At 71.3% G+C, this 56428-nt stretch carries 51 protein-coding genes (2 of these 51 cut by a window edge); 21 read left to right on the top strand and 30 right to left on the bottom strand.

Annotated elements, in window-relative coordinates:
• The 5 genes from pntB to KUF83_RS07005 form a co-directional block, all read right to left on the bottom strand.
• Positions 1-1165: the 5' portion of a Re/Si-specific NAD(P)(+) transhydrogenase subunit beta gene (gene pntB / locus KUF83_RS07025; RefSeq protein WP_217453688.1), read on the bottom strand. It extends 290 nt beyond the left edge of the window; 1165 of the gene's 1455 nt are visible here — the first part of the coding sequence; its start codon is at positions 1163-1165; its stop codon lies beyond the left edge, outside the window.
• A gap of 6 nt (positions 1166-1171) precedes the next feature.
• Positions 1172-2749, bottom strand: a complete 1578-nt coding sequence (locus KUF83_RS07020) for a Re/Si-specific NAD(P)(+) transhydrogenase subunit alpha (RefSeq protein WP_217453687.1) — start codon at positions 2747-2749, stop codon at positions 1172-1174.
• 181 nt (positions 2750-2930) lie between these two features.
• Positions 2931-3686 (bottom strand): DUF1775 domain-containing protein, encoded by a 756-nt coding sequence (locus KUF83_RS07015; protein WP_217453686.1) that lies wholly within the window; start codon positions 3684-3686, stop codon positions 2931-2933.
• A 123-nt stretch (positions 3687-3809) separates the two neighbouring features.
• Positions 3810-4430: a sigma-70 family RNA polymerase sigma factor gene (locus KUF83_RS07010; RefSeq protein ID WP_269250591.1), complete on the bottom strand. Its 621-nt coding sequence runs from the start codon at positions 4428-4430 to the stop codon at positions 3810-3812.
• Positions 4431-4614: 184 nt separating this feature from the next.
• Entirely contained in the window at positions 4615-5349 is a 735-nt protein-coding gene (locus KUF83_RS07005; RefSeq protein ID WP_217453684.1) for a hypothetical protein, read from the bottom strand.
• A gap of 249 nt (positions 5350-5598) precedes the next feature.
• Here KUF83_RS07005 and KUF83_RS07000 point away from each other — a divergent pair, with 249 nt between their 5' ends.
• Together KUF83_RS07000 and KUF83_RS06995 are read left to right on the top strand one after the other, a co-directional pair.
• Complete coding sequence (locus KUF83_RS07000) at positions 5599-6741, top strand: MFS transporter (protein ID WP_254643468.1); 1143 nt, start codon at positions 5599-5601, stop codon at positions 6739-6741.
• A 343-nt stretch (positions 6742-7084) separates the two neighbouring features.
• Complete coding sequence (locus KUF83_RS06995) at positions 7085-7744, top strand: hypothetical protein (RefSeq protein ID WP_308402931.1); 660 nt, start codon at positions 7085-7087, stop codon at positions 7742-7744.
• Positions 7745-7913: 169 nt separating this feature from the next.
• Here KUF83_RS06995 and KUF83_RS06990 read toward each other — a convergent pair whose 3' ends face one another.
• Positions 7914-9086: an acyl-CoA dehydrogenase family protein gene (locus tag KUF83_RS06990; RefSeq protein WP_217453683.1), complete on the bottom strand. Its 1173-nt coding sequence runs from the start codon at positions 9084-9086 to the stop codon at positions 7914-7916.
• A gap of 125 nt (positions 9087-9211) precedes the next feature.
• Between KUF83_RS06990 and KUF83_RS06985 the strand changes: the two genes are divergently transcribed.
• Together KUF83_RS06985 and KUF83_RS06980 are read left to right on the top strand one after the other, a co-directional pair.
• The gene (locus tag KUF83_RS06985; RefSeq protein ID WP_217453682.1) at positions 9212-10951 is read left to right on the top strand and encodes a CoA transferase; all 1740 of its coding nucleotides are present in this window, start codon (positions 9212-9214) and stop codon (positions 10949-10951) included.
• Positions 10948-12615: a class I adenylate-forming enzyme family protein gene (locus tag KUF83_RS06980; protein ID WP_217453681.1), complete on the top strand. Its 1668-nt coding sequence runs from the start codon at positions 10948-10950 to the stop codon at positions 12613-12615. The genes KUF83_RS06985 and KUF83_RS06980 overlap by 4 nt, the downstream gene beginning before the upstream one ends.
• A gap of 91 nt (positions 12616-12706) precedes the next feature.
• Here KUF83_RS06980 and KUF83_RS06975 read toward each other — a convergent pair whose 3' ends face one another.
• From KUF83_RS06975 to KUF83_RS06965, 3 genes are read right to left on the bottom strand one after another with little or no spacing between them, the layout of a single operon-like run.
• A complete protein-coding gene (locus KUF83_RS06975; RefSeq protein WP_217453680.1) occupies positions 12707-13528 on the bottom strand; it encodes a metal ABC transporter substrate-binding protein in 822 nt (273 codons plus the stop codon).
• Positions 13477-14355 carry a metal ABC transporter permease gene (locus KUF83_RS06970; protein ID WP_217453679.1) on the bottom strand — a complete coding sequence of 293 codons (879 nt, stop codon included), beginning with the start codon at positions 14353-14355 and terminating at the stop codon, positions 13477-13479. Before KUF83_RS06970 ends, KUF83_RS06975 begins: the two co-directional genes overlap by 52 nt.
• On the bottom strand, positions 14352-14987 hold the full coding sequence (locus KUF83_RS06965) for an ATP-binding cassette domain-containing protein (RefSeq protein ID WP_217453678.1): 636 nt from the start codon (positions 14985-14987) through the stop codon (positions 14352-14354). The genes KUF83_RS06970 and KUF83_RS06965 overlap by 4 nt, the downstream gene beginning before the upstream one ends.
• Before the next feature lie 258 nt (positions 14988-15245).
• Between KUF83_RS06965 and KUF83_RS06960 the strand changes: the two genes are divergently transcribed.
• Positions 15246-16769: an ABC transporter substrate-binding protein gene (locus KUF83_RS06960; RefSeq protein WP_217453677.1), complete on the top strand. Its 1524-nt coding sequence runs from the start codon at positions 15246-15248 to the stop codon at positions 16767-16769.
• A gap of 6 nt (positions 16770-16775) precedes the next feature.
• Positions 16776-18569, top strand: coding sequence for an ABC transporter permease subunit (locus KUF83_RS06955; protein ID WP_217453676.1), 1794 nt, complete (start codon positions 16776-16778; stop codon positions 18567-18569).
• 224 nt (positions 18570-18793) lie between these two features.
• Here the strand turns inward: KUF83_RS06955 and KUF83_RS06950 are convergent, their stop codons facing one another.
• A complete protein-coding gene (locus KUF83_RS06950) occupies positions 18794-19201 on the bottom strand; it encodes a MerR family transcriptional regulator (protein ID WP_217453675.1) in 408 nt (135 codons plus the stop codon).
• 49 nt (positions 19202-19250) lie between these two features.
• Between KUF83_RS06950 and KUF83_RS06945 the strand changes: the two genes are divergently transcribed.
• Positions 19251-20135, top strand: a complete 885-nt coding sequence (locus KUF83_RS06945; protein ID WP_217453674.1) for an NAD(P)-dependent oxidoreductase — start codon at positions 19251-19253, stop codon at positions 20133-20135.
• Between the two features lie 246 nt (positions 20136-20381).
• Here the strand turns inward: KUF83_RS06945 and KUF83_RS06940 are convergent, their stop codons facing one another.
• The gene (locus tag KUF83_RS06940) at positions 20382-20798 is read right to left on the bottom strand and encodes a peptidoglycan-binding protein (RefSeq protein WP_217453673.1); all 417 of its coding nucleotides are present in this window, start codon (positions 20796-20798) and stop codon (positions 20382-20384) included.
• A 344-nt stretch (positions 20799-21142) separates the two neighbouring features.
• Here KUF83_RS06940 and KUF83_RS06935 point away from each other — a divergent pair, with 344 nt between their 5' ends.
• Both KUF83_RS06935 and KUF83_RS06930 read left to right on the top strand, forming a co-directional pair.
• Complete coding sequence (locus tag KUF83_RS06935; protein WP_217453672.1) at positions 21143-21988, top strand: helix-turn-helix domain-containing protein; 846 nt, start codon at positions 21143-21145, stop codon at positions 21986-21988.
• Positions 21981-22865 carry a helix-turn-helix domain-containing protein gene (locus KUF83_RS06930; RefSeq protein ID WP_308402930.1) on the top strand — a complete coding sequence of 295 codons (885 nt, stop codon included), beginning with the start codon at positions 21981-21983 and terminating at the stop codon, positions 22863-22865. The genes KUF83_RS06935 and KUF83_RS06930 overlap by 8 nt, the downstream gene beginning before the upstream one ends.
• Before the next feature lie 86 nt (positions 22866-22951).
• On the opposite strand, the gene KUF83_RS06925 is transcribed toward KUF83_RS06930, so the two are convergent.
• The 3 genes from KUF83_RS06925 to KUF83_RS06915 all read right to left on the bottom strand — a co-directional run bounded on the left by KUF83_RS06925 (position 22952) and on the right by KUF83_RS06915 (position 27264).
• Entirely contained in the window at positions 22952-24142 is a 1191-nt protein-coding gene (locus KUF83_RS06925) for an MFS transporter (protein WP_217453670.1), read from the bottom strand.
• 63 nt (positions 24143-24205) lie between these two features.
• Entirely contained in the window at positions 24206-26560 is a 2355-nt protein-coding gene (locus tag KUF83_RS06920) for an ABC transporter permease (RefSeq protein ID WP_217453669.1), read from the bottom strand.
• The gene (locus KUF83_RS06915) at positions 26557-27264 is read right to left on the bottom strand and encodes an ABC transporter ATP-binding protein (RefSeq protein WP_217453668.1); all 708 of its coding nucleotides are present in this window, start codon (positions 27262-27264) and stop codon (positions 26557-26559) included. The genes KUF83_RS06920 and KUF83_RS06915 overlap by 4 nt, the downstream gene beginning before the upstream one ends.
• A gap of 160 nt (positions 27265-27424) precedes the next feature.
• Here KUF83_RS06915 and KUF83_RS06910 point away from each other — a divergent pair, with 160 nt between their 5' ends.
• Together KUF83_RS06910 and KUF83_RS06905 are read left to right on the top strand one after the other, a co-directional pair.
• A complete protein-coding gene (locus tag KUF83_RS06910) occupies positions 27425-28783 on the top strand; it encodes a sensor histidine kinase (RefSeq protein WP_217453667.1) in 1359 nt (452 codons plus the stop codon).
• Positions 28780-29610, top strand: coding sequence for a response regulator transcription factor (locus KUF83_RS06905; RefSeq protein ID WP_217453666.1), 831 nt, complete (start codon positions 28780-28782; stop codon positions 29608-29610). The genes KUF83_RS06910 and KUF83_RS06905 overlap by 4 nt, the downstream gene beginning before the upstream one ends.
• A gap of 63 nt (positions 29611-29673) precedes the next feature.
• Here KUF83_RS06905 and KUF83_RS06900 read toward each other — a convergent pair whose 3' ends face one another.
• Together KUF83_RS06900 and KUF83_RS06895 are read right to left on the bottom strand one after the other, a co-directional pair.
• On the bottom strand, positions 29674-30246 hold the full coding sequence (locus tag KUF83_RS06900) for a GNAT family N-acetyltransferase (protein WP_217453665.1): 573 nt from the start codon (positions 30244-30246) through the stop codon (positions 29674-29676).
• 12 nt (positions 30247-30258) lie between these two features.
• The gene (locus tag KUF83_RS06895) at positions 30259-30702 is read right to left on the bottom strand and encodes a helix-turn-helix domain-containing protein (protein WP_217453664.1); all 444 of its coding nucleotides are present in this window, start codon (positions 30700-30702) and stop codon (positions 30259-30261) included.
• A 70-nt stretch (positions 30703-30772) separates the two neighbouring features.
• Between KUF83_RS06895 and KUF83_RS06890 the strand changes: the two genes are divergently transcribed.
• Positions 30773-31600: an NAD(P)H-binding protein gene (locus KUF83_RS06890; protein ID WP_217453663.1), complete on the top strand. Its 828-nt coding sequence runs from the start codon at positions 30773-30775 to the stop codon at positions 31598-31600.
• Between the two features lie 149 nt (positions 31601-31749).
• Here the strand turns inward: KUF83_RS06890 and KUF83_RS06885 are convergent, their stop codons facing one another.
• From KUF83_RS06885 to KUF83_RS06875, 3 genes are all read right to left on the bottom strand, one after another.
• On the bottom strand, positions 31750-31989 hold the full coding sequence (locus KUF83_RS06885) for a DUF5302 domain-containing protein (RefSeq protein ID WP_217453662.1): 240 nt from the start codon (positions 31987-31989) through the stop codon (positions 31750-31752).
• Positions 31990-32113: 124 nt separating this feature from the next.
• Positions 32114-32779 (bottom strand): hypothetical protein, encoded by a 666-nt coding sequence (locus KUF83_RS06880; RefSeq protein ID WP_217453661.1) that lies wholly within the window; start codon positions 32777-32779, stop codon positions 32114-32116.
• A 120-nt stretch (positions 32780-32899) separates the two neighbouring features.
• Positions 32900-33493, bottom strand: coding sequence for a TetR/AcrR family transcriptional regulator (locus KUF83_RS06875; RefSeq protein WP_217453708.1), 594 nt, complete (start codon positions 33491-33493; stop codon positions 32900-32902).
• Positions 33494-33634: 141 nt separating this feature from the next.
• On the opposite strand from KUF83_RS06875, the gene KUF83_RS06870 reads away from it, so the two are divergent.
• The 4 genes from KUF83_RS06870 (at position 33635) to KUF83_RS06855 (ending at position 37645) form a co-directional block, all read left to right on the top strand.
• On the top strand, positions 33635-34666 hold the full coding sequence (locus KUF83_RS06870; protein WP_308402929.1) for an SMP-30/gluconolactonase/LRE family protein: 1032 nt from the start codon (positions 33635-33637) through the stop codon (positions 34664-34666).
• 194 nt (positions 34667-34860) lie between these two features.
• Entirely contained in the window at positions 34861-35688 is an 828-nt protein-coding gene (locus KUF83_RS06865) for an SDR family oxidoreductase (RefSeq protein ID WP_308402928.1), read from the top strand.
• A gap of 99 nt (positions 35689-35787) precedes the next feature.
• Positions 35788-36558 carry an SDR family oxidoreductase gene (locus KUF83_RS06860; protein ID WP_217453660.1) on the top strand — a complete coding sequence of 257 codons (771 nt, stop codon included), beginning with the start codon at positions 35788-35790 and terminating at the stop codon, positions 36556-36558.
• A 7-nt stretch (positions 36559-36565) separates the two neighbouring features.
• Positions 36566-37645, top strand: coding sequence for an AraC family transcriptional regulator (locus KUF83_RS06855; protein WP_217453659.1), 1080 nt, complete (start codon positions 36566-36568; stop codon positions 37643-37645).
• 21 nt (positions 37646-37666) lie between these two features.
• Here the strand turns inward: KUF83_RS06855 and KUF83_RS06850 are convergent, their stop codons facing one another.
• From KUF83_RS06850 to KUF83_RS06840, 3 genes are read right to left on the bottom strand one after another with little or no spacing between them, the layout of a single operon-like run.
• A complete protein-coding gene (locus tag KUF83_RS06850) occupies positions 37667-39094 on the bottom strand; it encodes an aldehyde dehydrogenase family protein (protein ID WP_217453658.1) in 1428 nt (475 codons plus the stop codon).
• A complete protein-coding gene (locus tag KUF83_RS06845; RefSeq protein WP_217453657.1) occupies positions 39091-39966 on the bottom strand; it encodes an SDR family oxidoreductase in 876 nt (291 codons plus the stop codon). The genes KUF83_RS06850 and KUF83_RS06845 overlap by 4 nt, the downstream gene beginning before the upstream one ends.
• On the bottom strand, positions 39963-41309 hold the full coding sequence (locus tag KUF83_RS06840; RefSeq protein WP_217453656.1) for an NAD(P)/FAD-dependent oxidoreductase: 1347 nt from the start codon (positions 41307-41309) through the stop codon (positions 39963-39965). Before KUF83_RS06840 ends, KUF83_RS06845 begins: the two co-directional genes overlap by 4 nt.
• Positions 41310-41462: 153 nt before the next feature.
• On the opposite strand from KUF83_RS06840, the gene KUF83_RS06835 reads away from it, so the two are divergent.
• From KUF83_RS06835 to KUF83_RS42770, 3 genes are all read left to right on the top strand, one after another.
• Entirely contained in the window at positions 41463-42428 is a 966-nt protein-coding gene (locus KUF83_RS06835) for an LLM class flavin-dependent oxidoreductase (protein ID WP_217453655.1), read from the top strand.
• Complete coding sequence (locus KUF83_RS06830) at positions 42425-42979, top strand: TetR/AcrR family transcriptional regulator (RefSeq protein ID WP_217453654.1); 555 nt, start codon at positions 42425-42427, stop codon at positions 42977-42979. The genes KUF83_RS06835 and KUF83_RS06830 overlap by 4 nt, the downstream gene beginning before the upstream one ends.
• An 88-nt stretch (positions 42980-43067) precedes the next feature.
• A complete protein-coding gene (locus KUF83_RS42770; RefSeq protein WP_217453653.1) occupies positions 43068-44312 on the top strand; it encodes an MFS transporter in 1245 nt (414 codons plus the stop codon).
• 53 nt (positions 44313-44365) lie between these two features.
• Here KUF83_RS42770 and KUF83_RS06820 read toward each other — a convergent pair whose 3' ends face one another.
• From KUF83_RS06820 to KUF83_RS06790, 7 genes are all read right to left on the bottom strand, one after another.
• Positions 44366-45343, bottom strand: coding sequence for a phosphotransferase enzyme family protein (locus tag KUF83_RS06820; protein WP_217453652.1), 978 nt, complete (start codon positions 45341-45343; stop codon positions 44366-44368).
• A 97-nt stretch (positions 45344-45440) separates the two neighbouring features.
• On the bottom strand, positions 45441-46190 hold the full coding sequence (locus tag KUF83_RS06815; protein WP_217453651.1) for an SDR family NAD(P)-dependent oxidoreductase: 750 nt from the start codon (positions 46188-46190) through the stop codon (positions 45441-45443).
• Positions 46191-46507: 317 nt separating this feature from the next.
• A complete protein-coding gene (locus KUF83_RS06810) occupies positions 46508-47227 on the bottom strand; it encodes an alpha/beta fold hydrolase (protein WP_217453650.1) in 720 nt (239 codons plus the stop codon).
• Between the two features lie 19 nt (positions 47228-47246).
• The gene (locus tag KUF83_RS06805; RefSeq protein ID WP_217453649.1) at positions 47247-48227 is read right to left on the bottom strand and encodes an alpha/beta hydrolase; all 981 of its coding nucleotides are present in this window, start codon (positions 48225-48227) and stop codon (positions 47247-47249) included.
• A 459-nt stretch (positions 48228-48686) separates the two neighbouring features.
• The gene (locus KUF83_RS06800) at positions 48687-50993 is read right to left on the bottom strand and encodes a helix-turn-helix domain-containing protein (protein ID WP_217453648.1); all 2307 of its coding nucleotides are present in this window, start codon (positions 50991-50993) and stop codon (positions 48687-48689) included.
• Positions 50994-51172: 179 nt separating this feature from the next.
• Positions 51173-51652 (bottom strand): iron chaperone, encoded by a 480-nt coding sequence (locus KUF83_RS06795; protein WP_217453647.1) that lies wholly within the window; start codon positions 51650-51652, stop codon positions 51173-51175.
• 96 nt (positions 51653-51748) lie between these two features.
• Positions 51749-52204: a carboxymuconolactone decarboxylase family protein gene (locus KUF83_RS06790; RefSeq protein ID WP_217453646.1), complete on the bottom strand. Its 456-nt coding sequence runs from the start codon at positions 52202-52204 to the stop codon at positions 51749-51751.
• 193 nt (positions 52205-52397) lie between these two features.
• Here KUF83_RS06790 and KUF83_RS06785 point away from each other — a divergent pair, with 193 nt between their 5' ends.
• Entirely contained in the window at positions 52398-54836 is a 2439-nt protein-coding gene (locus KUF83_RS06785) for a tetratricopeptide repeat protein (protein ID WP_217453645.1), read from the top strand.
• A gap of 245 nt (positions 54837-55081) precedes the next feature.
• Positions 55082-55873 (top strand): DeoR/GlpR family DNA-binding transcription regulator, encoded by a 792-nt coding sequence (locus KUF83_RS06780; RefSeq protein WP_217453644.1) that lies wholly within the window; start codon positions 55082-55084, stop codon positions 55871-55873.
• Positions 55874-55978: 105 nt separating this feature from the next.
• Here the strand turns inward: KUF83_RS06780 and KUF83_RS06775 are convergent, their stop codons facing one another.
• On the bottom strand, positions 55979-56428 hold the 3' portion of the coding sequence (locus tag KUF83_RS06775) for a hypothetical protein (RefSeq protein ID WP_217453643.1). The gene runs 180 nt beyond the window's last position; the window shows 450 of its 630 coding nt (coding positions 181-630); the start codon falls outside the window, past its right edge; the stop codon is at positions 55979-55981.

The following is a 56428-nucleotide window of genomic DNA, read 5'->3' as shown; positions in this document are numbered from 1 at the left end:
TGGCGGCGAAGTCGTCGTTGATCTCGTCCATCTCCAGTGCGATGTCGTACGGCACGTGGGCCTCGGCCAGCAGCACGTTCATGTGACCGGGCAGCCTGCCGGCGACCGGGTGGATACCGAAGCGCACGTCGACGCCGCGCTCGCGCAGCTTGCGCGCCAACTCCGCGACGGGGTACTGCGCCTGGGCCACCGCCATGCCGTATCCCGGAGTGATGATCACCGAGGAGGCGTCCCGCAGGAGTTCGGCGGTGTCCTCCGCGCTGATCTCCTGGTGCTCTCCTTGCTCAGCGTCGTCACTCACGGCCGTCGTCTCGCCGCCGAAGCCGCCCGCGATCACCGAGAGGAAGGAGCGGTTCATCGCCTTGCACATGATGTACGACAGGTAGGCGCCGGAGGAGCCGACCAGTGCGCCGGTGACGATCAGCAGGTTGTTGGCGAGGAGGAAGCCGGAGGCGGCCGCGGCCCAGCCGGAGTAGCTGTTGAGCATCGAGACGACCACTGGCATGTCGCCGCCGCCGATGGAGGCGACCAGATGTGCGCCGAGGGCGAGTGCCACCACGGTGACCGCGATGAGCAGTCCCATGTGAGGGCGTGCGACGAACGCCACGGTGAGTGCGGCGAACGCGGCGAGCGCGCCCAGATTGAGGGCATGTCTGCCGGGGAGCATGAGCGGGCGGGACTTGATCCGCGCCGACAGCTTCAGGTAGGCGACGACGGAACCGGTGAAGGTGACGGCGCCGATGAAGACGCCGATGAACACCTCGGCGTGGTGGATGCGCAGCAGTGAGCCGGTGATCTCCTGCCCGGCGTGGCCCCCGGCCTCGGTGTCGAGGTAGCCGTTCCAGCCGACGAAGGCCGCGGCGAGGCCGACGAGGCTGTGCATGATGGCGATCAGTTCCGGCATGCCGGTCATCTCGACGACCCGGGCACGCCACAGTCCGATGCCCGCGCCGACGGCCGTCGCGACGGCGATCAGCACCAGGCCGGGGGTGCTGATGCTCCGCGAGGCGAGACCGACGGTGGCGGCCAGGGCGATGACCATGCCCGCGATGCCCCAGACGACCCCCGATCGGGAGGTCCGGTGCTGGGAGAGTCCGGCGAGGCTGAGGATGAACAACAGCGCGGCGACGACGTATGCGGCCTCTGCGGCCGTGGCGGTGGTCATCCCTGATCAGCCTCTCGAGAACATGCCGAGCATGCGGCGGGTGACGGCGAATCCGCCGAAGACGTTGATGCTCGCCAGCAGGATCGCGGCGAACGACAGCACGGTCACCACGGTGTTTCCGTGCCCGATCTGCAGCAGCGCGCCGACCACGACGATCCCGGAGATCGCGTTGGTGACCGACATCAGCGGGGTGTGCAGCGCGTGGTGCACATGGCCGATGACGTAGAAGCCGATGACGATCGCCAGGACGAACACCGTGAAGTGGGCGATCAGTTGAGGTGGCGAGAAAGCGGTCATCAGGAAGAACGCGAGGGCTCCGGCGCCGACGAGGGCGTACCCGGACCGCGCGGAGCGGGCGGGCTTCACCGTGGCCCCGGGGGCTCTGGCTTCCGGGCCCTGGGCAGGGGCGAGGGTGGGCGCGGCGGACACCTGCACGGGTGGCGGTGGCCAGGTCTTCTCGCCGTCGCGGACGACGGTCATCGACCGCTGCACCACGTCGTCGAAGTCCAGGACGAGCCGCCCGTCCTTGCCGGGGGTGAGCAGTTTCATCAGGTGGACGAGGTTGGTGCCGTACAGCTGTGACGCCTGGGCCGGGAGCCTGCCGGGCAGGTCGGTGTAGCCGATGATCGTCACGTCGTTGTCGGTGACGACCGCCCTCCCCGCGACCGTCCCCTCGACGTTGCCGCCCTGTGCCGCGGCCATGTCGACGATGACGCTGCCGGGCTTCATCCGGGCGACGTCCTCGGCGGTGATGAGTCTTGGCGCCGGTCTGCCCGGGACGAGCGCGGTGGTGATGACGATGTCGACGTCGGCGGCCTGGTCGGCGTACAGCCGCGCGGCGAGCCTGTTGTAGTCGTCCGAGGTGGCCTTGGCGTATCCGTCGCCGCTGACTTCCCGTCCGGCCTGGTCGGGCCGTACCTCCAGGAACTCCCCGCCCAGCGAACGCACCTGCTCGGCGACCTCGGGCCGCGGGTCGGTGGCGCGGACCACGGCGCCGAGGCTGCGGGCCGCGCCGATCGCGGCGAGTCCGGCCACCCCGGCACCGGCCACGAGCACCTTGGCCGGCGGCACCTTGCCGGCGGCGGTCACCTGGCCGGTGAAGAACCGGCCGAAGGCGTGCGCCGCCTCGACCACGGCGCGGTATCCGGCGATGTTCGCCATCGAGCTGAGGACGTCCAGGGACTGGGCGCGCGAGATGCGCGGGACGGCGTCCATGGCGAGCACGGTGATCGGCCGCCGGGCCAACTCCTCGACCAGTTCGGGGTTCAGCGCGGGGGCGATGAGTGCGATCAGCGTCGCTCCGTCGCGCAGCCGTCCGATCTCCTCACTCGAAGGACTGTTGACCTTCAGTACGATCTCGGCCGGCCACGGGTCGCCGAGGCGGGCGCCCGCCTGCTCGTAGGCCGCGTCGGAGAAGCGGGACGACTCCCCCGCCCCCGGTTCCACGACCACGTCGTAGCCGAGCGCGACCAGTCGGCCCACGGTGGCCGGGGTCGCCGCCACCCTGGTCTCGCCCGCGGTGGACTCGGCGGGTACCCCGATCCGCTGGGCTCCCTGTTCCGGTTCCCGTTCCGATGGGACCATCGTCTTCCTCTCTGATCGAGTTCGCCTCCGTCGGATGTCTGCCCCCCGTCAGCCATCCGGAAGCCGGGGTTGATCCGCCCGTGCAAGAAGCCGAGCCGGCAGTCCGCGACGGAGGCCGGGTCGCCCACCGGACCGCACCGCACCGGTGGGAGCCAACGTGCGGCTCCCACCCCGGGCGGTTTCAGGCAGCGCCGCCGCTGCGGCGGCTCCGGAACCACCACGCACCGCCGCCGAGCAGCAGGACGGCCGCGCCGACGCCGAGGGGCACGGCGATGGACATGCCGTCGTCCCCGTCCGAGCTGTCCGCCGCGGACTCGGCCGCCGGGGTCGACGTCCCGGTGGCCGGCTCGCCCGAGGCGGTGTCGGACGACGGGGCGGCCGTCGTCGGCTGCTCCGTCGGGCTGGGGCTCACGAGTTTCGCACCCGGAGCGGCGGGCTTCAGCTTCAGCAGGGGCGCGGGGTGCCCGTGACCGTGGCCGTCCCCCTCCTCCTCGCCGTCGTCCAGTTCGATCCAGCGGTCCGTGTGGCCGTCGGCGTAGCTCTGCAGCGTCTTGAAGGCCAGTTCCTTGACCTCGGGCAACTGCCGCACGGTGACGACGTAGTCGGCGTCCTCACCGACAGCGAGCTTGGTTCCGGAGACCGTGTAGCCACGGCTGGTGGGCGTGAGTTTCCAGCCCTTGGGGCCCTCCTTGTAGGTGATGTCCTCCGGGGTGATGCCCTTGGGCAGGATCACCTCCAGCTTGGTGATGCCTGCCGAGTCCGACTCCGACGCGGCGGAGAAGGTGAGCGTCGCGTTCTGGTCGAGGGCGCGGGCGCCCTCGGCCTCGACCTCCGCGTGGGCGGCGGCCGGTCCCGCTGTGACGACCGCTGCCGCGACGGCTACCGCGGTGAGGGCGCCGAGACGGCGCAGACTGCGTGCCAACGTCGGGTGATGCACTGGGGTGACTCCTCAAAGCCGAAGGGGTGTGCAGGGAGGCTGTGTTCACGTGCGGGAAAGGGTCCGGATCCGCCCTGGGATGCTGCCGCGCAGATCGATTGCGGCGGCAGCACCCCAGGTGAGTCAGGCGGCTATGGCCGCCGGCCGGGGGCCGTCGGCGTCGTCCGCCAGGGACGCGATCAACGACATACGGGCGCGGGCCACCCGTGAGCGCACCGTGCCGACGGGGCAGTCACTGACGACAGCCGCCTCCGCGTAGGGCAGGCCCACCATCTGCGTGAGGACGAACGCCTCCCGGCGGTCGTCCGGGAGCATGTCCAGCAGCTGGGCGAGGGCGATGCCCTCGTCGAAGCCCGGCAGGCCGACCTGCTGGGTGCGTTCCGCGGCCGACTCCCAGTCGTCCGTGCTCGAGACGCGAGGGCGGGAGGCGCTGTGGCGGATGCTGTCGATCACCGCCCGGCGGGCGATGGACAGCAGCCAGGTACGCGCCGAGGAACGGCCTTCGAACCGGTGCAGGCTGCCCAGGGCACGCAGGAACGTGTCCTGGGTCAGGTCGTCGGCGCTCTGCGGGTCGGCGCCGAGGAACGTCACATAGCGGCGGACGTCTCGGTGCAGGGATCGGACGAAGAGATCGACGGCGTCGCGGTCGCCGCTGCGGGCCGCCAGCGCCCAGGCCGTGATCGACTCGTCGCGCGAGACCTCTCTCAGATCTTCGCGCGCCGAGGGCAGGGTAGAAGTGATCACCGGGAGTGTCTCCTTCTCGGAAATCCAGGGAACCGGTGTCCAGGCCGCCTCGCGCGGAGCAACGGGCAGCAAGGGAACCGGGGAAGCAGGAAACGGCCGTGCGCCGAAGGGGCGCGGCCGATGCCCGAGGCTGGAGCCGACGGCTTGTTCGCCGCCGGGGACGGCCTCGGGAAGCCGGCTGTCGTCAGGCGACAGCGGTCCCTGCGGGTGGTCCCCGAGAAGTGATCGCATGTGTGAGAAGGAGCTGCCGCAGTGCGTGGTGTGAACGGTCCCGCCGGACGCGAAGGCGTGGACGGTGCGGCGGCGCGGGCAGCCGGAGGATCAGCCGCAGCGGCGCCACGAGCCAGCCGGTGAACGCCCGCAGGATGCGGAACGCGGCGCGCTCGCCGCGGGCGAGCCACAGACCGCAGAGCAGCGCGGCCAGCAGGTGGGCGACGAGCATGCCGGTCGAGGAGACGCCGCCCATGCCGTGGTCCATGGCCTGCGCGGTTTCCATGTGATCCATCGATCCCATGGCGTGCATGGCACCCGTGGAATGGTCCATGGAGTCCATGGACGCCGGCATGGTGCTGTGCCGCCCGCCCGGCCCCGTGGGCGAACCGCACGTCAGGTAGCCCAGCCACTGCTGGACGAGGGACCGGTCTCCGGACGGCTGGGGGTGCGCGACGGCCTGGGCGAACGAGAACGACGCGTGGAGTACGGCCTGGGCCACGACCGTGACGGAGGCGACCCCGACAGGGCCGCGCTCGCGGCCGGCCAGTCGCCAGGCCACGCCGCCGGTCACCGACACCGCCGCCGCGATGGCCCACCAGGGCACCGCGCTCCCCGACATCATGACGTGCCCCAGGGCAGCGAGCAGCACGCTGAGGGCCGCGAACACAGCGGCCCTGAGCGAGCGAGAACACCACCCAGCAGTCATGGCGGCCTCATCCTCGCAGTACCGATCTCATGTGTCATGGGAGGGTACGCAAACGCCCCCGGTTCCCGACTCAGCCCTGACGTAGTGATCCACGTCACAGCAACTCGTGGGAACTCGGGGAGGGTTCCGAGCGACACCTGTCCAAGACCCGGGAAAGCCGCCCGGGGTTGAGGAGGGGCGCCGGTGTCGGCGGAGCAGCGTGACGTCCGGACCGCGGCCGGAAGCCGACCGGCGCGTGGGACCGGAGCCATGACCGCGCTGCTGACATGCGCCATGGCCTTCTCGATGATGCAGTTGTTCCTGCTCGGCGCCCTCGGCCCGCGACTCGTGGACGACCTGGAGGTGTCGCCGACCGTGCTGGGCCTGACCACGACGGTCGGCTTCGGCGCGGCGGCCGTGCTGTCACCGGCCGGCGGACGCGTGGTGGACCGGTTCGGCCCGCGCCGCTGCCTCATCGCGCTGCTGCTCGTGTCGGCGTCGGCACTCGCACTGATCGGGACGGCGTCCGGGGCCGGGTTCCTGCTGGCGGCGGTCGCACTGGGCGGGCTGCCACAGGCGCTGGCGAACCCCGCCACGAACAAGACGATCCTGGCCTCCGTCCCCGCCGAGCGTCGTGGCCCGGTGACCGGGGCGAAGCAGTCGGGCGTGCAGCTGGGCGCGTTCGCCGCCGGATTGCCGCTGGCCGTGCTGGCCGGCGAGGTCGGCTGGCGGGGCGCGGTGTGGGCGGCCGCGGCGACGGCCCTGGTGGCCGCGGTCTGGGCGGCCCGGATCCTGCCCGCCGATCCGCCCCCGAAGTACGTACCCGCCTCCTGGATGCCCCGGGGCACGATCGCCTGGCTGGCGGTCTACTCGCTGCTGCTGGGCTCCGGCATCGCCTCCGTGAACACCTACCTCGCCCTCTACGGCGTGCGGCGGCTCGAGCTCGGCCCGACCGCGGCCGCCGCTCTGGTGGCGGTGCTGGGCGTCGCCGGGATCGCCGGGCGGCTGGGCTGGTCCAGGGTCGCGGGACGGCCCGGCCTGGCCGTGTGGCTGCCGGGCGGCCTCGCGGCCGGGGCCGTGGGCTCGGCGCTGCTGCTCACGGCCTCCGCGTACGCGCACCCGCTGGCCTGGGTCGCCGCGGTGCTCGTGGGCGTCTTCGCGGTCGCGGCGAACGCGGTCTCGATGGTGCTGGTGATGCAGCGTGCGGCGCCCGGCCGGGCCGGACAGGACTCGGCGCTGGCCTCGGCCGGCTTCTTCGCCGGGTTCGCGATCGGTCCACCGCTGTTCGGGCTGTTGGCTGCTGCCGGTCAGTACGGGGCGGGATGGCTGCTGGTCGCGGGAGAGTTCCTGGCCGCGTGCGGGGTGGCCCTCCTCTGGGCGGTGCGCGAGCGACGACCGGTCGTACCGGGATGAGCACGCCACGTGCGGCGACGGACCCCAGGTCTGCCGTACCCGACTGGGCCGGGCCGGCGCTGGAGTCCGTCCTCGACCGGGTGGCCGTCACCCGGGCCGAAGCCGGCGACCGTTTCCCCCTGTTCGCGGAGCCCGGCAGCGGCAGGTGGACGACGACCGGGCGAGGCTCGTGGACGGGCGGCTTCTGGGCAGGACTGTTGTGGCTCCGCGCCCGGCACACCCGGCAGGAGGCCGATCGCGAGGCTGCCCTGCGGTGCACGGGCCGGCTCGCCGACTGGGTGGACACCGACACGGCCGCGCGCGGACAGCTCTCGCCGACGCGCCTGAGGCCGTCTCTCTGCGGGTGCGGGCCGCCGAGGCCTGCCGGGACGCGTACGACTGGGAACTCGGGGTGGTTCCCTGGGGCTCGGCGTTCGGTGGGCCCCGTCTTCTGGCGCGCGTGGACGGGGTTCCGGGCATGGTGCCGCTGCTGGCCTCGGCGGACCCCCAAGCGGCCGAGTCCCATCTGCGCCGGCACCTCGAACTCTGCGCGGGCGAGGCCCCCTTCCCCTTCCACTGGTCCTGGCGGTTCGAGCGGTCCGTGGGCTGGGTTCCCTGCGACGATCCGCCGCCCGGCTGGAGCCGGGGCCGCGCCTGGCTGCTCCTGGCCGTCGCCGACGCCCCGCACCATCTCGACACCGACGCGTTCCGACCCGTCGTGAGCAGCCTGCTCCAGGAGCCTGTGGTGCCTCCGGCGGACGAGGCACACCCCGACGGTCCTCTCGACACCTCCGCCACCGCCATCACCGCGGTGGCCCTGCTCAAGCTCGGGCACCGCGCCCACGCCGTCGCCCTGCTCGACGCACTGGTCCGCACCCATGTCACACCGGACGGCCGCCTCGTGAACGGCTGCTACGACCTCGCCTCCGGAACAGCGACACACCACGAGCTGATCTGGGGCGACTTCTTCCTCGCGTACGCACTCGCCGCGCTCACGGGCCTCGTCGACCCGCACGACGCCTGAGCGCTCCGCCGGCAGTGCCGCCATGTGCCGCCGCTCGCCGGCGCCGCATTCGACCAGAATCGGCCACCCCGCCCGAACAGTGCATGGGCTCGACCGCTACCCCAACGTCCCTCCGCTCGTGGGTAGTTGGCTGGGCCGGCGCCCGGCCCCGGGCGCCGAGATGTTGCAGCTAGGTGGTGCGCAGGACCCGGTGCGCGACCGACGTGATGTGGAGTTCGTCCGGGCCGTCGAGAATGCGGGCGGCCCTGCCGGTGCGGAACAGGGCGGGCAGCACGGTGTCCGGGCCGAGACCCGCTGCTCCATGGACCTGGATCGCCGCGTCGGCCACCTGCTGGAGGGTGCGGGCGGCCGCCACCTTGGCCAGTCCGACCTCCACATGTGCGTCGAGCCCCGCGTCGAGACGGGCAACGGCTTCGTACACGAGCGGGCGGGTTGTCCGCAGGGCGAGCAGTGACTCGAAGACGTGCTGCTGGACGAGCTGCAGTTCGCCGAGCGGGCCCCGGGAGCGGGTGCGGGTCATGGCCCGCTCGCGCATCAGGTCGAAGGCGCGGCGTGCCTGACCCAACCAGCGCAGGCAGCGCAGGGTTCGGCCGAGTTGGAGCCGTTCTCCCGCGATGTCGAGAGCCTTGCCGCGCTCGCCGATCAGGTGGTCCCCGGCGACCAGAACCTCGTCAAGGGCGATCTCACACTGGCCACCGACCCCGAACACAGGCAGTTCGCGCACCATGCGGAAGCCGGGTGCCGAGGTGGGCACCAGGAAGAGCGACAGCCCTTCGCGGTCCGGCGGTTCGCCGTCGGTGCGGGCGAGGACCGTGACGAGGTCGGCTTCGGCCGCCCCGCTGGTGAACCACTTGCGCCCGTTCACCCGCCAGCCGCCGCCTTCGGCCGACACCGCACGTGTGCCGGTCAGGAAGGGGTCGGTGCCCGGTGTCTCGGGCTCGGTCATCGCGTAGCAGGCCCGTATGTCTCCTGCGACCAGGCGCTCGGCGTACCGCTCGCGGACGTCCGGGGAGCCGTGCCGCCAGAGCAGCAGCGCGTCGAGCAGGGGCGCCGATCCGAGGGCGGCCGGCCCGTGGTCGCTGGCTCCCTCGGCCTCGGCGACATGGGCGTACGCCCTCAGGGGCAGCCCCTGCCCTCCGAGCTCGACGGGAAGCGGCAACGCCCACAGGCCCTCGGCTCTCGCGGCCTTCTGCAACGCGCGCAGGACGGCTGCCGCCTCCGGTCCGCCGGCGTCCAGCAGCGACTCACGGGGCACCACCCGGTCGCGCACGAACGCCGCGACGCTGTCCCGCAACTCCCGTGTTTCCACTGGGCACTTGGGTGCCCCGGTGGTCTCCTCCATGCGGATCTTTCCTCACTTTCCCCAAGGGCACGGGAACCCCGGCCGTCGACCGTCCGACTCCTTCTTCCGTGGAACAGGTCGGGGGCGAGGGCCCCCGGGTTCCCGTGCGTCAGGAAAGGAGAGGCATGGCGACTCCAGCCACGCCGGCGATCACTCGGACGGGCAGCCCTCTCGACGGACTCCGGCTGAAGAGCTCCGGCCCACCGGGTCCGGCGGACGGACTCGTCGCGGAGCATCTGCGGCTGCTCGGCGCCCAGGGCGAGGAGAGCGGTGGCAGCACGTTCACCGTGACCGGCCACGGCCTCGGCGAGGTCACCGCCCGCACCACCTGGGGCGGAGCCACGACCGACGAGGCCACCGCTCAGGCGACGACGGGCATCATGGCGGTGCACGGTCGGCGCGACGGCTCCCCGCGCGGCCTCGCCGTCGACTACGCCGCCACCGCCACCGGAGTGCTCGCCGTGCAGGGCCTGCTGGCCAACCTCCTGGCCTCGGCCCGCGGGGGCGGATTCAGCGAACAGGTGGAGGTGAGCGCCGAGCGCGCCGGTCTGCTCGCGATATCGCAGTACCTGGCCGCCTCCGGGGCCGAGGAGGCCGAGGCCGCCGAACTCGCGCCGGGCGGACCGCCCTTCACCTGCGCCGACGGGACCGTGTTCGAGCTGGAGACACTCGATCCGGGCGTATGGGCGGCGTTCTGGCGCGCCCTCGACGCTCCCGAGGAGGCGATACGTCAGGGGTGGCGGCCCTTCCAGTTCCGTTACGCCACCGCGTGTGCCGCGTTTCCGCAGTCACTGCACGAGACGGTGCGGGCGAGTTCCTGGCAGCGGGTCCGGCACGCCGCCGGGAGCTCCGGCGCCGACGTGTGCCCGCTGCGGTCACTGGTCGAACGGGCCGCCGAGTACGACGGCGCGCCACCCTGGGAACTGACCTCGCACCACGCCGGTCACCTCCCGGGTGGAGCGAGTGACGGTCTGCCGCTGGCCGGGTTCACCGTCCTGGAGGCGGGCCGCCGCATTCAGGCCCCCCTCTGCGCGCATCTTCTCGGCCTGCTGGGCGCGGAGGTCGTCCGGATCGAGCCACCGGGCGGCGACCCGTTGCGCGGTATGCCGCCCGCCTGCTCGGGTGTCTCGGCGCGATGGCTCGCGCTGAACCGGGGCAAGAAGGCCGTCGAGGTGGACATCAAGTCCCCGGCCGACCGGGAGCGTCTGCGGGAGATGGCCGCGGGCGCCGACGTGTTCCTGCACAACTGGGCGCCCGGCAAGGCCGCACAACTCGGCCTCGACCACGAGCACCTGGCCGCCGCACACCCCGCGCTCGTCTACGCGTACACCAGCGGCTGGGCCGGGCGGCTGCCGGACGCTCCCATGGGCACCGACTTCATGGTGCAGGCCCGTACCGGAGTGGGCGAGGCCGCACGGCCCGCCGACGAACCTCCCGCGCCGTCCCTGATGACACTGCTGGACGTGCTCGGCGGGCTGCTCGGCGCCGAGGGGATCCTGGCGGGGCTGCTGCTGCGTGAGCGCACCGGCCGCGGGGTGCGCGTCGACTCGTCCCTGCTCGGCGCCGCCGACGTGCTCACGGCACCCGCCCGTGCCCGGGCCGCGCAAGGGCTCGACCCGCGCCGGCCGGCCGGGTTCCGCCGCCCGCTGCCCACCGCCGACGGCTGGATCGCCCTTCCCGATCATGGCGCGATCCCGTACGACGTGCGCGAACTGTCCACCGGTCAGGCTCTGGAGCGGCTGCGCGGGCGTGGTCTCTTCGCCGTCCCGGTCGTCACCGACCTCGCCGCTCTCCTCTCCGCCGGCTCGATCAGCCGCGACGACCACGGCGCACCCGCCGTCCCGACCCCCTGGAGCTTCGCATGACCGTGGCCCTGCACGACCTGCTGCCCACAGAGCTGCGCCGTGCCTGGGCGGTCGACGGAACCTGTCCCGACCTCGACCTCTACAGCCTCTACCGGTCCCGTCAGATCGCCGATCCGCACCACACCGCGGTCCTCGACGCCAAGGGGAAGCTCTGTTACACCGCGCTGGACCGCAAGGTGCGATGTCTGGCCGCCGGGCTGTCCGGGCTCGGCATACGCGCCGGTGACGTCGTCGGCATACAACTGCCCAACGGGCGCAACGCGGTCATCGCCGACCTAGCCCTGGCCGCGCTGGGCGCTGTCGCGCTGCCCTTCCCGGTCGGCCGCGGCCACCACGAGGCGGCCTCGCTCCTGCGCCGGGCGGAGGCAGTCGCCGTCATCGCCGCCACCGAGCACCGTGGCAACCGGCACGCCGCCGGCCTGCTCGCCCTGACCGGTGAACTGCCCTGCCTGCGTACGGTGATCAGTGCCGGTCCGGGTGCCGCCCCCGGCGGCACGGTCGCGCTCTCCTCACTGCTGCGCACCGACCCCACGTCCTTCAGCCCGGCCCGCGCCGACCCCGACTCAGCCGCCCGCATCCTGGTCTCGTCCGGCTCCGAGGCCGAGCCGAAGATGGTGGCGTACTCCCACAACGCGCTGGCCGGAGGCCGCGGCAACTTCCTCGCCTCCCTCATACCCGACGGGCAGCCGCCACGCTGCCTGTTCCTCGTCCCCCTGGCCTCGGCGTTCGGCAGCAACGGCACCGCCGTCACCCTTTCCCGGCACGGCGGAACGCTCGTCCTGCTGGACCACTTCACTCCCGAGGCGGCCTTTGCCTCGCTCGCCGCGCACGAGCCCACGCACGTCCTGGGCGTGCCGACCATGATCCGGATGATGCTGGACCACATCTCCGAGGGCCATCTCCCGGCGTTCGCTCCCCCGACGGCTGTGATCGTCGGCGGCTCGCCGCTCGACGAGGCCACGGCCGAGGAGGCTCGCCGGGTCTTCGGCTGCCCGGTCGTGAACCTCTACGGCTCGGCGGACGGCGTCAACTGCCACACCGGCCTGGGCGACGAACCCCTGCGCGGGGAAGGACCGGGCGTCCTCGCGGGACATCCCGACCCGCGCGTCGCCGACATCCGCATCGCCGTTCCCGGCACCCGCGAGCTGCGGGAGGCGCCGCAGGGCTCCGTCGGCGAGATCGTCGCCCGCGGTCCCATGACACCGCTGTGCTACGTCGCCGATCCCGACCTCGACGCCCGCTACCGCACCGCCGACGGCTGGGTACGCACCGGCGACCTCGGCCTCATCGAGGGCGACGGCACCCTGCGGATCGTCGGCCGCCTCAAGGACGTCGTCATCCGGGGCGGGGCCAACATCAGCCCGGCCGAGGTGGAGATGGAGCTCGCCGTCCACCCGCTCGTCCGGGACGTGGTCTGTGTCGGGGTGCCGGACGCGCTGATGGGCGAGCGGCTGGCAGCCTGCGTGGTGCCGCGCGGCGCGGCACCCACTGTGCAGGAGCTGTCCAGGCATCTGGACGAGCGTGGTCTCGAGCGGCGCAAGCATCCCGAACGTCTGCTGGTCGTCGCGGAGTTGCCGTTGACGCCCGCGGGCAAGCCGGACCGGGCGCTGCTGCGGGAGCGCTGCTCGGCATCCGCTCCGGAGCCTACGGCGCAGGCAGTCTGACCCGTACGGGTGCGGGGCCGCCGGACGTCTCCCGGCGGCCCCGCACCCGTGTCGGCGGACTCGCCCGCTCCCAGCGTGCTCGTCCCTCTCGCTACGCGGTCATCGCCTTCTCGATCGTCTCCGCCGCGTTCTTGTAGACGGTCAGCAGATCCAGGTCCCTGCCCGGGTAGTTGACGATCTCCACCTGCTTCGCCCCCGAGTCCGGCAGCACCTCGCCCGTCGTCATGTGCACGTTGTCGAAGACGTACGCCGGCTTCTTCCTCGACAGGTCGGACAGCTGCTTGGCCGTCACGGCCTCAGGGCCGTAGGTACCGCTCACCTGGGCTCCTGCCAGCTTCGCCGACCAGACGGAGAACACCTGGGCGACGACCGCCGGTGCCCTGCCGCCCGGCCACGCCTCCTTGAGCTCCTTCTGCAGCGTGCCGTACTCGCTCTTGAAGGAGCTGTCCCATCGCGCGGCCGCGTCCCCGGTGCCGAACAGCTTGCCCAGACGCCTCACCTCGGCGCTCACCTTGTCGGCGTCGTTGTCGAGGTCGACCTCGACCAGTTTCGCGTCGGACCCGGCGGCTTCCTTGATCTTCTCTGCGTACGGTTCGAAGGGGGCGTAGAGGACGAAGTCGGCGCCCGCGACGGCCGTGAGGTCGGACGGCCTGGGGTCGTAGTCCGGGGCGTGCTGGGCGGACGACGGGACGATGACCTTCACGTCCTTGGCACCCGCGGCCTTCGCGAAGGCGCCCTCCCAGCTGGTGGTGGCCACGACGACCGGCGCGTCGTCGTTCTTCTTCCCACTCGTGCCCGCGTCCGACTCGGCCTGGTCGGCGCCGCAGCCGGTGACGGCCAGGACGAGCGCGGTACTCAGGCTCAGTGCGAGGACGGAAGGGACACGGGCGATGCGGACGCGGATGCGCGCCATGAGCTGATTCTCCGTTCGGGGATGAGATGGACGGCAAGGACCGCGGCCCCGGCCGTCAGGACGAGCACGGGCCCGGGCGGCCAGTCGAGCTTCAGCGCGATCAGGAACCCGGTGAGGTTCACTACGACGCCGATGCCCATCGCCCAGGCGGTGATGGACTTCAGGGAGGTGCCCAGCCGTCGCGCGGCCAGCGCGGGCAGCAGGGTCAGCGCGTCGACGAGCAGCGCGCCGGTCAGTTTGATGGCTCCCGCCACGGACACCGCGACCAGGACGAGGAGCAGGAGGGTGAGCAGGTCGACTCGCACGCCCGAGGCGAGGGCGAGTTCACGGTCGTGGAGCAGCAGCGCGAGATCGCGGCGGCGCCACCAGAAGAGGGCCGGTACGGCGAGCGCGAGCACGCCCAGCAGCCACAGGTCGGCGACGCCCACGGACAGGATCGAGCCCCACAACAGCGCGAACGCTCCCTGGGCGTTGACCCCGGACACGGACAGGAGCAGCAGCGCGGCGGCGATCGCCAGACTCATCATCAGGCCCATCGCACCCGACAGGCCGTCCGGGGTGCGCGCGAGCGGCGCGACCCCGGCGCCCGCGAGGGCACAGGCGACGAGCGCGCACAGCATGGGATCGAGCCCGGTCAGCAGCCCGACCGCGATGCCCAGCAGGGCGACATGCATCATCGCGAACCGCACCGGCATGATGTCCAGCCCGACGATCACGACACCGATCACAGGAAGACCGATCGCGGCCAACAACAGTGCGGCGCCCGCACGTTGGACGGGTACGAGTTCGAGCAGGGGACCGAGGTCGGCGGCGGTGAGGGTGTTCACCGGACCTCCCTCAGCCGGCCTGCGGCCATTTCCAGCACCCGGCCGCAGCGGTCGGCGAGCGCCCGGTCGTGCGTGACGACCAGGACGGTCACGGGCAGGGACAGCAGGACGTCGGCGGCCTCCTCCTGCCCGCTGAAGTCGAGCGCGGCGGTGGGTTCGTCGGCCAGCAGGACGCCCGCACCGGCAGCGACGCAACCGACCGCGCGGGCCAGATACATGCGCTGGAGCTGCCCACCGGACAGCGTGTGCAGCGCCCGTCCCGTCAACGACCCGACGCCCAGCTTCTCCGCGGCTTCCACCGCCTCGGCGCACGCACCGCTGCTCGCCAGCAACTCCCTTGCCAGCAGCGGGAACCGGCCGGCCGCGGGCTTCTGCGGGATCCAGGCGCACGCCCGGCGCCGCCAGGCCCACTCGGCCGCGTTCTCCGTGTCCCGACCGCCGACGAGAATCCGGCCGCCGTGCTGACGGTGCAGGCCGAGAACAGCTCGCAGCAACGTGGTCTTGCCCGAACCGTTGGTGCCCGTCAGGGCCACCCGTTGGCCCGCCGCGACGTCCAGGTCGACGTCTCGGACGGCCTCCACCCGGCCGTGACGGCAGACGACTTCACACATCCGGACGTCCAGACCGTCCATGCCACCTCCTCGCTTCCCCACAGGAGTCGGAGGGAAGGGACGCCTGGTTCCCGCGGATCGCGGGGCATCGGGCTGTCCGGGGCGGCCCGCTGTCGCCGTCCGAGGATGTGCGGCATTCCGGGCGAGGCGATCTCATTGGTTGAGAATTCACCTACCCGATGAAAGTTTGGTAAGCCTTACCTCATAGACTGGCGCGGCCCTGGCCACCGCGTTCATCCCGCCGGGGCGTGACCACGCCTCCCGCACGACAGGAACCTCATGCGCACCACCTCCCGCGGTCTCTTCGCGGTCCTTGCTCTCACCCCGTTGCTGGCCGGCTGCTTCGCGTCGGGCGAGGGCACCTCGAACGCAGGTGCCGGATCGGGACAGGGCGGGCGCCTGAGGGTCGCCCTCGCGATACCGCCGGCGCAGGCCCTGTCTCCGTACAGCAATGACGCCACCGTGCTGAGCAAGCTCTCCGTGGCCGAGGGCCTCACGGCTCTGAGCGAAGAGGGAACCGCCGCACCCGCACTGGCGAAGTCCTGGACCCAGAAGAACGCCACCACCTGGGTCTTCGAGCTGCGCAAGGCCACGTTCCAGGACGGCACCGAGGTCACCGCCGAGTCCGTCGTGCGCGCACTGGACCATGCGGGCGACGCGACGACCAAACCCCGCGTCCTCAGCGACGTGACCCTGACCACCAGGGCCACCGACGCCGACACCGTCACGATCACCACGAAGACCCCCGAGCCGGTGCTCCCGTTGCGGCTCGCCAGCCCCGCGCTGGGCATCCTCTCCAGCAAGGCGTACGCGAAGGAAGGCACCGCCGACCCCGTCGGCACCGGCACCGGCCCCTTCAGGATCACGAAGCTGAACGGGAAGACCAAGGCCGCACTCGACCGGTTCGACGGTTACTGGGGCGGCAAGGCCAAGGCATCCGGTATCGACGTCACCTGGATCGCCGACGGCACGGCCCGCGCCAACGCCCTGCGCGGCGGCGACGTCGACATCGCCGAGTGGATCCCCACCGCCCAGGCGAAGCTGCTGGACAAGGACACCCGTCACGAAGTGCGCTCCGTGCGGACGGACAGCCTCATCCTCAACACCAAGAGCGGCCTCCTCACCGACAGGGCACTGCGCGCGGCCGCCCGCGACGCCGTGGACGGCTCCGCCCTCGTCGACTCCGTCTTCGGCGGATACGCCGACCCCGCCCAGGGCCTGTTCGGCCCCGCCGTCCCCTGGGCGGCCGACGACCGCGTCGAGGTGACCGGCCGCGCCAAGGCCGCAAACCCCGCACAGGTCAAGTCGAGGACCAAGGGCAAGACGCTGCGCCTCGCCGCCATCACCAACCGCGCTGAACTGCCCGAAGCCACGAGCGTCCTCCAACAGCAGCTGGAGAAGGCCGGGTTCACCGTCAAGCAGGACGTGCGCGAGTACAGCCAGATGGAAGCCGACCTCCTCGCCGGCAAGTACGACGCACTCGTCTTCTCCCGCGTGACCCTCCTCGACACCGGCGACGCGGTCGCCTACCTCGCCAGCGACTACACCAGCAACGGCGTCTACAACATCGCCGGACTGAAGGACCCCAAGGTCGACCAGGCCGTCAAGTCCGCCGCCGAGGAGGGCGACACCGACAAGCGCCGGCAGAAGACCATGCGGGCCGAGGCCGAGATCCTGCGCACCGACGCCGTCGTCCCCCTGGTCCACGAGAAGGTCGTTCAGGGCATCAGCACCGATGTGGAGGGTGTGATTCTCGACCCCCGCGAGCGCTCTCTGATCGATGTCGACACACGAGTGAAGTAGCAGCGCATGAGCAAAACCACGGGCGGGGCCGATGTCCGCCCCGTCCAATGGCGTGCGGGCGCCGGCCGCGTCGTCGCCGCGGCCGCGCTTCTCACGGCCGTCGCCCTGCTGCCCTGGCTGTCGGGGAACGACCCCGCGCTGACGGTCCTGCGCGCCCGCTCCGCCGACCAGGACCCGACGCCCGCGCAGTTGAACGCGGTACGAGAGCAACTGAACCTGGACGACGGGCCTTTCGCCCACCTCGCCCACTGGTTGGGCGGGCTGCCGCTCGGCGACGCGGGCACCTCCTGGGTGTCCGGCGAACCCGTTCTGCCCCAGGTGACGGCCGCCCTCGCCGTCTCCGTCACGCTGATGCTCGGCGCACTCGTGGTCACGATCGCGGTGGCCGCGACGGTCTGTGGGCGCACCCTGTATCTCGGATCCCGGCGACGGCTGCACCGGCGGCGCGCAGGCGTCGGGGCCGCCGTCCTCGCCTCACTGCCCAAGTTCACGCTCGCCTCACTGCTCGCCACCGTGTGCGGAGTGTGGCTGGGCTGGTTCCCCTCCCAGGGCTGGGAGGGACCGCAGTCGATGGTGCTGCCCGCGCTCGCCCTCGGCGTTCCGTCCGGGGCGATGATCGGCGGGATGCTCGACCAGGCGCTGCCCGCCGCCTTCAACGAACCGTGGGCCCGCACATGGCGTGCCTTCGGGTTCTCGTCCGCCCGCATCGCCCGTCACGCCCTGCGCCGCGCGCAGTCCGGGGTACTCCCCCAGCTCTTGCCGACCGTCGTCGCCCTGGTCGGCGGCGCGGTCGCCGTGGAGAAGATCTTCAACATCCCGGGACTGGGCCGACTCGCCCTGGACGCCGCCGTCGCCCAGGATCTCCCTCCCCTGCAGACGGCGACGCTGGTCCTCGTCCTGCTCGGCGTCGTCGCAGGCCTGCTGGTCAAAGCCCTGCGCCGGCTTCTCCTCGGCCCCGCCCTGCGGGACGGCGCCCTGCCCGCCCTGCACCCACCGGCCCTCGCGAGCCGGCGCTCCACCCGCTGGGTCGCCGGGTTCTGTGCCATCACCCTGCTCGCCCTGGTCGCAGCCGGGCTGCTGCGCGATCCGCTGCACGTGGACACGGCCGCCCGGCTGCTGCCTCCCTCCACCGCTCACCCGCTGGGCACGGACTCCCTCGGCCGCGACCTGCTGGCCCGGCTCGGCCACGGGGCACTGCTCACGGCCGGCGTAGCCCTCGCCGTCACGGCGATCAGCACCGTCATCGGTCTGCTGATCGGCATGGCGACCAACGTGGGCGCGGGCCTGACCGAAGTGGTGTCGACGCTGCCGGCCGTCCTCGCCGGACTGCTGACGACCGCCGTGACCGGGCCATCGGTGTGGGGTGCCGCGTGCGCGGTGTGCCTGGTCGGCTGGAGCCCGTACGCCGCCCAGGCCGCGGCCCTGCTCGAACAGGAAAGGGCGAGCGGTCACATGCTCGCGTCGATCTCCTTCGGCGCCGGCCGCCGGTATCTGCTGCGCCACCACCTGCTCCCCGCGGTGCTTCCCGCCGTCCTGCGCAACGCCATGCTGCGGCTGCCCACCACGGTCCTTGTCCTGGCCTCCCTCGGCTTCCTCGGTCTGGGCGAGCAACCACCCACTCCGGAGTGGGGCCGCCTCCTGTCGGAGAACCAGCCGTACGTGGAACTGGCGCCCTGGACCGTGCTGGGTCCGGCCTGCGCTCTCGTCCTGCTGTCCGTCCTCGCCGTATCCGTGTCCGGTACGGCGACCAGACGCGGCGGCTCCCGACGCGCCGACGGCAGCCGTCCCAGCAGCGGATGACCGGGGTGGGGTGTGGCCCGCCCCTCCCGCTGCTGCCGGGACGGGCGGACGTCGCCGGGGTCCCGCAGCGGTCCGCCGCACGCCCTGCCCGACGTCGTCCCTGACCCAGCCGGTTCCCGGACGGCCCGGTTGACAGCACCACCCTCGCCACCATGGGACGAGCGGAACGGCATTGCACCCGTTGCGTCGGCGCCGCTCCGACCGGGACCGACACCAGCAACCCCTCAGGCGGGGAGCAGCTCCGGGTCGGCGCCGTCGAAGGGCGGATAGCTCTCGCCACCGGTTCGCTCGGCCGCCTCGATGTAACCGGCGAGAGCGTCGCGGGACTGGGCGAGGGCGGCCATCTGGTCGTCAAGCCGCCGCAGCCGCGTCCGCATCGCGGCCAGCAACTCGGGACACCCGAGCAGTTCCGGGGCCTCTCCGAGCGCGCAGGGCAGCAGGTACGCGATGTCCTCGGAAGACAGACCGGCGCCGAGCAGGTGCCGGATCTGCTTCACCCGCAGTACCGCGTCCTCGTCGTACTCGCGATATCCGTTGGCGCCGCGGCCCGCCTCCAGCAGCCCCTGAGCCCCGTAGTAGCGCAACTGATGAGTGTGGACTCCCGTCCGACGACTCAGTTCCCCGATCCGCATCGCGACCTCGCTTGACCTTCACACCGGTATCAACGTTGACGATGCTGTCATGAACAACAGCACCGAAACACCCGTGACCGTCATCGGGCTCGGCCTGATGGGACAGGCACTCGCCGGCGCGTTCCTCAAGGCCGGGCATCCCACCACCATATGGAATCGCACACCCTCCAAAGCCGACCAACTGGTCGCCGATGGCGCGCGGTTGGCGCCGACCGTCGGTGACGCGCTGAAGGCGGGTCCGCTGACCGTCATCTGTGTCACCGACTACCCGGCCCTGTACGCGCTGTTCGGCGCGGACGATGCCGAGTGGGGCGGCACGACGCTGATCAACCTCACCTCGGGAAGCTCGGCCCAGGCCAGGGAAGCTGCCCGATGGGCCGGGCAGCGCGGTGCCCGTTACCTGGACGGTGCCGTCATGGCTGTCCCACCGGCCATCGGCACCTCCGAGGCGGTGATTCTGCACAGCGGGCCCCAGGCGGACTTCGCGGAGCACGAGTCGGCACTCGCCGCGCTCGGCACCCTCACCTACCTGGGAGCCGATCACGGGCTCGCGTCGCTGTACGACGTGGCCGGCCTGGCCATGATGTGGAGCATCCTCAACGCGTGGCTCCAGGGCACGGCCATGCTCAGGACGGCCGGCGTCAACGCCTCGACGTATGCGCCGTTCGCGCGCCAGATGGCCACCGGCGTCGCCGGATGGCTGCCCGGATACGCCGAACAGATCGACAAGGGGGTCTTTCCGGCCGAGGTGTCCGCTCTGGAGACCGACGCACGCGCGATGGAGCACCTGATCGAGGAGAGCGAGGCAGTGGGAGTGAACACCGAACTGCCGAAGTTGCTCAAGGCCATGGCCGACCGGGCGATCGCCGCGGGACACGGAGGAGAGCAGTATCCCGTACTGATCGAGGAGTTCAGCAAGCTCCGCCGTCACTGACCGGGCTTCGACCCCAGGATCGTGCAGTCCGGCGGTACTTCGCCGTCATCGTCGGCGCTGCCGTCGCCGGCCATGAAGCGTTTGCGAGTGCAGCACCAGCGCGCTCACACCCTGAGGGCGTGAAACGTGCCGAGACCGGCGGCTGCCTCCAGGACCGTCGAGATCCTGGAGACAGCCGCCCCACCCCCGTGGGGACCGGTGAGGTCTGCAGCTCGTGCGGCGGGGAACCACCGCGTCACCGCTGGATCAGCAGTAGAGCCGACGCAGGTGGGGCCAGGTCTGCGGACCGACCTTCCCATCCTCGTCGAGGTTGATGTTGCACGCGTCGTTGACGACACCCTGGAACTTCTTCGCCGCCGCCGTGGAGTTGCGGCCGAAGATGCCGTCGATCGTCCCCGGGTTGTAGCCCTGGTACTGCAGGAGACACTGGGCCTCCTTGCCGGCGGCGGTCACCTGTGAGGTGGAGGGCTGCACGGTGGTGCCGTTGTAGTAGCCGGCGGAGAGCCGACCGCTGGAGCTCATGGTCACGTCGCACGGGTAGGCGGCGGCCGCGGTGGTGCCCGCCTCGGCGGCGACGGCGACGCCGCCGGTGGCCGTACCACCCAGCAGGGTGAGGGAGGCGAGCGCGATAGCGGTGCGCCTGCGAGCTGCGGTGAGTGTCATGGAAGACCCCCGGGATAGATGTGGTCGATCCGAACATCGGTCGTGTGCGGCGGACTACGCCGGCAAGCCGCGCCGTCCGTCCGAACGACAGCCATGGTGGAGGGCCGTGATCGCAACAGGCCACAGATCCGGGGCCGGTTGGGACAACGCGGGATGCCTGTCGCCCTGAGCTGCTGGGACGTCACGTGGGACGAAACGGCGGCGGGATGTGAGGGTGCCGTGAGGACGATCGGCACGAGAGATGTGGAACCTGTGCCCGGACGGCCATATCTCCGTACGCTTAGCCACGCCGCGGCGCACACAGAGGTGCGATGCGTGCACAGGGGTGCGAATAAGGGGTTGGCATGTCGCGTTGGAAGGCGCTGCCCGAGTCGCTGGATCCTCGGGTCCGGCAACTAGTGGTGCAGCTCCGGCAGTTGAAGGACCACAGCGGGCTGAGTCTGGCCGCGCTGGCGAGCAGGACCTCCTACAGCAAGTCGTCCTGGGAGCGATACCTCAACGGCAAGGTCGTGCCGCCCCGGCAGGCCGTCGAGACCATGGCGGACGTGTGCGGCGGTGACCGGATCAACCTGACGGCACTGTGGGAGGTGGCCAGTTCCGCCGTCGTGCCGGAGCCCGCAGCACCGGGTCCGCGGGAGCATCCGCAGCAACAACCGGAACCTCGGGCGGACGCAGCAGACCCGGCACACGAGCAGACGCAAGGACGCGTCCACACTCGAGGCACGGCATCGCCGCCCGAACGGAGGTCCTTCGGCCGGCCCCTCCGCAGGGGTCCGCTGGCCGCCGCGGTGGCCATCGTGCTGGTGCTCGCGGCGGCGGCCCTGTCGGCCGCACAGCCGTGGGAGGAACCGTCGGCGGAGCCGCGCAAGGAGGCCAGGAGCACGGCCGTTCCGACTTCCACCTACTCCGCGCGGACGTTCCCCTGTCACTTCACGGTGCGCGACGGCCTCCTGTACGCCGGGCACAGCACGACCGTGACCGACGAGTACGGCGTGGGCACGACCGTCGAGGCGGTCGCGGAGGTGCAGTGCCTGGTCAAGAGGCACGGTTTCGACCCGAAAGGCATCGACGCGTCGTTCGGGCCGAACACCAAGGCCGCGGTCCAGCGCTTCCAGCGGTCCCGTCACCTCGACGACGACGGCATTGTCGGCCCGAAGACCTGGCGCGCACTCAGGAAACCGGGTGACTGAGAGCGCCCGGCCACTCCCGAAGGGCACATCGGCGCCGACCGCACCCGAGGTCCGCCACCTCCTGCAACGGCTGCGGGAGGCCAAGGACAGCACCGGTCTGAGCTTCGCCGCGCTGGCGGCCAGGACCGTGTACAGCAAGTCGTCCTGGGAGCGCTATCTCAACGGCAAGACGCTGCCGCCGCGCGACGCGGTGGAGGCGCTCGCGAAGCTCAGCGGAGCGGATCCGGCACGGTTGCTGGCGCTGTGGCGGCTCGCCGACCGGGCCTGGAGCGGAAGGGACGCGCGCGACGCCCCGGCCGGTGCGGGGACGGTGACCGAGACCGCGGTGAACGCCCAGGTGGAGGTCGGCAGCGAGACCGAGGAGGACATCCCGGCCGACGCGCCACCACCGTCCGGGCCGCGCAAACGCATCCCGCACCGCAATGCCACCGTCGTCGCCGCGGCGGGAGCCGTGCTGGCCGCCGCACTCGGCACGGGAACCTGGGCGTGGTCCCGCGGCGGCGGACAGGAAGAGGCGGCGCCGCCGCTGAGCACGGGGCCGTGCCGGGGGGAGAGCTGCACGGGCCGCAACTCCGAACAGCAGGACACGGACTGCTGGACGGATGCGGGCACACGGGCGAAACGAGAGATCGCCGGGCGCATCGTGGAACTGCGCGTCAGTTCCTCCTGCCGGGCGGCGTGGGGCCGGATCGTCGAACCGCGGCCCGGGGACCGGGTACGGGTAGAGACCACGGACGAGCGACAGCAGTCACGGCAGGTCACCGTACCGAATCGTGTCCTCTACACCCTGATGATCGGAATCGAGCGGCCGTCGGACGCGCGGGCCTGCTTCGAGTTCGCCGAAGGATCGTCGGGGTGTACCTCCTGGGGACGCTGAACCCAGGCGGAAGCCCGTGGCGTTCGGCCATCGGCAAAGGCAGGCGGCGCGATCCGATCGGTGCCGCAGGGCCACGGCGTCTTCACTCACGTACTCGCCCGTGCCGACCGCCGGAGCAGGTGGACGGCCGCCGTCGAGACCAGGACGGCCATGCACGCGATGAACACCAGCCCCGCCTTCTCCAGGCCGATCGGGCCCGTCAGTACACCCACACCGATCACCGGCACCGAGATGCCCGCGTAGGCCACCACGAACAGCGTCGAGATCACCGACGCGCGACGGTCCGCGGGAGACGCGGCGGCCACGGCCGACAGCGCCCCGCGAAACGCCAGCCCCTGCCCGCATCCGCCGACGATCGCGCTCAGCACCACCAGCGGCAGCAGTTCCCACAGGATCGCGCCCGCCAGCAGGGCAAGTCCCGCGAAGAGCCCGGCGCAGCCCAGCGGCAGCGACCGGTCCACCCCGACCCGGCCCACCGCCAGTTGCCCCGCGGTCGAGGCGAAGAAGGCGAGCGCGACGACGAGCCCGCTCACGGCGTGGTTGTGCACGTCCAGGGACTGCGCGAGGAACGCCGGGCTCACCGACGTGAACACCCCGAACAGCGCGAACCCCACGAACGACGCCAGCGCCGCAGGCCCGAACACCGCCCGCACCTGCGGGGGCAGCCCCGGCCGCTGCGGCCGTACCGTGCGGAGCGGCCGCCGCTCGCGTACGGTCTCCGGCAGCCACAGCAGAGCGGCGACCGAGCCGGCCACCAGCACGAGGTGGACGGCGAACGGCAGGTACAGCGGTGAGACGGCGTACTGCGCGAGAAGTCCGGCGAGCAGCGGACCGCAGCCCAGCCCTCCCATGTTGGCGGCGGTCGCCACGAACGTGGCCCGGGAGACGCCCCCGGACGGCGCCAGCTCCATCACGTACACCGTGGCCGCCCCGGTGAACAGACCGGCGGACAACCCCGACAACAGCCGGCCTCCGTAGAGCCAGCCCAACCCGGTGGCGCACAGGAAGCAGACGGCGCTCGCCGCCGCGAATCCCAGGCCCCACAGCAACACCGGCCGTCTGCCCACCGCGTCCGAGGCGTTGCCGGCCAGCAGCAGCACGCCGATGACCCCGAAGGCGTAGACGGCGTACACCACGGTCACCGTCAGCTCGGAGAACCCGAACTTCTCCTGATAGAGGCCGTACAGGGGCGTCGGCAGCGTGGTGCCGGCCATGCACACCGCGAACACCGCTCCGGCCGGCAGACACTGGCGCCATCCTCGACGATCACCGTCCATGCGCCGACGGTATCCCCCTCCGGCCGGCCCGGCCGTCCTCGCGAGGCGCGGCTCAGGAAAAGACTATTCGGTGCGCAGGGCCACGGCGGTCCGGGACCTGGCGGCCCAGCCGGCCGGCAGGAGTGCGCCCAGGGCGGCGATGAACAGTCCGCCGAGTGCGAGCGGCAGCACTTCGGGCCAGTGGTAGACGGCGATGACGGACTCGGGCAGGCGCAGCCCCACACTGTCGCCCATGGCAGGAAGGACCCAGCCGTGCAGAGCCACGCCGAGCGGCACGCCCAGCAGGCCCGCGACCAGGCCGGTCACGACGACCGAGGTGAGGACCATCGCGACGGTCTGACCGGGTGTCATGCCGAGGGCCTTGTGCACTCCGATCTCCCGGACGCGCTCGCGGGTGTCGAGCAGCACGCCGTTCAGCACGCCGAGCGCGGCGACGGCGACGAGCATCAGCGTGAGGGTCGCGGACAGCGCGTTGAGCGTGACGACCATGTCGCTGCCCGCGTCGGGCCCACCGGCCCGAGCGGTGGCCCCCAGCGGTGCGAGAGCCTCGTTCAACGTGTCGACGTAGGAGGTCACGTCGGTGCCTGCGGTGACGGCGATGTGATGGCTCGTCTCCGTCAGGTCGGGATGTGCGGCCGTGAGGGTCGCGGAGTCGGTGAAGACCTGCATGCCGTCGTTACGGGGGTCGAGGACCTCGCCGACGATCCGCACCGTGACCGGATCGGACGGCCCGACGAGGGTGACGGTGTCACCGAGGCGGGAACCGGTCGCGGCGAGGAAGGGGGACGGGACCACTGCTTCGCCGGGCCTGTCGAGCCAGCGGCCCGAGACCATGGTGTAGCCGCCCCAGGAGGCGTCGCCTTCGAAGGCGATCACGTCCACGGTGCCGGTCAGGCCGGACACGGTCGCCCGTACCGTGGCGGCGCTGTAGTACTTACCGGTTCCGTCGGCGGCCCTGACGACCGCGGCGACCGCGGCGGGATCGGGCTCGGACCGCTTCTCGGAGGCACGGTCCGGGTGTGGGGGTCCGAAGTCCGGCAAGGGCGCGGGTACCACGACATCGGCGGCGGCATGGGCCTTGGCCTTCATCACCTGACCGAGCGAGGCGGCCATTCCCACGGTGAACGTGACGGCGATGGCGCCGAAGAGAATCGCCGTACCCATGGCCAGCGCGCGGGCGGGCCGCGCGAAGGGCCGGACCAGCCCCAGGGCGACCGGCTGCGGCACCGGCAGCCGTCCGGCCACACGGGCCACCCGACGGCCGCGCCCCGCCGAGCCGGTCCGCCCGACGGCGAGCGCGTCGACCGTACGCAGCCGGCCGGCCCGCCAGGCAGTCGCCCACGCGGTCGCCGCCACCAGGCCGAGCACCCCGGCGACCACCGTCAGGTCGACCCAAGGGGCGATGCCAAGGGACGAAGTGCCGTAGACCTCCTCGGTCTCGGCCAGTACGGGGACGGCGAGCACGTGGCCGACCAGGACACCGAGGGCCGTGCCGACGGCGGACGGGATCAGCGCCTGGCCCACATGGGCCCGTACGACCTGGGCCGGGGTGCAGCCGACGGCCTTGAGGATGCCGATGCGGCGCGTTCCCGTGCCGACCGCCGACGCGACGACGTTGCCGACGATGAGCACCGACATGACCAGACCCAGCGCACCGAACGCGATGAGGAACGGAACGTAGACGGCGGTGTCGCGCTCGGCGCTCTTCTTGACGGTCAGCCACGACTGTTCACCTGCCGCCGCTCCCGGCGGGACACCTTCCGACACGGCCTTGCCGCCCGCGGTGATCTGCGCGGCGGTGGCCGCGTCGCTGAAGCGGTAGAGCATCTGGTGGCCGCCACTGCCGGGCGCGGTGAGCGCCGCCATCTGTGCCGGCACCACCCAGGCGTCGGCGGTCCGTGTGACCGAGCGGGCCACCCCGACCACTGTCAGCGTCGGCCCGCCGGACAGGTCGGGAAAGGTGATCTTCATGCCCATGGTCGGGATGAGCGCGGAGTCGGCGGACAGTGCGATCTCGCCGGAGCGCGCGGGCCATCGCCCGTCGAGCAGTGCCACCTCGTCCACGTCCCGGCCGGGATCGCCCCGGCCGACCACCGTCATCGGCCAGGCGGGGCCCGCCCCCTCGGACCGCGGCGTGACCGTCGCCGTACGGAACGGCCCGGCCGCACCACTCACTTGCTCGGCGTCCTTGGACTCCGTCAGCTGCCCGGCACTCACCTTGTCGGCGTCGTACTGCACGGACAGATGGGCGCCGCGCTGCTCGGCGAAGGCGCCGTCGAAGGGCGCGCCGGACACCACGAGCAGCGAACCGCCGAGGACGGAAGCGGCCACCGCCATCATCGTGGCGAGCCCGATCACCAGCGTCTGTACCCGGCGTCGTCTCACCCCCGAGGCCACCACCTTGCCGAGGGCGCTCATCGGGCGGTCTCCGAGACCCTGGTCCGCGACCGGTCGTCCTCGGTGATCCGGCCGTCGGCGATGCGGACCGTACGGTTCGTGCAGGACCGGGCCAGAGCCAGGTCATGGGTGACCACGACGATGGTCTGACCTTCGGCGTTGAGGTCGGTGAGCAGGCCGCTGACGTCCTGTCCGGCGGCCGTGTCCAGGGCGCCGGTCGGCTCGTCGGCCAGGAGCAGCGCCGGTCTGTTCATCAACGCCCGTGCCACCGCGACGCGTTGCCGCTCGCCGCCGGAAAGCCGTCCCGGGTGGGAGCGGGCGTGCCGGCCGATGCCCAGCAGCTCCAGGAGTTCCGCCGCCCGGCGGTCCGCCTCGGCACGTGCCGTGCCCGCGAGCCGCGCGGGCAGGACGACGTTGTCGGTCACGGTCAGGTCATCGAGGAGGTTGAAGAACTGGAAGACCATGCCGATCCTCGACCGCCGGTAGAGCGCCGATCCTGCTTCGCCCAACCGGTCCACCCGCACCCCGTCCACGGTGACGGACCCGGTGTCGGGGCGGTCCAGGCCCGCGATCAGGTTGAGCAGTGTGGATTTGCCACTGCCGGAAGGGCCGAGGACCGCGACGGCCTCGCCGGGCCGCACGGTCAGCGACACCCCGTGCAGTGCGGGCGGGCCGTCGTCGAATCGACGGCTCACCTCGCGCAGTTCGATCACCGGCGTGGTCATGAGCGGCTCCTTGGGTACGGACAGTCGGCTGCGTGAACGCTAGGAGCTGGCCGGGTCCGCGCGCGTCGCTCGCAGGAACCCATTGCCGTACCGCGCTGGGACGATCTGAGGAGACGTCATCCCTGCGATGTAGGCGGGCGATGTATCCGGCACGGTGGAGATGACCACTGGGGCGGATTCCGCGGGTCCGACCGGCGGAGACAATGAACCGGTGAGGGACGTACGTACGACGCCGGTGCGGCTGCGGGATGCCACCCGCCACACGCTCCGTGACGCCAGGCTTCCGAGCGGTCCACCGCCGCGGCCCACCCGGCGCGCCTGGCAGTTCGACGTGCTGGTGGCACTGCTCCTCGGGGTCGCCACCGTCTACTACGGCATCGACAACGCCGATGTCGTCGTGGTGCGCGAGATCGCACCCGGCGTCGAGTACGTCATGGCGCGCCCGTCCGGCAGCCGCGGCCTGGCCTTCATGGTCGGCCTCGCGGCCATCGCCTCGGGCGCCCTGGTGCTGCGTCGCCGTTACCCGCTGGCCGTGCTGTGCGTGGTGACGGCCGCGACGCTGGTGACACCGCAGAGTGTGCTGCGGCTGACCTTCTACGCGTTCGTCATCGCCGTCTACAGCGCCGCCGTCTACAGCCCGTACCGGGTGGCGACCCTCGCGGCGCTGCCGGTGTCGGTCGTCCTGATCGGCACCTCGGGGAACTCGGTGACACCGATCGTCCCCAACGAGTACATCGCCCTGCTGATCCTGGTCCCGATGGCCGTGGCCGCCGTCGGCCTGCGTACCTGGAAACTCCGGACCGACGAGGGCCGCACCCGGCTCTCCGCCCTGGAACGCGAACAGGCCGAAGCCCTGCGCCGGGCCGTGGAGCACGAGCGGGCCAGGATCGCCCGCGAACTGCACGACGTCGTCACGCACAACGTCAGCGTGATGATCATTCAGGCGGGCGCCGCTCGCAAGATCATGAAGACCTCCCCCGAGCTGGCCGGCGAGGCACTGCTCGCCGTCGAGGCCGGCGGGCGGGCCGCGATGACCGAGCTGCGCCACGTCATGGGACTGCTCACGATGACCGACGAGGACGACGTGAGGAGCGGGAGTGGGGACCTGGCCGATCCGGCGGTGGAGCTGGCGCCGCAGCCCGGCCTGGGCCAGCTGGAATCGCTGGTCGGACGCGTCCGGGACACCGGACTGCCGGTCGCCCTGACCGTGACCGGCCCGCCGCGTCCCCTCCCGCCCGGCCTCGAACTCGCCGCCTACCGTGTGGTTCAGGAGGCCCTGACCAACACCGTGAAGCACGCTTCCGGCGCCAGCGCCGGCGTGATCGTCGACTACGGACCGCAGCGGCTGCGGGTGGAGGTCACCGACACCGGCGGACACCCGGGCGCGTCTGTCGGTAGCGGCCGGGGTCTGATCGGCCTGCGTGAGCGCCTGGCCGTCTACGACGGAACTCTGAACGCCGGCCGACGGCTGACCGGCGGCTACCGTGTCGAAGCCCTGATTCCCCTGGAGACACCGTGACCGAGCCACTGCGTGTGCTCCTCGCCGACGACCAGACCCTTGTCCGCACCGGATTCCGGTTGATTCTCGGCGCCGACGGCATCGACGTGGTGGCCGAGGCGACCAACGGAACCGAAGCGGTCGAAGCAGCCGGCCGCACACGCCCCGACGTGGTGCTGATGGATGTCCGGATGCCCGAGATGGACGGCCTGGAAGCCACTCGCCGTATCCTCACGGGGGGCCAGGACAGTCCCCGCGTCATCATCCTGACGACCTTCGACCTCGACCGGTACGTCTACGCGGCGTTGTCCGCCGGGGCCAGCGGCTTCCTCCTCAAGGACGTCACCCCCGAGCATCTGACCGCGGCCGTCCGCACGGTCCGTACCGGCGACGCCCTTCTCGCACCCGCGATCACCCGCCGCCTCGTGGAGCGTTTTGCGGGAGGCGAACATGGACGCGGCGCCGGAGACGAACGACGAAACAGCGCCGGCGGCGAACACCGGTTCAGCGCCGAAGGCGAACCCCGGCACAGCACCCGCCGTGGCGGGGGATCCGCCGGCCTGCACCGCGATCTCGTCCCGCTCACCCCGCGTGAGCTGGAGGTCCTCGGCCTGCTGGCCCGGGGGCTGAGCAACGCCGAACTGGCCGCCCGCCTCCACCTGGCCGAGGCGACCGTCAAGACGCACGTCGCGCGTATCCTCGCCAAGCTCGGGCTCCGGGACCGGGTCCAGGCCGTCATCGTCGCCTACGAGACAGGGCTGGTCAGCGCCGGAACGCGTGATGCCGCCGAGCAGTCCACCGAGCCGGTCGGAGACCGAGGACGAGGAGTGGCCGGCCCCGCGCTGTAGTACGACGGACCAGGACGCGGACGTCGGTGGGTGGCCGGACACCGGAATCCGAGGGTTGATCCGTCAGTGCAGGTCGAGGCGCATCAGGATCCGGGGATGGCCTGCCAGCACCGAGGTGGTGTCGGCGACATGGACGAATCCCGCGCGTTCGAAGTTCTTCCGGAGCCCTGCGTACGCCATCGTCAGGTCGACCTTGGCGTCACCGTTGTCGAGCGGGTACGCCTCGATCACCGGTGCACCCTGGTCGCGGGCGAACTCGACGGCGCCGGCGATGAGCTGGTGCGAGATTCCCTGCTTCCGGTGCCCGGGGCGTACGCGGATGCACCACAGCGACCAGACCGGCAGGTCGTCGACGTGCGGGATCTTGCGGTTGCGTGCGAAGGAGGTGTCCGAGCGCGGAGCGACGGCGGCCCAGCCGACCGGTTCGCCGCCGTCGTGGGCGATCACCCCCGGAGGGGGCCCCGTACGGCACAGGCCGGCGACGTACTCCCCGCGGGCGGGCCCGCGAAGCTCGTTGTTGAGCTTGGACGGAATGCGGTAGCTCAGGCACCAGCAGACATTCGCACCGGGTGACTTCGGGCCCAGCACCGTACGGACGTCCTCGAACACCGACGCGGGGCCCACTTCGATGGTCATGACCCCACGATGTCACGGCGTACGTGGCGACGCCGCCCGGCTCGAGTCCCATGCCGCGTGGGAGGCGGCGATGGCCGGACGGTGGGCGATCGACCAGTCCGCGAGTGCCTTCACGAGATGGGTGAGGCTGTGTCCCATCTCGGTCAACTCGTACTCGACCTGAGGCGGAACGGTGGGATACACCGTGCGCCGAACCAGGCCGTCGCGCTCCAGTCGGCGGACGGTGAGAGTGAGCATGCGCTGCGATATGGGGCCGGGGATGGCGCGCTGGAGCTCCTTGAAACGGCGGACACCGGAAGCGAGTTCGACGACGACGTAGACGGACCACTTGTCGCCGAGCCGGTCCAGCACGTCCCGGACACCGCACTCGTCCTGCGGTGTCTCACAGGTGATCACGGGATCGGCCGCCACCTGGGCTTCCGCCGGGCCGGTTACCGCCGTGTGCCCTGCTGACATGAAAGTGCCTCCTTATGCGATCGAGTTGTTCTGCTGAGGATGGAACCACACAGCTCAGGAGGGATTTCCCATGATTCTGGTCACCGGTGCCGCCGGGGCACTCGGACAGCTCGTCGCCCAGCGGCTGGCAGCCCGGGACGACGTGGTGCTCGGCACCCGCACGCCGCGTTCCGCGGGCGAGCGACGTGTCGACTTCGACGACCCGGCAGCGCTCGACTTCACCGACGTGGACACGCTGTTGCTGATCTCTGCGGGGTACGGCGAGGACGACGTGGTCGTCGCCCGTCACGACGCGGCCGTGACGGCGGCCGAGAAGGCCGGTGTGCGGCACGTCGTCTACACCAGTCTGAGCGGCGACGGCGACCACCTCCCCTACGCGCTCGCCCACCGCTGGACCGAGCGCAGGCTCCGGCGCAGCACCTTGGAGTGGACCATCCTGCGCAACGGCCTGTACGCCGAGTTCCTTGCCGCCATCGCCGCCCCGGGTTCCGACGGGGCGATCACCGCGCCGCTGGGCGACGGACGACTGGCGGCCGTCGCCCGCGCGGATCTCGCGGAGGTGGCCGCGCACGTGGCGGGCGCGCCTCGACAGCATGCGGGCCGCACGTACGAGCTCGTCGGTGAGGAGGCGATCGGCGGGGCGGACCTGGCGGCCGCGGCAGAGGGGTTCTACTCCCCCGGCTCACTCGCCCGGGCCCGGGAGGCGATCACCGCTTCCGGAGCGGCGCTGCCCTACCAGGTGCCGATGCTGGTGGGGACGTACTCGGCGATCGCGGCCGGATTCCTGGACGGTGCGGGCATCGAACGCAACGCGCTGCGCGGCCTGTTGGGGCGTGCGCCGCGGTCCGCTCTGGAGGTGTACGCGGCCTCGGTGCGCGCAGCGCGCTCGGCGTCGTAGGCCGGGCCGATGCCGCACCACCCCCGCGCCGGCTCCGCCGTTCCGCGGGCCGGGCGGCGGGCCCGGACTCCGATCTCACGCTGCGCACGCGCGTTCGCGTTCCGGCAGGCGGCACACGTCCTGCCGGGACGCGGCGGGCGCCCGCGGGCTCAGCCTCCGCTCTTGCGCCTGAACGACCGCTGACTGGCGGCCGGGCCGTGAGCACCACGGATCTTCGATCCGTCCGAGTTCGCTGCGAGAGTGGCGTCGGCCTGCTTGCCGCGCTTGCGCTCCAGAGCCTCCCGGAACTTGCGCTTCATGTCCGACTGACCGTCGTCGTCAGTCGTGGGGACGGGGTTCTCGGTGTCGGCCGATTCCGAACCTTCTTGCGGTGCAGACTCTGCAGCCATGGTGACCTCCTGGGTTCGGGCAGTGGGAAGCACAGCTTGTCATGCCGGAGACCGTGCTCGTTCCCGTCTTTCGGATCAAGGACGGACGCGGTTGCGCATAAGCCTCAAAGGGCCAGGTCAAGAGCTATTGAGGTGCGTCGTCGGTACGTGGCGTGCCGTGCCAGCGCCATTTGGTCAGACGCGGTCGGCCCGGGAGTTCGGCGCGACCGGTGGCCCAGAGAAGCGTCAGCCACCGGTCGGTGTCGGTGGGGGCGTCGGGGAAGAGCCGGACGAGGACGCGGTCGCACAGGTCGGCGGGCGGCGTCCAGCTGATGCCGAGGCCCTCGGCGACGTCGTGGGTGTGCACCAGGGTCTCCACGACGCCCATCGCGGCGAAGCCTTCTGCGTCCGCCCGGCCGAAGATGTGGTGCGCCCGCGCCGTGGGTGACGTGGTGCGGACGATCGCGGTCAGCAGGGCTCCACTGGCGTCCAGTACTTGCAGCAGGCCCGCTCCCCCGGCTTCGCGGTCCGCGAAGACGGAGTTCGCCGGGCCTCCGGGCCTGTGGCGGCTCCACGCGAACGGAACGTGGGTGTCCTGCGGCGGATTCGCGGGGCCGAGCTGGACGGCGTAGGCGAAAAGGTCGTCGGCGAGGTGCTCGACCGTCTCCCAGCAGTCCCATTCCAGGGAACCGGCTTTGACACTCCAGTCCGGCGCGTCCGCCCCGCTCAGGGTGGCGACCGCCAGGCGGACGGCCAGCTCGACGTCTTCCGCGGTGACGGGGTGGTTCGGTGATCCCTGTGCTTCTGCCATGGCCCGGACCGTATCAATGATCAAAGGGCACAGGGGATCCAATATTCGCGTCACCGACCGGTGCGGTGGGCCTTCGAGCCTGCCGATGAGGTCATGGCCCCTCAGGGGGCAGAGCGCAGGTCAGGAGGTCCGAGGGCGGGCGTGCAGAAGAAGGTGCTCGGCGAGCAGTTCCAGGGCCGCCCGGCTGTCGTCGCTGTTGCGGTCGACGAGCCAGCTCATGTTGAGGCCGTCGATGACCGACTGCACGTACCGGGCCAGCACCGGCACGGGCACCGCCCACTCGATGTCCGCGTTGTCCGCGGCCAGTTCGAGCAACGAGACGAACGCCCCCAGGGAGATCTCGTACTGCCTCTTCGCCACGTCCTCGAAACCGTCGTTGCGCAGCCCGTACTGCGTGAGCTCGTAACTGATCCGGTGCTCGCCGGGGTTGGCCTCGAAGCCCTTCCAGAAGGCGTGGAGGCTGTCGAGAACGCTGTCGCGGATCTCCTTGTGCGGCGCGAACAGGCCCCGCACCTCGGCGACGAACCGCTCGGTGAGGGTCTCCGTGACGAGTTCGAGGAGGTGCGCCCTGGAGTCGAAGCAGTAGTGGAAGGCCCCGAGGGTCATACCGGCCTCGCTGACGATCGCGCGCGTGGTGGCCTTGGCCACCCCGTCCCGTGCCATGACCCGGATCGCCGCTTCGAGGAGCTCGGCCCTCCGGTCGCTCGCCGCCATACGGGGCACGCCTTCTCCTCTCCTCACCTGCCGACTGCGCACGCCGGCCGTCGCTGGGGGCAGGCAGCCGTCGTCAGCCCAGGATGAGGACGCCAGGAGAAGTAAGTCAAGCGTCCAGGACGCTTGACTTACTTCCGGGCGGTGAGCGACCGTAACGGCGATCGGCACCCCACGGGCACCCACCCTCAGGAGGCAGGAGTGCGGCCGAAGGCCACGGTTGTTCTGGACGGATTCGGCATTCTGGAATGTCTGCGCTGGCACGGCGACGCGCTCTGGTTCTGCGATCTCGCCCACGGGACGGTGCACCGCTGGGACACCGTCGGACAGCCCGAGACGGTCGTGGAGGTGCCCGGCCGGGCCGCCGGCCTCGGCTTTCTGCCGGACGGCCGCATGCTGGTCGTCTCGATGGAGGGACGCTGCGTCTACCGGCGGGAGCCGGACGGCTCCCTCGTCGTACACGCGGACCTCAAGGACATCGCCGACGGCAACGCCAACGACATGTTCGTCGACAGGCAGGGCCGGGCCTACGTCGGAAACTTCGGATTCGACTACCACGGCTTCGTCAGGGAGAAGCCCAACTCGATGCTCTACGCGCCGCCGGGTGTGCCCAGGACGCCGATCGCCTGCTACTCGCCGACCGGCGAACTGCTCGGCCTCAGCGAACCGCTGGTCTTCCCCAACGGCCTGTTCCTCACCGACGACGGGCAGACCCTGCTGGTCGCCGAGACTCTCGCGATGCGGCTCACGGCGCTGCCGGTCCTGCCGGACGGCCGCCTGGGCCGCCCACGCCCCTGGGCTCCCCTGATCCCGCCCTGGTTGTGGAAGGCCCTCAACAACCCCGGCCCGATCGGCCATGTCACCCGGCGCGTCTCCGCTCTCCTGGACCACCCGGCGATCGCCGAGCGTTCCAGCAGCCCCATCGCCCCGGACGGCATCGCGCCCGGCAGGGACGGCACGGCCTGGGTGGCCAACGCGCTGCGCGGCGAGTGTGTGCGCGTCGGCCCCGGCGGCACCATCCTCGACCGCGTCTCCACCAGCCGACGGACGCTGAGCTGTCTGGTCGCCGGGCCGAGGGGCGACACCCTGTACGCGGCGACCGTATCGACCGACGATCCGGTGCGGGCGGCACAGCTCAACTCCTCGCGGCTGGAGGCCTACGTCCTGCCGTCCTGATCTCGGATCTCGGATCTCGGGTCCGGATCTCGGGTCCGGATCTCGGGTCCGGATCTCGGGTCCGGATCTCGGGTCCGGATCTCGGGTCCGGATCTCGTCCTTCGGCTCACTTCTTCTGGAGTCTCCATGCACGGACAGCGGACGGACGCCACCCTTCCCGTCCACGACGACAGCGCGCACGGCGGGAGGCGACGGTGAGCGTCGTCATGGTGACCGGTGCGGCCGGCGGGATCGGTGCCGCGACCGCGCGCGAGGCGGTTCGCCGCGGACACCGCGTCGTCCTCGCCGACATCGACGTGGCGGGTGCCACCCGGCTCGCCGACCGGCTCGGTTCCGCTGCTCTCGCCGTGGAACTCGACATCCGCGACGAGGACGCCTGGGAGGCTGCCTTCGAAACCGCCGCCTCGCGGCTCGGGCCCGTCGAGGTCCTCATCAACAACGCCGGGATCATCCACACGGGCTACGCACGGCAGCTGTCCATGGCCCAGCACCGCCACATGGTGGAGGTCAACCTGATCGGCCCGATGACGGGGATGATGGCCGCACTGCCCCGGATGCGCGCACAGGGCCACGGGCACATCATCACCATCTGCAGCATGAGTTCGTTCATGCCGCTGATCGGCTACACCAGTTACGGCGCGACCAAGCACGGGCTGCGCGCCTTCCACCACAGCGTCGCCATCGAGGAGCGGGACGGACCGGTCACCTTCAGCATCATCCATCCGCCCGGCACCCGGACGCCGATGCTGGAACAGGAGATGGCCGACCCCAGCTCGGTGATCACCTTCGCCGAGAAGCCGCTCACCCCCGAAGCGGTCGCCTCGGTGATCGTCGACGCGATCGTGAAGAAGCCCGTCGAGGTCGTTCACCCCGCGCTCGCCGGACGCTTCCAGCGGGTCGCGGGAGTGTTCCCCCGGCTCATGCACTTCGCGATTCCGCGGGTGGCGGCCATGGCCAGGCGCCGCAGCCCGGGCGCCGGTGCGGCCCCGCCCACGACCCGCGAGCGGGGAGACAGCGCATGAGACCCGAACCGGCCTCCGCCAGGGCCACGCACACGCCACGCGGCTGCTCCCTGTGACACCTACGACCACCGGCTCTTCCGACAAGGACAAAGAGGCACCATGGCGCGCATCACCGACCGGACGATCCTGATCGTCGGTGCCTCGTCGGGCATCGGCGCGGAGGTCGCGCGCCACCTCGCGCGCGGGGGCAACCGGCTCGTCCTCACTGCGCGGCGCGAACCCGAACTGACCGCCGTCGCCGACAGCGTACGGGCCCAGGGCAGCGACTGCCTGGTCGTCGCCGCCGACGCCCTCGACCCGCGAGCAGCAGCCGACGTGGTGACGGCCGGCGTGGCGGAGTACGGGTCCATGGATGTCGCACTGCTCAACGCCGGGCAGGGTCCGGACATGTCCATGGACCAGGTGGGAGTGGCGGACGTCTCGCGGATCATGGCACTCAACTACGACGTCGTCGTCAACTACCTCGTCCCTCTCATCGCGCAGATGGGCAGCCAGACAGGCGGCGGCCTGATCGCCCACACCAACTCCCTCGCGGGCCTCATGGGCATCCCCCGCCAGGGGCCGTACTCGGCGGCGAAGGCGGCCGCGCGCACACTCATCGACTCCGCACGCGTCGAACTGGCCCCCAGAGGAATCCGGTTCACCTCGGTCCATCCCGGCTTCGTCGCCACCGAACGCATCAGCGGGGACGGCCTGCCCAAACCCTTCCAGATCAGCCAGGAACGTGCGGCGCGGTACGTCGTGCGTGCCCTGGAGAGGGAACCGGCGCAGGCGTACTTCCCTTGGCAGACAGCGACGCTGGTGCGCACGCTGCGCGCTCTGCCCACGCCGGTCTCCTCCCTGGTTCTCCGGAAACTCGCATCCCCGTAGGAACGCCATGTCCCACAGCCCCACCCCCGAGCCTTCTCCAGGAACGAGTCGCAGCACCTCGGCGACCATCTCGCCGAACATCCTGCGGTACCTCTCCCTGGTGGCCGACGAGTACGACGTCGACCTCCGGCCGCTCCTCAACGAGGTGGGACTGGACGAAACGGTGATGCGTTCCGCGGCGCTCCGGGTCTCCTACCGGCAGGGCAGCGCCGTGATCCGCCGCGCGGTGGAACTCACCGGCGACGCACACCTGGGACTGCGCGTCGGCGCCGCCCAGCACCTCACCGCCTGGGGCCTCCTCGGCTTCGCCCAGATGGCTGCCGACACGCTGCGGGACGCCATCGAAGCGGGGGTACGGTTCCAGAACCTGTCCGGGGCCATGGTCGTCTGGTCGGCCGAGGAGGAGGCCGCGGGCTACGTGGTGCGGGCGGAACTGCCCGACCCCGCCCTCGATCCCGCCGTGGCGGTCTTCCTCGCCGAGGAGGCGTTCGCCAGCGTCGTCTGCCTCACCCGGCTGAGCTCCGGGGACGAATTCGCCCCGCGGAGCGTCGAGTTCGCCATCCTCGCCCCGCGCGACACCCGGCCGTTCGAGGAGTTGTTCCGCTGCCCCGTGCGTTTCGGCGCCACGCAGAACCGCATGGTGTTCCCCGCCGCCTGGGCCCGCCGGACGATGCCGGGACGGGACCCCGTCACCTTCGCCGCGGTGATGGCGCTCCTGGACGAACAGCTGACCTCTCGTCGCGACCAACAGGAACTGCTGGAGGTACTGGAGGTCTCGATCGCGCAGAGCCTGCCCGACGTGCCGCCCTTCGTCGAACAGGCCCGCCGGCACTCCTCCAGCGAACGCACCCTGCGCCGCCGTCTCGCCGAGTCGGGCACGACGTACGAAGCGGTTGTCGACGGAGTGCGCCGCGAGCGGGTCGAACAGCTGCTGCTCCGACCGGAGTTGACCCTGCGGGACGTGGCCCGGCAGGCCGGATTCTCCGACGGGCGGGCCCTGCGGCGTGCCGTGCAGCGCTGGCACGGTGTGGCGCCGGCGCGGCTCCGCGGCGAGACGATGGAGCAGGCCGGGCGCGCCGGCATCTGACGCCGGGCGCCCGTGGCCCGGTCAGCGGGTGTGGATCCAGATCGTCTTCTCCCTGGTCCACTGTGCGAAGGCGTCCATGGATTTCTCGACGCCGCCGAACCCGGACTGCTTCCAGCCGCCGAAGGGAGTGGTGATGTCGCCTTCGCTGTAGGAGTTGACGGAGACCACTCCGGCTTCGATCGCGCGCGCCAGCCGGACCGCGGTGTCGAGGTCGCGGGTCCACACCGATGCGGCGAGTCCGTACTCGGTGGCGTTCGCCTTCCGTACCGCCTCGTCCTCGGACTCGAACGTCTCGACGGTGACGACAGGTCCGAACAGCTCTTTGGTGAGCACGTCGCTGCCCGCGGGGACGCGGCTGACGACGGTGGGCGGATAGTAGGCGCCGTGCTGCGGCAGGCCGGGCGGCAGCCCTCCGGTGTGGATGGTCGCTCCCGCCGAGCGGGCCGCCTCCACCGCCGCCGAGACGCGGTCGAGGGCGGTGGTGCTGATGAGGGGCCCCACCTGGGTGCGCGGGTCGGCCGGGTCGCCGATGACCAGGCCCTTCGCGGCAGTCGTGAACCGGTGCAACACCTCCTCGGCGATGCTGTGGTGGACCAGGACGCGGGAGCCGGCCGTGCAGTTCTGGCCCATCGTCAGGAACGCGGCCTCGATCATGTTGTCGATGAGGTCGTCCCCGTAGGCGAGGGCGTCTGCCATCAGGACCTGCGGACTCTTGCCGCCCATCTCCAGGGAGACCCGCTTGAAGTTGGTCTCCGCCGCCGCGGCCAGGATCCGGCGCCCGGTGGCCGTGGAGCCGGTGAACGACAGTGCGCGCACCAGCGGGTCCCGGGCGAGCGCGGTTCCGGTGACGGGTCCCAGGCCGGGGAGGACGGTCAGCACACCGTCGGGCAGGCCCGCCTCCGTGGCCAGGGCCGCCAGGTGCAGGGTGGAGCGTGGAGTCGCCTCCGCCGGTTTCAGCAGCAGGCAGTTGCCTGCCACGAGGGCCGGGCCCACCTTCCAGGCTGCCATCGCCAGGGGGTAGTTCCAGGGCAGGATCGCGGCGGCCACTCCCACCGGCTCGCGGCTCACGAGCCCCAGGCTGTCGTGCCCGGTGGGGGCGACGCGTCCGAAGACCTTGTCGGCCGCCTCCGCGAACCAGCGGATCGACTCGATCGCCCCCGGCACGTCGCCGGTCCGGCACTCCGTGATCGGTTTGCCCGCGTCCTCGCTGTCCAGCCCGGCCAGGAACTCGGCGTCGCGCTCCATCAGGTCGGCCAGGCGCAGCAGCACCGCGGCACGCTCCCGCGGCGGCAGCCCGGACCAGACACCGCTCTCGAACACGCGGTGTGCCTGCTCGGCCGCCCGGGCGACGTCGTCCGCGCTCGCGGCGGGCACCGTGGTGATCAGCTCACCGGTCGTCGGGTTCACGACACGCAGCGTCTCCCGTGTGTCCGTGCTCGTCCCGCTCATGCTTCCTCCACCAGTTCCCACCGGCCGTCGACCCGACGGGCCAGTCCTCTGTCGCGCAGATCGTCCAGGTAGCGGGCCTGGCCCCGCTCGCCACGCTTGCGGAACAGCGGGAAGAGTCTGGGCAGCAGGTTCGGCGCCAGCATCGCGAACCGCACCAGGCGGGACTCGCCGGGCCGGACGTAGGCCTCCAGACGGGGCTTGTCCAACAGGCTCACGACCGCCTTGACGACGTCGGCGGGCTGTTGCGGCGGGTCCTGGAACTGCATGGAGTTCCCGCCGTCCACGGCCTCCTGGCGCAGCATCCGGGTGTCGGTCGCCGACGGCAGTACCGAACCGGCCTTGATGCCCTTGTTCCGCAGGTCGAGCCCGATGGCGAGCATCGCGCCGCGCAGCCCGAACTTGGACGCGGTGTAGATCGGGGTCTCCCCCAGCGGGAAGATCCCGCCGAGGGACACCGTGGTGACCACCCGGGGATCGCCGGATGCCCGCAGCAGGGGGATGGCGATCCGTGTGGTGACCAGCGGGGAGAGCAGGTTGAGATCGATCTCCTGCTCGATGCTCTCCACGCTGCGTACGTCGAAGCGCTCCGCGCTGGTCATGCCGACGTTGTTGACCAGGACGTCGATGCGGCCGTGGGCGGCGCCGACGCCGTCGAGCGTCCGCTCCACCGCGGCGCGGTCGAGCAGGTCGCAGCCCACGCCGACGTGCCCGCTGCCGGGCAGGTCGGCGGCGGTCCGCTTCGCCCGCACGTCGTCGATGTCGACCACGACGACGCGTGCGCCGCCGGAGGCGAACCGGTGGCACATGGCGCTCCCGATGCCGCCGGCACCGCCGGTCACCAGGATGATCTTGTCCCGGAAGTCGTACGTCATGACGCCACCGCTTCCGGCCGCACGGACGCCGTCCGAGGTGGGCGGCCTGCGGTGCGCCAGCCCATGCCGGACGCGACCTTGTTGAGGTACTTCACGAAGGCCTCGCTGTGGACGTATCCGGTGTGGCGGGGGGAGTCGACGAACTTCAGTCCGCCGGTCAGGTCCGGCCGGTCGCTGCGGATCATGCGGGCGAACCGGTCCGCGGTGGGCCGGCCGTCCTGTGTGTCCTGGACGAACGAGGCGATCAACTGGGCCTGTGAGTCGAAGAGTTGGTACGCCCCGGAGTTCGTCTCTACGAAGCCGACGCCGAACAGGCCGTCGTGCTCACGGGAGAACGCCGACAGGTACAGGTCGGGGTGCTGTTCGTCGCCGAAGTACTTCTGGGCGGCGGGAACCCTGTGCAGGTATCCCGTGGCCAGCAGGATGAGGTCGAAGTCGTCGCGGGTGCCGTCGGCGAAGTACACCGTGCGGCCCTCGGTGCGGGCGATGGCGGGCTTCGCCGTGACGTCCCCGTGCTGCAGGTGGTGGATCAGCATCGAGTTGATGGCGGGGTGGGTCTCGAACAGCTTGTGGTCGGGCTTTTGCAGACCGAGCCGCCGCGGATCGCCGTTGACGAGCCGGAGCAGTCCGCCGAACACCTTCTGCTGCAACCACATCGGCAGGTGGGGGCCGCCGTCCGCGATGGTGTCCACCGGCCGCCCGAACAGGTGCTTGGGGATGAACCAGTAGCCGCGCCGCATGCTGATCGCCGCGTGGTCCGCGGAGCGTGCCGCGTCGCAGGCGATGTCGAGGCCGGAGTTCCCCGCGCCGACCACCAGCACCCGCTTGCCGCGCAGTTCGTCACTGCCGTGGTAGGTGACGGTGTGGCGGATCTCGCCGGTGAAGTCGCCCGGCAGGTCAGGGATGTTGGGGTGCCACTGCGATCCCGTGCACACGACGACCTGCCCGTGCACGCTCGCCCGCCCGTCGGCACGGGTGACGGTCCAGGTGCCGTCCTGGTTCTTCTCGACGCTGCGGACCTCGGTGCCGAACTCGATCCGGTCCCTGAGTCCGTACGCCTCGGCGAACGAGGTCAGGTAGGACAGGATCTGGCGGTGCGGCGGGTAGTCCGCGAAGTGGTCGGGCATCGGATAGCCGCCGAACCCGGAGAGTGTCCTGCTGGAGATGAAGTGGGCCGATTCGTACATCGGGCTGCCGGGATTGTCGATGTCCCAGAGACCTCCCGGCCCCGTGTGCCGCTCGATGTGCGTGTACGGCAACTCCCGCTCGGCCAGCGCCCTCGCGACCGCGAGCCCCGCGGGTCCCGCCCCGATGACACATGTGTCGTACTGGTTCTCACTCACCAGTCCGCCTCCCTTTCCCTGACGCAACAGGCGATGTGTAGAACCTACGCACGCGGTGATCCGCGGGAACTGACCCGTGCGGCCAGAGAGAGGACCTCAGCGGCCACCAGCGGACGCATGTTTGATATACGAACGTTCTGATAGCCTCCGTTCATGACCCTCCCCCTGGCTGTCGGTGTGATGCTGCCCCGTGACATAGGCCCCGACGAGGTGCTGCCGTTCGCACGTCGCGCCGACGCGCTCGGTTTCGACGAGCTGTGGGTCGTGGAGGACCTCGGCTTCCGGGGCGGAATCGCACAGGCGGCCGCCGTCCTCGCCACCACGTCCCGACTGCGTGTGGGCATCGGGGTGTTGCCCTCGGCGGTACGCAACGCGGCCTTCGCCGCCATGGAGATCGCCACACTCGCACAGCTCTTCCCGGGGCGCATCGACGTCGGGATCGGTCACGGCATGCCGGACTGGATGCAGTCGGTCGGCGCACGAACGCCTCGCCCGTTGCGCCTGCTGGAGGAACAGCTGGAAGCGGTGTCGGCACTCCTGCGCGGGCAGGCCGTCGACACCTCGGCATCCGGTGACCATGTACGCCTGGAAGCGGCACAGTTGGATGCTTCGGCCGTGCCGACGACGCCTCCGCCCCTCCTCGCCGGTGTCCGCGGCCCCCGCTCGCTGGCCCTCTCGGGACGGGTCGCCGACGGCACGGTGCTCGCCGAGCCCTGCACCCCCGAGTACGTCCGCGAAGCGATCACGCGGATCGCAGCCGTCCGCCCGCACCGCGTCGTCACGTACAACGTCGCCCACGTGCATGACGACGAGGCCGCCGCCCTCGCTCAGGTGCGTCCGGCACTGGAATGGATCGGCGAGCCCGACTGGGCACCGCACCTGCGGCCGCTCCCCTTCGGCGAGGAGTTCGCGGCGCTGCGCTCGCAGTGCGCGAGCCGCGCGGAGTTCGCACGCCGGATGCCCGGCGAGTGGGTCGCCCGCCTCGCACTCGCCGGCACACCGACGCAGGTCCGCACCCGCCTCGACGAACTGGCCGCCGCGGGGGCGACGAGCGCGGTCCTCATCCCGACGGGACCGGATCCGCTGGGATCGCTCGACTCACTCGCGAGGGTGCTGTGACCCGCACCCGCCGCACGGACCCCGAGCGGCGCGAGCGCATCGTCGAGGCCGTGCTCGACGTGATCGCCGAGCACGGCACCCCGGGCGCGACGTACCGGTCCATCGCCCAGGCCGCCGACGTTCCCCTGGGATCGATGACCTATCACTTCCCCACCCGCGACGACATGCTCCTCGCCGCGTTCGCCCACCTCGCCGACACCATGCACTCCCGCTTCGACCAGATCCTCACGACGCTGCCGCCCGGGACGGACCCCCGCGAGGGAGTGGTACGCATCGTCGTCACCCAGGGCGACGGTCACGAGCGCGACATGGTCCTGGTGGCCGAGCTGTACGCCCTGGCCGTGCGCGATCCCCGCTACCGCGAGCTCATCCAGCACTGGATGCTCCGCTCGCGCACCTCCCTCGAACGGCACTTTCCCGCGGAGCTCGCGCCCATGATCGACGCGCTGTTGGAAGGCCTCGTCCTGCACAGCCACATCTCGACCGAGCCGTTCGACCTCGACCGGGTCCGCCAGGCCGTGCACCGCCTGGTCGGCCCTCTGCCGAGCTGACCGGTCCGCAGCGCCTGCCCACGGTCGCGCGGACGGCACTTGGAGCGCACCCGCACACCGTACGCAACCGACTTCCTGGAGACCACGTATGCCCAAGGACCCCGGCCCGGCCCGCCGACGGGCGGCTCTGCTCGTCGCGTTCCTCGTCACCGGGCTGTGCATCTCCACATGGGTCTCCCGGACACCGGCGATCCGGGATGCCACGGGAGCGAGTACCGCCGAGATGGGCTTCATCATCGCGGGCCTGTCGGTGGGTTCCATGATCGGTATCGCACTCGGCGGGCAGCTCGTCGCGCGAAACGGCGCCCGCTTCGTCATCCTGTGGGGCATGGCCGCCGTGGTCACGGGTGTGGCCGTCGTGGCCCTCGGAACGCTGGCGGGGACAGGCTGGCTGGTCGCGGCGGGCCTGGCGTTCTTCGGCTGCGGGATGGGTTCGGGGGAGATCGCCCTGAACGTCGAGGGGGTCGCCGTGGAGGCCGCGATGGGCCGAACCGTCGTCCCTGGGCTGCACGGCTCCTACAGCCTCGGGACCTGCGTCGGCGGCTTGATGGGCCTCGCCGCCGGCCTGCTGTCCGTCCCGGTCGTCACACACCTCACGACCGTGGCCGTCCTGTCCGCCGGAGCCTCGTGCTGGCTCGTGGCGAACCTGCCGTCCGCGACGGGCCGCACGGACCCGCGCCCCGGGGACACCACGGCCGTGCCCGGTCCCACCAGCGCCTCGCCCCGCGCCATATGGCGAGAGCCCCGCACGGTGGGCATCGGAGTCATCGTCCTCGGCATGGCCCTCGCCGAGGGATCCGCGAACGACTGGCTGCCCCTCATCGTCGTCGACGGCTTCGCCCTGTCCGCCACCGTCGGCGCACTGATCTACGCCCTCTTCGGAGCGGCGATGGCTGTCGGACGCTTCAGCGGCGGCTTCCTCCTCGACCGGTACGGCCGTACCCCCGTCATGCTCGCCAGCGCCGGACTCGCGGTGGTCGGAATCGGGACGGTCTCCCTGGCACCCCACATCGCTCTCGGCGCCTTCGGCGTGATCCTGTGGGGACTCGGCGCGTCCCTCGGGTTTCCCGTCGCGCTCTCCGCCGCCGGCGACGACCCGGCCGACTCGGCTCGCCGCGTCAGCGCCGTCGCGACCATGGGCTACACCGCGTTCCTCGTCGGGCCGCCGATCCTCGGACTCGTCGGTGAGCACGTCGGGTTGCGGCCGTCCCTCATGATCGTGCTCACGGCGGTAGCGGTCTCCGCGCTCTTCTCCCGCTCCGTCGCCAAGCCTGCCCGGCCCGTGCGGGCCGAGGCAGCGCACGAGGTGTGCCCGACCAAGTCGTCGGGCTGACGCGCCCGGATCACAGGCGACCCTCAAAGCCCAGTCCCTCAAAGTCCCGTCCCTCAAAGCCCCTTCACGGCCGCGGCCAACCGGGAGACGGCCGCCAGATCCGGCAGGCTGCGCAGACAGGCGACGACCTGGCCGCTCGCGAACTCCCGTTGCGCGGCGGTGACGGTCGGATCGATGGCGCACTCGGCCTGTACGCGGACGTAGTTGAGTTCTGTCGCGAAGAGCATCGAGAACGACTGCGGACCTTCGACTGTGGCGCGACCTCCGGCGCTTCGATAGGCGCGGACCAGCCGCCGGGCGGAATCAGGGTTCGCTTGATTCCGCCCGGACCATACGTACACGGCGCGCGCCAGCTCTCGTTCCGCCGAAACCGGTCCCGCGTTGTCCCAGTCGAGGAGGACCGGCCCGTTCGTCCCGACCAACACGTTCTGTGGCTGCAGGTCGAGATGCGAAAACACCAGGTCAGCGGGGTCGGACGAGGTCACCCGCCGCGTCAGCTCCGCCGCGGTGGTGGCGATGAACCCGCCCAGCGCGTCCGACCAGGGCACCCCGGCCTGCCGAACGTTCTCGTGCAGCACTTTCCACTGATCGTCCCCGGGGCACTCCTCGTACCAGGAGTTGGGCGTCTCACTCGTACCGGGCCCCGCCGTGTGGAGCGACCCCATGGCCCTCCCGAACCAGTCGAGGATGTCCGGATCGGACAGGTCCGCGGGGCTGCCGTCGATCCAGTCGTACAGCTTGACGAAGGAGCCTCCCCCAGATGCGGTCGGCTGCGAGACGTGTGCGCCGTCGCGCGTGGGAATGAGCCGCGGTGACGCTATGCCCAGGTCCTCCGCCGCCTGCCGCAGGGAAGCCTCCCGGCGAACCTGCTCCTCGTCGCAGCCGAAGAGCAGCTCCTTCACCGCCCAGGAGGAGCCGTTCCCTGACAGCTTCCAGATCTGGCCCAACGCGCCACGCGTGACGGGTGTCATCGTCCAAGGCCCCGCGCCGAGCGCGTAGGTCTCAGCGATGAGGTCGACGGTGTCGTACATGCGAGCGCCTTTCCGATGCCTATGGCCGGCGCCGACTATAGGACAGCGCTTGCTGCGACGGTGCCGAATATCGCGTACGGCCCTGGATGTCCCGGTGCTAGATCTGGGTCTCGCCGCCGTCGATGTACAGGTTGGCTCCGAGGATGAAGCTGCTCTGTTCCGAAGCGAGGAAGGCCACCACGTTGGCGACCTCGTCCGGGTGCCCTATCCGGTCGAGTGGAATGCCTGCGGCGAACTGGTCCTTGGTGACGGGTGCGCTCCCGGTACTGACGACCGCATCGAGTCCAGGAGTGTCGATCGTGCCCGGGGAGATCGCGTTGACCCGGACGTTGCGCTCCTTGAGCTCGTTGGCCCAGGTCCGGGCGTAGGACCGGATGGCCGCCTTGGAAGCCGCGTACGTGCCGAAGGCCACGACTCCGTCCCCGGCGCGGACCGAGGAGTTGAGGATCACCGATGCGCCGTCGTTGAGCAGCGGCAGCGCCTTCTGCACGGTGAGCAGCGTGCCGAGCACGTTGACGTCGAAGGTCTGGTGGAAGTGCTGCTCGGTGGTCTGCTCCAGGGTCGCGAACGATGCGCTCGCCGCGTTCGCGAAGACCACGTCCAGGCCCCGGCCCCGAGCACGGACCGCGTCGTACAGGCGATCCAGGTCGGCCGGATCGGAGATGTCCCCCACCACTCCGGTGGCTCCCGCCGGGCCGATGAGGTCCACGGCCGCGTCCAGTTCGGCCTTGCGCCGGCCGGTGATGAACACGTGCGCGCCCTCGGCGGCGAGCCGGACGGCGGTTGCCATGCCGATCCCGGTGCTGCCGCCGGTAATGACTGCGGTCTTGTCCTCAAGCTGTCCCACGAACCGACCTCCGTATATTTCAGTACCGTTCGGTACTGAAATGGACCGTAGCATATCTGCACCGATCAGTACGGAAGAGATGTGCGTGACGGCGTGGAGACGCGGGGCGGCAGGAAGCGGGCGGCAGAAGGAGTCGGTCGGCACGTCGAAGGGCTTCGACATCCACGAGGGCTCGAACGCCGAACGGGGCCGGGCCACCAGGCGCAGTCGCCTCCTGGTGGGCCGGCCCCGTTCAGGCCGTCGGTGTTCGGGGGCCTGCCGTGCGGACTCGGCGGCCGGGCAGGGGAGTTCGCCCGCGCGGTCGTCCGCCTCGGCGGTCAGCTCACCGCGCGCACCGCGTCGCGGATCAGGTCGGCGACGGCCTTGGGCTGGGAGACGGCGACCGCGTGCGAGGCGCCCTCCAGCTCGACGACGGTCGCCCCGGCACGCTTCGCGCCGAACCGCTCGACCTCGGGATTGATCGCCTGGTCCGCGCCGGCCACCAGCGCCCAGGAGGGCTTGGTCTGCCACGCGGCGGCGGAGGCCGTCTCCGTGAAGGCACCGGCTGCGAGCGGGCGCTGGGCGACCGCCAGGACCGTCGTGACCTCTTGCGGCACGTCCGCGGCGAAGACCGACGGGAAGGCATCCGCGGTGATGGTCACCTCAGTTGCCGAGTCGCCGCCCCCGACGGGGTACGTCCACTCCTTCAGGTTGCTGACCAGTGGCGAGTCGGGGAATCGGCCCTGCAGTTCACCAAGGCTCTCGCCCTCCTCGAGGACGTACGCCGCGACGTAGACCAGTCCTACGACGTTGTCGGTGGTACCCGCCACGGTGATCAGCGCGCCGCCGTAGGAGTGGCCGACCAGCACGACGGGGCCGTCGATCTGCGCGGCCACGGAGGCGACATGGGCGGCATCGGCGGCCAGCCCGCGCAGCGGGTTGGGCGGGGCGATCACCGGAATGCCGTGGCTCTGCAGCTCGGTGATGACGCCGGACCAGCTGGCCGCGTCGGCGAAGGCGCCGTGGACCAGGACGACGGTCGGAGTGGACGTGCTCATGTGTGGGTTCTCTCCTGGATCAGACGGTGTGCAGGGCAGTGCGCAGGGTGCCGACGGCCAGGGTGATGGCGGCCTCGGCGGCATGGGTCTCGCGCAGCGCGTTGAGCATGACGAAGTCGTGGATGATGCCCTGGAAGCGCACGGCGGTCACCGGAACACCGGCCTCACGCAGCTTGTTGGCGTACGCCTCGCCCTCGTCGCGCAGCACGTCCGCCTCGCCGGTGACGACCAGGGCCGGGGGCAGACCGGTGAGCTGCTCGGTGGTGGCGCGCAACGGGGAGGCGGTGATCTGCGCGCGATCGGCCTCATCGGTCGTGTACTGGTCCCAGAACCACTGCATGCCGTCCCGGCGCAGGAAGTAGCCGGTGGCGAACTGGTGGTACGAGCCGGTGTCGAAACTCGCGTCCGTGACCGGGTAGAACAGCACCTGCTGCACCAGCGGTACGTCACCGCGCTCCTTGGCCATCAGGGTCAGCGCGGCGCTCATGTTGCCGCCGACGGAGTCACCGGCCACGGCCAGCCTCGTCCCGTCCAGGCCCTTGGCCGCGCCCTGCTGGACGATCCACTGCGCGACCGCGTAGTTCTGCTCGACGGCCACCGGGTAGCGGGCCTCGGGCGACAGGTCGTACTCGGGGAAGACCACTGCCGCCTCCGCACCGACGGCCAGCTCGCGCACCAGACGGTCGTGGGTGTGGGCGTTGCCGAACACCCAGCCCGCGCCATGGATGTAGAGGATCACCGGCAGGGTGCCGGTCGCCCCCGCGGGCTTGACGATGCGCGCTCGGACGCTGCCTGTCGGACCGCCCGGTACGGTGATCCACTCCTCGTCGACCGCGGGCTTGTCGATCTCGCCCGACTGCACCTCGTCGACGGTCTTTCGTCCCTCCGCCAGAGGCAGATCGAACAGGTACGGCGGGTTGGCGGTCGCCTCGGCGAAGGCGGCCGCCGCGGGCTCCAGGACCGGTTGGACGGTCTGAACCGGCTCGTCGGAGTGGGACATGTGCATCTCCAGTGTTTCGTCGGTGCGCCGGCTCATCCGGCGCCAACGGCCTGACTCCGGCGCAGTACCTCGTGCGGCAAGAAGCCGTGCGCGAAGCGCTGTGGGCTGTCGTTCGTCACGCCAGGGCCGGCCGGCAGGTTCAGGTTGTCGGCGAGTGCACGGTCATTGGCCTGACAGTGCACAGAGTCGGCGCCTGCCGCGGGCGGTGGGCCGCAGCACTGCGGCCGGGCCGGGCAGCATCGTCGCGGCCCGGGTCCCCGCTGAGAGAAGCCAAACAGAGGCAGGTCCGGAGCTCCAGGCACAAAGCAGGCAGAAAGTCTGCCGGGTCGGCCGCGGTCCCCCGTTGTGCGCGCTGGGAGCGGTTCGGTGCCCGCTGGCAACAGTTCGGTGCGCTCAGGGAATCGAGAGGCACCCCGAGGAGGCACTGGCGTGCGGGAAGCAGAGAGGCCCCGTCGCCTCTCAACCAGCGTGCAGGGCAGCGAGCCGCTCGCGTGCCTCGGCGACACGTTGCGGGTCGGCGTCGAGGCCGAGAGAGACACAGCGGACGAAGGCCTGCCGTGCCTCCTCAGGGCGTCCGGCGGACAGCAGGGACTCGCCCAGGCGGATCAGGCAACGAGACAGCATGGCCGTGTTGCGGGCCGCGACGCTGAGGTCGATGGCGGTCTGCAGATGAGCGACGGACTCCTTCCATCGCTCCATGACGCTGTAGGCGAGGCCGATGCCCGCATGCAGGTTGAGCCGGCCCATGGCGGCGATGTGCGGCTCCATGCGGTCGCCCGTCTCGTCCAGGAAGGCAAGCGTGTCCAGGTCGGAGGCGAGGGCTTCCTCGGTCCGGCCCGCACGCAGCAGGATGATGCCGTAACCGGCCTTGCCCTGGAGGGTGCCGTGGAGGTCACCGACTGCCTCGAACAACCGGGCGGCCTCGCGGGAGGCATCGAGAGCCTGCGGGTAGTCGCCGAGCAGTGTGTGGGCCCACGACGTGTAGCTGTGGGCCCATGCCCGCTGGGTCAGGTCGCCGGCCCGCTCGGCCACCTGAAGTGCCTGGGCGGAACGGACCAGACTGTCCCCGGGTCTTCCTTCGCACAACAACAGGGCCCAGGCGTGGTAGTTGAGCTGGGTCGCCTCGACGACGGCGTCTCCCAGGGCCTGTGCGGAACGGACCGCCGTGTCGAACACCTCGGGCCAGTGCCCCCAGAAGATCCACTGGTCGGAGAACCAGTGCAGGGCCTCGGCCACCTCCACCACCGTGGCATGATCACCGGCCGTCGCGGCCGCGCGCAGGGCGCCCAGCCAGTTGGCACCCTCGGCCTGCAGCCACTCACGGGCCCGGTCGGCGCTGGACAGGTCCACCACGCCCTGCCAGCCTTCGGACGGGGCACCGTGGTCGGGCTCGAACCAGCGGCCGGCGATGGTCGCCGTGTCCAGCAGCCAGCGATGCAGTGCCGCACGGGCCAGGGCCGTGTCCTGGACGCTCTCTTCGGCCTCCAGGCGGGTCCGGGCGTACAGCCGCAGCAGGTCATGGAGCCGGTAGCGGTCCTGGTCGGCGCCGAGCAGCCCGGCCTCGACCAGTTCTTCCAGCGTGTCCTCCGCGTCGAACACCTGCTGCCCCGTCAACTGCGCCGCGCACGCGGCGCCGGTGTCGGGGCCCGGCACGAGAGCGAGGCGGCGGAAGAGCCGGGCGGCCACCGGGGTGAGCTGGCGGTACGACAGGTCGAAGGCGGCCGCCACGCGTACGTCACCGGCAGCCAGGGCGTCCAGCCGACGTTCCTCCAGCGCGAGACGGTCGGCCAGCCGGCCCACGGTCCAACCGGTGCGAGTGGCCAGCCAGTTGCCCGCCACCCGCAAGGCCAACGGCAGATGACCACAGCGCCGGGCGACATCGGAGAGAGCGTCCGGGTCGGCGACGGCGCGTTCCGTTCCGACCATCGCGGTCAGGAACTCGGCGGACTCCCGCACACCGAGTTCCCCCAGCGGAAGGCGGTGCACGCTCTCCAAACCGGTGAGCATGCGGCGACTGGTCACCACCACCATGCACGCGCCGCTGCCCGGCAGCAGGGGACGTACCTGGGCCTCGTCGCGGGCGTTGTCCAGCACCAGCAAGTACCGCCGATCGGCCAGCAGTTGGCGATACAACCCGGGATGACCCCCAGGACCGGTCCTGGCGAGGTCCCGGTCGGCCACCTGGAGAGCCCGGAGCACCCCGAGCATCAGTTCGGCCGGCTGCGGCGGGACGTCGTCCATGCCCCGCAGGTCCACCACCAGTTGCCCGTCCGGGAACAGGTCGGCGAACTCCCGCACGGCGTGCAGAGCAAGTGTGGTCTTGCCCGTACCCGGCGCTCCGGACACCGCCACGACCAGCGGAACCCCAGCGCTCCCCTCGCCGGTTCCGCTGCCGCTTCCGCTTGCCCCTCCGTGCCGGGCGGCCGTGCGCCGGGCGAACTCCGCCAGGCGCTCCAACTCCCGCTCCCGGCCCACGAAGTCGTCGATGCCACGCGGCAGGGCCCGTACCCCCACGGGGCTGTATGCCGGGCTGCGTCCGGCGCGTGCGGCCGTCAGCAGTCGCTCGCGCTGCGCGTCACCCAGCCCCAGACCGTCCGCGAGTGCGGCGACGGTCCGCCGCTGCGGAGCCGCCCGCCGTCCCCGCTCCAGGTCCCCGATGCCCCGCACGCTCACGCCCGACGCCTCCGCCAGGCCCTCGATGGTCAGTGACGCGGACATCCGCATGTCCCGCAGCAGCGCCCCGAAGGCCGCCTGCTCGCCGTTCAACTCCGACCCCTTCTGATCACCACGCCCCCGTCCGAACCCCCCGAGCATGATCACCAGAATTCTAAGCGAGCCCCGAGGACCGCCGCCGCGCACAGCGACAAGCGTCGCGTCCCACAGCCGCGCGGCGGACCCGGCTGCGTCACCGGGTCCGCCGCGCTGCACGTCTCTCGCCGCGGGTCTCAGTTCGCTGCCTGATTCACGAGTGCGCCGATCCTTGCCTCGTCGGCCGCGGTCAGCTTCGTCAGGGCGTAGGAGGTCGGCCACATGGCGCCGTCGTCGAGGTTCGCGGTGTCGCTGAAGCCGAGCGTCGCGTACCGCGCGTTGAACTTCTGCGCGCACTGGAAGAAACAGACGACCTTGCCGTCCTTGGTGTACGCGGGCATCCCGTACCAGAGCTTCGGTGCGAGATGCGGTGCGGCGGCCTTGACGACGGCGTGGACGCGCTCCGCCATGGTCCGGTCCGGTTCCTGCATCTCGGCGATCTTCGCGAGGACGGCACTCTCCTCCTGCGCGGCCTTGTCGGCGCGCGACGCGCGCCGCGCGGACGTCCTCAGCTCCTGAGCGCGCTCCTTCATCGCGGATCGCTCCTCGGCCGTGAACCCCTCGGACGTCCCGCTCTTCGTGGTGGTGGTCTTCGCCTGCTTCTGTGCGTTCGTCATCGTCCTGTTCCTTCTGGTGTGAGGTTCGACGGGTGGCTCGACATGGCCGGCGGCCGGGCGGCGACGAAGTCGACGACTTCACCGGTGCGGGCGTGATCAGCCCCAGGCGCCGGCGATCTGCCGGGTCGTGGCGTTGAGACGGTTGAACAGGTTGGTGACGCCGACCATCAGGATGATCGCGGCCAGTTGCTTCTCGTCGAAGTACGTGGCGGCCGTGTCCCAGACCTCGTCGCTCACCGGGTCGGGGCGGTCGGCCAGCCGTGTCGCCGCTTCGGCCAGTTCGAGGGCCGCCCGCTCTTCCGCGGTGAAGTACGGGGTCTCCCGCCACGCGACAACCGTGGCCAGCTGCTCATCGCTGACGCCGGCCTTGCGGGCCGTCTTGGCGCCGCCGTCGACGCAGGCGCTGCAGCCGTTGATCTGGCTGACCCGCAGGTGCACCAGTTCCAGCGTCCGCGCGTCCACCCCACCGGAGTGGACGGCCTTGAGGAGCTGCTGAATGGGCTGCATCGCGTCGGACAGTACGACGGCGGGGTTCTGCATGCGGGACTGCATTGGTTCTGCTCCTTCGTCGGTGCCCCGTTCCGTCGGGGCGTGACTCCATAACAGCCCGGCCGGCCGGACGCGACCACGCCGATGGGACACCGTGGGACAGCTAAAACGCCCTTGACCAGCGGTGACTTGGCCCGGGAGACTTCTGCCGGGGCGGGACGAAAAGCTGGGGGACACGGTGGACGTACAGGAACGCATGGAGAAGGACGATCCGCAGGAGGCGCTGGCCGCCCGGCTGCGCCTGCTCCAGGAGCTGTCCGGGCTCGGTGTACGGGCTCTCGCTCGGGACACCGGACTCAGCTCCTCCTCACTTTCGCGCTATCTCAACGGACAGACCGTGCCGCCCTGGCCCGCGGTCGTCGCCCTCTGCCGCCTCGTCAAGCGCGATCCCCGCCCGCTGCGCCCGCTGTGGGAGCGGATCTCGAACCCCCTGCCGGCGCCCCCGAAGAGCAGCCGTCAGGGCCGGCCGACACCCCGCAACGACCTGCCTCGCGACGCACCCGACTTCACCGGACGCGAGGAACGGCTCGCCGCCGTGTTCGCCGCCGTCGAGAGCCATCGGGCGGTCTCCGTCGACGGCATGGCCGGCGTCGGCAAGACCTGTCTGGCGGTCCACGCCGCGCACCGGCTCGCCGCCGACTTCCCGGACGCCCAGCTGTATGTGGACCTGCACGGGTTCACCGAGGGCCGGCCCCCTCTCGACCCCGATGCGGCGCTGCGGATGCTGCTCTCCGCGCTCGACGTACCGTCCGAGAAGGTCCCGCAGGAAAGTCTCGAGCAGCTGGCCGCCTGCTGGCGGTCGGAACTGGCCCGCCGCAGAGTCGTCTTGGTCATCGACAACGCCGCCGACGCCGATCAGGTTCGCCCCCTGCTGCCCGGGGCCGGCCCCTCCGTCGTTCTGATCACCAGCCGCAACCGGCTCCTCGGCCTGGACGAGGTGCCTCCCGTCTCACTCGACGTGCTGAGCCCGGACGAGAGCGCACAGCTGCTGGCCCGTGCCAGCGGAGACCTCGGCGGCCCCGACAGCAGGCTGGCCCGTGATCCGCAGGCCGCCGCCGAGGTTCTGCGGCTGTGCGGCCATCTGCCACTGGCGCTGCGGCTGGCCGCGGCCCGGCTGCGGCACCGGCCGGGCTGGACCGTGGGTGTCCTCGTCGAGCGGATGGCCGAGGGGGCGAGCGAGTTCGACACCGCGTTCGCGATGTCGGTCCGGCAGCTCGACCGGGCCGGGGCACGGCTGTTCCGGATGCTGGGTCTGCTGCCCGGGGAGTCCTTCGACGAGTACGTGGTGGCGGCGCTGGCCGACGTGCCGCTGCGCAGCGCCCAGGCACTGCTGGAGGACCTCCTCGACGCGCACCTCGTCGAGCAGCCGACGGCCGGCCGCTACCGGCTGCACGACCTCGTGCACCAGCACGCGCGCCGGGCCTCGGCCGAACAGGACCCGGCGGCCGAGCGGGAGCGGGCACTGGGCCGGGTGCTGGACTACTACGTGCACGCGGCGGCCGCCGCCGACGCCGCGATGCCGTTCCTGGCACCGGGCCGGCCGACCTCCGTGGGCCTGCCTCCGGCCGACCTGCCGCGGTTCGCGGACAAGAACGCCGCCTTCGCCTGGCTCGTCACCGAGTACGGGAACCTGATGGCCGTCTTCGAGACGGCGGCCGCCGTCGGGGCCGACCTGCACGTGTGCGAGCTGCCCCGTTTTCTGCGCTCGTACTTTGCGCGCCGCTGCGGCACGACCCATCTCAACTACCTCTTCGAGCGCTCGCTGTCGGCCGCCGAGCGGTTGGACGATCCGCTGCAACTGGCCGAGGCGTACAGCGATCTGGGCTTCGCCCGGTACAACGCGGGCCGTATGACGGAGGCCGAAGCGGCGTACGAGGCGGCCGGACTCCGGGTGGCCCAAGCGGGCGACCTGCGAGCCGAAGCCGAGCTGACCCTGCGCCGCGGCTACCTGGGATGGGACGCGGGACACGTCGAGGAACCGCTCGAACTCTTCCGCCTGGCCGGGAAGTTGTACGAACAAGCCGGTTGTCCGGCGGGCGCGGCCCACGCCGCCGCCTCGGAGGCCTGGGCGATCCTGCAACTGGGACACCGGGAGGAGGCGGCACAGCTGGCGAGGGAGGTGCTGGGCATCCCGCACACCGACCCCGCGTGGCCGCCCGCTCTGACGGCCCGCATCACGCTCGGCGTGGCCATCGCCCACGAGCGGCCCGACGAGGCGGCGGAGCACCTGCACGAGGCTCTGGAGCTGGCCCGGGAGGACGGGCACCTCAACAACCAGGCGTGGTGCCTCAACTGCCGGGGCGTCGCGCTGCGGCAGATGGGCCGGTACGAGGAGGCACTGGCCAGCCACCAGGAGGCGTTCGCCCTCCTCGACGAGGTGTTCGAGGAACACTGGAAGATCCATTTCCTCGACGGTTACGGAGAGACCTGCCGGCTGGCGGGCCTCCCCCAAGAGGCCCTTCGACTGCACCGGCAAGCACTGGAGCTGGCCGCGAGGCTGGGAAACCGGCACGCGGAGGCGCTTGCTCATGAGGGGATCGCCACCGTGCTCGACGCGACGAACCCGTCGGAGGCCGCCGAGCACCGGGCGGCCGGGCAGGCGGTCATGCGGGAACTCACCGCCGCAGCCGACTGACCGGTCCACGGCCCGTGCGTGCGGGCCCGCTTGCCGCCGCCGCGGACGGCGCGGAGGGCGACCGGTCGCCAGGCCTGCACAGCGCCGCGAAGTCGCAGCTCACGCGTGACGGCAATCGTGAAAGCTCATGCGAGAAGTTGCTGTTTTCGAGACGATAAAGTACTTAAACAGGCGACGTGCGTCGATGCACGTGTCTCCGTCCGTGCATGCATGGGCGCCCGCACCACGCACAGGGAGCGACCGAGATGGCGGCACCGCAGGTCAGGTGGAGCGCGCTGCTGGACCTGCTGACCCGCGACGGACGTATCGAGGTCGAGGCCGCCGCGGCCGAACTCTCGGTGTCCGCCGCCACGATCCGGCGGGACCTCGACGAGCTGGCCCGGCAACAGATGGTCACCCGTACCCACGGCGGCGCGGTGATCAACGCGATCGCGTACGACCTCCCACTGCGGTACAAGGCGGCACGCCACGCCCCCGAGAAGGAGCGGATCGCGCACGCGGCGGCCAGTCTGGTCAGGGCCGGTGCGGTGGTGGGCCTCAACGGCGGCACGACGACCACCGAGGTCGCGCGGGCGCTCGCGACGCGCAGCGACCTCGGTTCCGAGGGCGGCGCCGAGCCGTCCCTGACGGTCGTCACCAACGCCCTGAACATCGCAAGCGAGCTGGTCGTCCGCCGCCATGTGAAGCTCGTCGTCACCGGCGGAGTGGCACGACCGGCCTCGTACGAGCTGATCGGGCCGCTGGCCACCGAAGTGATCGCCGAGATCACGCTGGATCACGTCTTCATCGGAGTCGACGCGATCGACGTCGCGCACGGCGCGAGTGCCCATCACGAGGGTGAGGCCGCCATCAACCGGGCGCTGGCGCGGCGTGCTCAGCAGGTTGTCGTGGTCGCCGACTCCTCCAAGCTGGGCAAGCGGACGTTCGCGCGGATCTGCCCGCTGGAGGACGTCCATGTGCTGGTGACCGACAAGGACGCTCCCGACGCCCTGGTCGAGCCGTTCGCCGCCGCCGGAGTGGAGATCGTCCGCGCCTGATCGTCGGCTCGTGGCCGGCACAGGGAGTACGAGCCCTGTACCGGACCGCGAACAGCAACGACACCGCCTTCGGTCAGTCAGGCGCCGCGTCGGCGGTGCGACTCCCTACCCGATGTCGAAGTCGAGATTGGTCACGTACCAGACGTCGTCCATCTTGGTGGAGTGCACCTTGACGTCCAGCTGCTCGGACTTGACCCCGGTGGAGTTGGAGAGGATGACCTTTTCGAGGGTCTGTCCGTCGACGGTGATCTTGTCGGCGGGGATGGCCACCTCGTCGCCCTTGGCCGGGGCCTGGGTGACTTCGACCTTCGGGTCGTCCGTGGGCGGCTTGGGTGTGAACGACGTACGGAACTGCCCGATGCTCTTCTCTATCTGCTTCGCCTCGGGTGTGTCACCGCCGCACGTCGCCTCGTCGCCGTGCCGCGCGGGCGACGAGTCGGTGGCCGCCTCCCCCATCAGAAGGCAGGCCTCCTTCGGCTCACCCTTGATCACCGCGGTAACCCACCCGGCGACCGCTCCTTCGGCCGTGGACTGGTCGGCGGCCGTGCCGTTCGA

The organism is Streptomyces sp. BV286, from assembly GCF_019090165.1.
In the GTDB taxonomy this organism is placed as follows: domain Bacteria; phylum Actinomycetota; class Actinomycetes; order Streptomycetales; family Streptomycetaceae; genus Streptomyces.
This window is presented reverse-complemented; position numbering and strand designations above follow the sequence as displayed.

Bases quoted from the DNA above. Each gene is read 5' to 3' on its own strand.
- KUF83_RS07020 (WP_217453687.1), bottom strand. From the start codon at position 2,749: ATGGTCCCATCGGAACGGGAACCGGAACAGGGAGCCCAGCGGATCGGG.
- KUF83_RS07005 (WP_217453684.1), bottom strand. From the start codon at position 5,349: ATGACTGCTGGGTGGTGTTCTCGCTCGCTCAGGGCCGCTGTGTTCGCG.
- KUF83_RS07000 (WP_254643468.1), top strand. From the start codon at position 5,599: ATGACCGCGCTGCTGACATGCGCCATGGCCTTCTCGATGATGCAGTTG.
- KUF83_RS06990 (WP_217453683.1), bottom strand. From the start codon at position 9,086: ATGGAGGAGACCACCGGGGCACCCAAGTGCCCAGTGGAAACACGGGAG.
- KUF83_RS06985 (WP_217453682.1), top strand. From the start codon at position 9,212: ATGGCGACTCCAGCCACGCCGGCGATCACTCGGACGGGCAGCCCTCTC.
- KUF83_RS06980 (WP_217453681.1), top strand. From the start codon at position 10,948: ATGACCGTGGCCCTGCACGACCTGCTGCCCACAGAGCTGCGCCGTGCC.
- KUF83_RS06975 (WP_217453680.1), bottom strand. From the start codon at position 13,528: ATGGCGCGCATCCGCGTCCGCATCGCCCGTGTCCCTTCCGTCCTCGCA.
- KUF83_RS06965 (WP_217453678.1), bottom strand. From the start codon at position 14,987: ATGGACGGTCTGGACGTCCGGATGTGTGAAGTCGTCTGCCGTCACGGC.
- KUF83_RS06960 (WP_217453677.1), top strand. From the start codon at position 15,246: ATGCGCACCACCTCCCGCGGTCTCTTCGCGGTCCTTGCTCTCACCCCG.
- KUF83_RS06955 (WP_217453676.1), top strand. From the start codon at position 16,776: ATGAGCAAAACCACGGGCGGGGCCGATGTCCGCCCCGTCCAATGGCGT.
- KUF83_RS06950 (WP_217453675.1), bottom strand. From the start codon at position 19,201: ATGCGGATCGGGGAACTGAGTCGTCGGACGGGAGTCCACACTCATCAG.
- KUF83_RS06945 (WP_217453674.1), top strand. From the start codon at position 19,251: ATGAACAACAGCACCGAAACACCCGTGACCGTCATCGGGCTCGGCCTG.
- KUF83_RS06940 (WP_217453673.1), bottom strand. From the start codon at position 20,798: ATGACACTCACCGCAGCTCGCAGGCGCACCGCTATCGCGCTCGCCTCC.
- KUF83_RS06935 (WP_217453672.1), top strand. From the start codon at position 21,143: ATGTCGCGTTGGAAGGCGCTGCCCGAGTCGCTGGATCCTCGGGTCCGG.
- KUF83_RS06925 (WP_217453670.1), bottom strand. From the start codon at position 24,142: ATGGACGGTGATCGTCGAGGATGGCGCCAGTGTCTGCCGGCCGGAGCG.
- KUF83_RS06920 (WP_217453669.1), bottom strand. From the start codon at position 26,560: ATGAGCGCCCTCGGCAAGGTGGTGGCCTCGGGGGTGAGACGACGCCGG.
- KUF83_RS06915 (WP_217453668.1), bottom strand. From the start codon at position 27,264: ATGACCACGCCGGTGATCGAACTGCGCGAGGTGAGCCGTCGATTCGAC.
- KUF83_RS06910 (WP_217453667.1), top strand. From the start codon at position 27,425: ATGACCACTGGGGCGGATTCCGCGGGTCCGACCGGCGGAGACAATGAA.
- KUF83_RS06900 (WP_217453665.1), bottom strand. From the start codon at position 30,246: ATGACCATCGAAGTGGGCCCCGCGTCGGTGTTCGAGGACGTCCGTACG.
- KUF83_RS06895 (WP_217453664.1), bottom strand. From the start codon at position 30,702: ATGTCAGCAGGGCACACGGCGGTAACCGGCCCGGCGGAAGCCCAGGTG.
- KUF83_RS06890 (WP_217453663.1), top strand. From the start codon at position 30,773: ATGATTCTGGTCACCGGTGCCGCCGGGGCACTCGGACAGCTCGTCGCC.
- KUF83_RS06885 (WP_217453662.1), bottom strand. From the start codon at position 31,989: ATGGCTGCAGAGTCTGCACCGCAAGAAGGTTCGGAATCGGCCGACACC.
- KUF83_RS06880 (WP_217453661.1), bottom strand. From the start codon at position 32,779: ATGGCAGAAGCACAGGGATCACCGAACCACCCCGTCACCGCGGAAGAC.
- KUF83_RS06875 (WP_217453708.1), bottom strand. From the start codon at position 33,493: ATGGCGGCGAGCGACCGGAGGGCCGAGCTCCTCGAAGCGGCGATCCGG.
- KUF83_RS06860 (WP_217453660.1), top strand. From the start codon at position 35,788: ATGGCGCGCATCACCGACCGGACGATCCTGATCGTCGGTGCCTCGTCG.
- KUF83_RS06855 (WP_217453659.1), top strand. From the start codon at position 36,566: ATGTCCCACAGCCCCACCCCCGAGCCTTCTCCAGGAACGAGTCGCAGC.
- KUF83_RS06850 (WP_217453658.1), bottom strand. From the start codon at position 39,094: ATGAGCGGGACGAGCACGGACACACGGGAGACGCTGCGTGTCGTGAAC.
- KUF83_RS06845 (WP_217453657.1), bottom strand. From the start codon at position 39,966: ATGACGTACGACTTCCGGGACAAGATCATCCTGGTGACCGGCGGTGCC.
- KUF83_RS06835 (WP_217453655.1), top strand. From the start codon at position 41,463: ATGACCCTCCCCCTGGCTGTCGGTGTGATGCTGCCCCGTGACATAGGC.
- KUF83_RS42770 (WP_217453653.1), top strand. From the start codon at position 43,068: ATGCCCAAGGACCCCGGCCCGGCCCGCCGACGGGCGGCTCTGCTCGTC.
- KUF83_RS06820 (WP_217453652.1), bottom strand. From the start codon at position 45,343: ATGTACGACACCGTCGACCTCATCGCTGAGACCTACGCGCTCGGCGCG.
- KUF83_RS06810 (WP_217453650.1), bottom strand. From the start codon at position 47,227: ATGAGCACGTCCACTCCGACCGTCGTCCTGGTCCACGGCGCCTTCGCC.
- KUF83_RS06805 (WP_217453649.1), bottom strand. From the start codon at position 48,227: ATGTCCCACTCCGACGAGCCGGTTCAGACCGTCCAACCGGTCCTGGAG.
- KUF83_RS06795 (WP_217453647.1), bottom strand. From the start codon at position 51,652: ATGACGAACGCACAGAAGCAGGCGAAGACCACCACCACGAAGAGCGGG.
- KUF83_RS06790 (WP_217453646.1), bottom strand. From the start codon at position 52,204: ATGCAGTCCCGCATGCAGAACCCCGCCGTCGTACTGTCCGACGCGATG.
- KUF83_RS06785 (WP_217453645.1), top strand. From the start codon at position 52,398: ATGGAGAAGGACGATCCGCAGGAGGCGCTGGCCGCCCGGCTGCGCCTG.
- KUF83_RS06780 (WP_217453644.1), top strand. From the start codon at position 55,082: ATGGCGGCACCGCAGGTCAGGTGGAGCGCGCTGCTGGACCTGCTGACC.